Here is a 56679-nt window from a genome sequence, read left to right as displayed (position 1 = left end):
CGGGCCTGCCTTCCAGGGGGTCGGCGCGGTCTGGCGGCGCGGCGACGACGTCTTCGCGGAGGTCCGGCTGCCCCCGTCGCACGCCCCGGAAGCGGGCCGCTTCGGAGTCCATCCTGCGCTGTTCGACGCCGCGTCGCACGCGCCGCTGCTGGCCGCGTCCGCGGACACGCGCACGGTCCGGGTGCCGTTCGCGTGGAGCGGGGTGAGCCTGCACGCCTCGGGAGCGACGGAGTTGCGCGTCAAGGTGACGTCGACGAAGTCCGACACGGTTTCGCTGACCCTGGCCGACCCGTCCGGCCGACTCGTGGCACGCGTGGACTCGCTGGCGACCAGGGAACTCCCGGCCGAGCGGGCAGGCCGCGCCGGCCTGGCGGAGGACTTCGTACGAAGGGCTCTGCTGCGCCCTGAGTGGGCCGTCCTCGACCTCTTCCCCGGTGACGCTGATGAGCGGGCCTGGGCCGTGCGCGGGCCGGACGAGCTGAATCTCGCCGATTTCCTGCCCGGCGGCGTGCACCCCGGTGTCATCGCCGTCACAGCCATCGCCCCTGCGACAGGCTCGGATCCGGTCTCCGCCACGCACGAGCTGACGGGCCGAGTACTCAAGGTGCTCCAGGACTGGCAGGACGACCCGGGCACGGCGGGCTCACGGCTGGTCGTGGTCACGCGGGACGCCACCGGGCCGGTGCCGGACCTGGCGGGTGCGGCGGTCTGGGGCCTGGTGCGTACGGCGCAGTCGGAGCTGCCCGGACGTGTCGTCCTGGTGGATGTCGACGGGCAGCCCGAGTCACTGCGGATGCTGCCGTCGGCCGTCGCCACCGGTGAGCCGCAACTCCGGGTGCGGGACGGTCGGGTGACGGTTCCGCGGCTGGCCGCGGCCAGTGATGCAGCGGGCGCGGGTGCCGCCTTCGGCCCGGACGGTACGGTCCTGATCACCGGAGGCACCGGGGCGCTGGGCGCGGAGCTGGCGCGTCATCTGGTCGCCGGACACGGCGTACGGCATCTGCTGCTGACCGGACGCCGTGGACCGCAGGCGCCCGGGGCAGCCCAACTGCGCGATGCACTGGAAGCGTTGGGGGCTCGGGTCGCCGTCGTCGCCTGTGACACGGCCGACCGGGCCGCGCTGGCCGAGGTGGTCAAGCGCTGTGAGCCGCCGCTGACCGCTGTGGTGCACGCCGCCGGGGTTCTCGACGACGGCGTGCTGGACTCACTGACCCCCGAGAGGATGGCGGCCGTGCTGCGTCCGAAGGCCGACGCGGCCTGGCATCTGCACGAACTGACCCGGGACATGGGCCTCTCGGCGTTCGTCCTGTTCTCCTCCGTCTCCGGTCTGCTGGGCCGGGCGGGCCAGGGCAATTACGCGGCCGCGAACTCGTTCCTCGATGCCCTCGCCCACCGTCGCGCCGCCGAGGGACTGCCGGCGGTCTCGCTGGCGTGGGGCCCGTGGGAGCACACCGGCGGCATGGCGGCGGGGCAGCAGCCCCGACAGCGCCCACTGGCACGTGACGTGCTGATGCCGCTGTCCACAGAGCAGGGCATGACCCTGTTCGACGCCGCGCTGCGCTCGACGGGACCGGTCCTGGCTCCGATCCTGCTGGACCGGGCGGCGCTTCGGTCCGGTGCGGGGCACCTGCCACCGCCGTTGCGCGGATTCGTCCGGCAGAACCGGCCGCCCGCCGCGGCGACGGCCTCGGGCTCCCCCGGGTCTCCTGGACAGATGCTGGAGCCGGGAGCCTGGCGGAAGCGGCTGGCCCCGCTGCCCCCCGGCGAGCGGGAGCCGGCGCTCGTGGAGTTGCTGCGGGGCGACGTGGCCGCCGTGCTCGGCTACCCGGACGGCGACGCCCTCCCGGCCGGCAAGTCCCTCGCCGACCTGGGGTTCGACTCCCTCACCGCCGTGCAGATCCGCAACCGGCTGAGCATGGCGCTGAAGCTCCGGCTGTCGGCCGCGGTCGTGTTCGAACACCGCACGGCCGAGGAACTGGCCCGCCACCTGCTCGGCCTGCTGGGAGGCGAACCGGCCGCCGCAGCCGCCCCCGAGGCCACAGGAACCGCCGACGCGACAGCGGCCACGGGATCCGAACGGCCGGCGTACACCCTCTCCTCGCTGTTCCGGACGGTCAGTGCCGCCGGGCAACCGGTGGCGGCGATGCACCTGCTCGTCACCGCGTCCTGGGCGCTGCCCACCTTCACGGCCGCCCGGGGCCGCGAGCACGCGCTGCCCCCGATCCGCCGCTCCCCCGGCCGCTCCCGTCGCGGAAGGCCGATGGTCGTCTACGTCCCGGCCTACCATCCGTCGCTCGCGTCGGGCGGCGGGGACTTCCCCCGCTTCCACCGCGCTCTCCAGGGCGACCTGGAGGCCTCGGAGGTCCTGGAGTTCCCGCACCCCGGAATCGGCGCAGGTGCCGCCGTACCGCAGGACCGGGACGCCTTGGCGCGTACGCAGGCCGAGAGCGTGCTGCGGCACGTCGGGGACGGGCCCTTCGTGGTCGTAGGACGGTCGGCGGGCGGCAATGTGGCGCACCTGGTGGCCCACCAGTTGGAGAACACGGGCCGGGCACCGGCCGGCCTGGTGCTGCTGGACACCTACCACATCACGCCGGACAACAGCGGCAAGGACTGGCTGCTGTCCCTGGCCGCCCCACCGCCGCGGGACAGCTCACCGCAGGACACCGGACAGCCCCTCCTCACCGGGGACGACGACAGCACCTTGGCCGCGATCGGCGCCTACAACCGGATCTTCCTCGGCTGGGTCCCCGAACCGATCGCCACGCCCACGCTCCTCGTGCGCGCGCAGCGGCCCACGCCCGCCATGGCGGCCTCTGCCGACGCGGACGACTGGCGGACGTCCTGGCCTGCGGCGCACGACGTCGTGGACGTCCCGGGAGATCATCTGACGATGATGCGGGAACACGCGGAGACAACCGCGTCGGCGATCCGCGCCTGGATCGACACGCGAACGGCGAAGGGAGACCGGTGAGTTCGGCAAAGCCCCCGCAGGACTTCGACGTCATCGTGGTCGGCGGCGGCCCGGCCGGGGCCACCGTCTCGGCGGCCGTCGCCCTGCACGGCCACCGCGTCCTCCTCGTCGAGAAGGAGACCTTCCCCCGGTACCAGATCGGCGAGTCCCTGCTGCCCTCCACCGTGCACGGCGTGTGCCGGATCCTCGGCGTCGAGGACGAGATGGCGCGTGCGGGCTTCAAGCCGAAGCGCGGCGGCACGTTCCGCTGGGGCCGCAACCGGGATCCCTGGCAGTTCTCCTTCGCGCTGTCGCCCCGCCTGGCCGACCCGACCTCGTTCGCCTACCAGGTCGAGCGGTCGAGGTTCGACGCGATCCTCCTGGACAACGCCCGCCGCGTCGGCGTCGACGTACGGGAAGGCTGCCGTGTGACGGGCGTGCTCGCCGACGAGGAGCGGATCCGCGGGGTGCGCTGGTCCGGGCCCGACGGCGAGGTCCGCGAGGCCGGTGCCCGGTACGTCGTGGACGCCTCCGGCAACGGCAGCAGGATCCACCCGCATGTCGGCGGTAAGCGGATCTACTCCGACTTCTTCCGCAACATCGCGGTGTTCGGCTACTTCGCCGGCGGCGCGCGGCTCCCGGCACCGAACGACGGCAACATCTTCTGCGCCGCCTTCGACGAGGGCTGGCTCTGGTACATCCCGCTCCGGGACGACCTGACCAGCGTCGGAGCCGTGGTGGCCCGCGAGAACGCCGAGGCCGTCCAGCGCGACCCGGCCGCCGCCTGGCGCCGAATGATCGACGCCTGCCCCGAGGTACGCGGCTTCCTCGACGGCATCCCGCAGGCCAACGAGGCGCCCTACGACCAGGTCCGTGTCCGCAAGGACTGGTCGTACTGGAAGTCACAGCTGTGGCGGCCCGGCATGGCCCTGGTCGGGGACGCGGCCTGCTTCGTCGACCCGGTGCTCTCCAGCGGAGTCCACCTCGCGACCTACGGGGGGCTGCTCGCCGCCCGGTCCATCAACGGCTGCCTCGCCGGAAACGTGGACGAGGCCCGTCTGTTCGCCGAGTTCGAGGCCCGCTACCGGCACGAGTACGGCCTGTTCCACGAGTTCCTGGTCTCCTTCTACGACCTGCACCAGGACGAGCGGTCGTATTTCTGGAAGGCGCGCAAGGTCACCAACGTCGGCACGACGGAACTCGAGGCGTTCGTCGAGCTGGTGGGCGGCCTGGCGTCCGGCGACGCGTCGCTCACGGGGGCCGGGCCGGCGGGCGAACGGCTCACCGCCGCCGCCGACGACTTCGAGCGAGCCGTGCGCCGCCTCCCCGACGCCGACGACCTGCGCAATCCCCTCTACGAGTCCGAGACCTTCCGGCAGGTGTTCCAGGAGGGGGCCGCCCTCCAGGAACGCGGCCTGTTCGGCGGACCGTTGGAGACCGAGGCACCGCTGCGCCCCGGCGGCCTGGTGGCGTCGGAGGACGGGCTGACCTGGGTCGAACCCGAGGCGTAGGGACGCGTGTCCCGCCGGCGTGCCCAGAGGTCGGACCGGCCGTCGCGACGACTGGTCGCCCATCTCGCCGACACCGACCTGACCGACTCCGCCCCGCGCACCGCCGAGGGATTCCTCGCCGCGCTCGGGGAAACCGCCACGTCCGCAGCCGCCTCGACCGTCACGAACCGGTCGACGCCCCGCCGCCACGCCGGACCGCGGCCCACGGGTTGCGTCTGCACCCGTCGGCGGGGCCCGATGGATCGCCACCGGGACGCCGCCCTCGCCTTCGACCCGCTCTCGCTGGCCGGGGCACACGTTCGGGGCACACCGGCAACACGCACACTTGACCGGACTGAGCGGTGAACTCGTCACCCGCAACGAGGAGTTCGGCACCGCATGGCCGAGCACAACGTGCGCCTGCGCCACACCGGCCGCAAAGCCTTCCGCCACCCGGTCATCGGGGCTCGACAGCCGGGTCTGGCCCTGACCGCCTACTCCGCCGAGCCCCGTCACCCCGGCGCACGACGCGCTGCGCCTGCCGGCCGCGCGGGCGTCCACCGAGGACGCGTCCGCCGCTGCCGACCATGGCTGTACGGCGTTTCCGGCCGCGGGCTTTCGTTCACCGTGAAGTCCCGGCGGCGGCCGACCGGCGGACTCGGGGTGAGGTAGGTTTCCCGGCGTCGGACGGCAACGGAATCGTCGCGCGGGAGGCGCCCACACATGAGTACGCCGCCATGGCCCCCTGCAGCGGAGCGGACTGACGGATCGGCCGTCCGGATCGGCGCTCTCGTGCCGCTGACCCGGCCTGGCTGGGTCGAGGCGGGTCACCACCTGCTCGCTGGGCTCGAACTGGCCGTGGGCGATGTCAATGACGCGGGCGGGATCGCCGGAAGGCCTCTCGAACTGGTGGTCCGGGACACCGCGGCTGATCCGGACAGGGCCGCGGCGGCCGTGGAGGAGTTGGCCGGCCTGGGCGTGGCCGCGCTGGCCGGTGAGTATCACAGCGTCGTCGCTCGCGCCGCTGCCACCAGGGCCGACGCCCTCGGTCTGCCGTACCTCTGCTCGTCAGCGGTTCTCGACGCGCTCACCGAACAGCCGACGGAATGGGTCGCCCGCCTCTCCCCGCCACAGTCGCGCGGCTGGCGGATCTACGCGGACTTCCTCCTCGGCACTGGCCACAGCCGCATCGCCGTAGCAGCGCAGCCGAGTGTGTACTGGGCATCCGGAACGCGCATTCTGCGGGACCACCTCACTCCGCGCGGCGGCACCGTCATCGAACTGGACATGAGCGCGCTCACCCCCACGGCCGTCCGCGACGAACTCGTCGAGCATCGCGCGACAGCCCTCCTGCTCCTGGTAGGTCACCCTGAGCCGGCCGTGCCGCTCGTCAGGTCCGTCCGCCGCGACGAGCGCCTCGCCGAGGTGCTGATCGGTGCTCCGGCCGGACAGCCGGAGTTCGCGGAATGGACGACGTCGCTGGGCGACGACGGCGCCGCGATCCCGTTCCTGCGCTACCTGCCCGAGCGCCTCACCCCCCTCGGTACACGAGTCGGGACGACCCTGAGCGAACGGCTGGCCGAAGCGCCCTCCTTCGTGGCCTTCGAGGGCTACGACACGGTCACCGTCCTCGCCGAGGTGCTGCGTGCCCAGGGGACGGACCGGGCGCGCACGGCCGAATCCTGGCCCCGCGTCGATGTGCCGGGGACCCGCGGCCGGATCCGGTTCTCGCGCGTGCCCGGCATCAGCGTGTGGCAATGGGCCGTGCCGCCGGTCCAGGTCGTCGATCGAGACCCGGCGCATCCCGATCGCTTTCGGATCCTCCACACCGGCTGACGGGCCAGGACGCTGCCCCGCACGAAAAAAGCTCGTACCGGACCGTCGGCGGAAGGGAACCCGAGAACATGCAGCCCGCGCCCACCACGCTCAGCCTCTGGCGTCACCAGCTCGGGGAAGTACCCGAGTCGGTCTGGCGACGAACCGAGCTGGAGGTGCTGATTCTGGCGGACAACGGGCTCACGACTCTTCCCGCCGAGATCGGGCTACTGCGCCGGCTCACGACCTTGGACCTCGGCCACAACAAGCTCACGTCGCTTCCCGACGCTCTGGGCGACCTGACCGAACTCAGCGGCTGCCTCTATCTGCACGACAACAGCCTGTCCCAACTCCCGGACACGGTGGGGAACCTGTCGCGGCTGCGCTATCTCAATGTCGGGGAAAACCCTCTCACCGCCCTGCCCGAAACCATCGACCGGATGACGGATCTGATCGAACTACGCGCCCAGCACAGCCTGTTGACCACCCTGCCCGCGGGCATCGGCTCCCTCCGCAAGCTGCGCGAACTCTGGCTCCGCGGGAACAAGCTCACCAGCCTGCCGGCCTCGGTCACCGAACTGGACGGGCTACGACACCTGGACCTGCGGGAGAACGCGCTCGACGAGGTGCCGGAGCCCCTGATGCGCCTTCCCCGGCTTCGCCAGCTCGACCTGCGCAGCAACCACATCGTCGAACTGCCGGACTGGGTCGCACGGATGAGGGCGCTGGAGAAGCTGGATCTGCGCTGGAACCCCTGCACACCCTCCCCGCACCTGCTCACCGAGCTGGAACAGCGCGGCTGCGTGGTCCTGCTGTGAACTGCCGGGGCACGCCTCAGGCTTCGTCCGCCCTGGTCAGGGCATCGGTGATCACGCGGGTGGCGAAGTCGCGGCCGTCGGTGATCCGGTTGGTATGCTCCGCGAGCAGGAAGGCGGTGGGCGGGTCCGGCGAACGCCGATGACGGCCGCCGTGGTCAGGAGTCGCGTGGGGTCACCAGGCCGGATTCGTAGGCCAGCACCACGAGTTGGGCCCGGTCACGGGCGCGGAGCTTGGTCATGGCCCGGTTGATGTGGGTTTTCGCGGTGAGTGGGCTGATCACCAGACGGTCGGCGATCTCGTCATTGGACAGGCCCCGCGCGACCAGGACGACGGCCTCGCGTTCGCGGCCGGTCAGCTCCTCCAGCGCCGTGCCGGGGTGGGTGGGGAGCGGCTGGGTGACGTACCGGTTGATCAGCTTGCGGGTGATGGAGGGGGCGAGCAGGGCGTCGCCGCGCGCCGCGACGCGTACGGCGTGCAGGAAGTCCTCCGGCACGATGTCCTTGACCAGGAATCCGGCTGCGCCGGCGCGCAGCGCGTCCAACACGTACTCGTCGAGGCCGTAGTTGGTCAGGATGACGACGTGCACCCCGGCCAGGACCGGGTCCGCGGCGATGCGCCGGGTCGCCTCGATGCCGTCGACGACCGGCATCTGGATGTCGATGAGCGCGACGTCGGGCAGGTGCTCCCTGGCCAGTTCCAGGCCCTCGCCGCCGTCGGCGGCCTCCGCCACCACCTCGATGTCGTCCTCCAGGTCGAGGAGCGCGCGGAATCCGCTGCGGATGAGCGGCTGGTCGTCGACGAGCAGGACGCGGATCATGACACCCGGTCCAGGGGCAGTTCGGCCTGGACGGTGAAGCCGCCCTCGCCGCGCGGCTCCGCCCGCAACCGGCCGCCGAGGGCGGTGACGCGCTCGCGCATGCCCTGCAGCCCGACGCCGGGCGTCGGCGCGACGGCCGGTGTGGCCTTGCCGTCGTCGTCGATGCGGAGGGCGAGGGCGTCCGGGCGGCAGTCGATCCGGACCGAGGCCGTGCCGGCGTCCGCGTGCCGGGCGATGTTGGTCAGCGACTCCTGAACGATCCGGTAGACGGTCCGGCCCACCGCGGCCGGCACGTCATGGCGCTCTCCCTCGATCGTCAGCGTCGCCTTCAGACCGGTTCTGCCGGCTCGTTCCACCAGTTCGGGCACGTCGTCGAGTCCGCGCGGGGGCGCCGTGTCGTCGTCGCGCAGCGCCTCCAGCGTCACGCGCAGCTCCCGGGCCGCCTCACGGCCGGCCTCCTGGATCGCCAGCAGTGCCTCCGACACCTCCTCGCCTCGTCTGCGGGCCACGTGGACGGCCACGTCGGCCTGCACCTTGATGACCGAGATCTGATGGGTCAGCGAATCGTGCAGTTCCCTCGCGATGCGCAGCCGTTCCTCGTCGGCGCGGCGTCGGGCGGTCTCTTCCCGGGTGCGCTCGGCCTCGTCCGCCCGACGCTCGGCCTGCCGCAACGCCTCCCCGGCGGCCCCGGCCGCGATCAGCCAGGCGATTTCCAGGGCACCCCGGGCCTGCGCGAACGCCTCGCCCGTGTCGTGGAGGCCGGAGGCGAGCGCCGCGAACGGGAGGGCGGCCAGCACGGTCAGGCTCGCCGCGACGGCGGCGACCCGGTGTCCCGCGCGCACGGCGGCGTACACCGCGAACAGGTAGGCGACGGCGGGCACATCGAAGCCGGCCGCCTGATACGCGATCGCGCACAGCCCGGTGACCGCCAGGACGGCGACCGGGGCCCGGCGGCGCGCGGCCAGGGCCAGCCCGCCGGCCGTCAGCAGCGCGTACCCGAGCAAGTCCCGGTCCGTTGCGGAGGGTTGCCCGGACACTCCCGTGACCAGCAGCGTCCCCGCCACGCCCACGGCGATGCCCCAGTCTCCGACCAGGGTCCGGACGCGGGTCTCACCTGCATTCATGCGCGCACCCTAACCGGCCGGCGCCACGGGCGGGTCCGCCTCGTGGGCGAGTGGCCGGCTACCGCACATGCAGTATGCGCGTGCGTTCTGCGGCTTGCGCGGTAGCGCGCTGCGGCGTCGGCGGCAGGGCGAAGTGTCCGCGTCCGCCGGACGACCGGGGCTCGGCCCGGCGGACATGCTCGGGTGACATCCGGTCACGGGAAGAGAAGGAGCGTCTCGATGTCTGTTCGCCGCTTGTTCGCCGCCGCTGCGGTCGCGCTGCTCGGAGGTACCGGGCTCGCCGCGCCCGCGGCCGCCCACACGCCGGGCGGGTCGGTCGCCGCCGCTGCCCATGACGTCAGCCTCGGGCGACTCGGATCCGCCACGGGCGCGCTGCTGGGGCTGGCGGGCCTCGTCGTCGCCGGGCTGGCCCTGGCCCGCCCGGCCGGCCGTATCGGCTCCGTCGACCAGTCTCTCGTGGCCACGGCGGCCATGGTGGCGGGAGTGATCAGCATGGCCCTGGGCGGGCTGGTCGCGGCCACCGCCGACGGTGGTCTCGGCACCGGCAACGGGCTGGGCGGGGCCTATGTGGCGATGCTCGTGGGGCTGATCGCCACGGCCCTCGGCGGGCTGGTCCTGACCCGTTCGCGCCGCACCGGCTGACCGGAGCGGAAATACGAGCGCACGTCCGTGTTCGTGAGGAGCCAGGCCCCACGGCGCACCGCGCTTCAGGAGTGCAGCCCGGTCAGGGAGAGGAACTCGGCGCGTGAGCGGGCGTCGTGGCGGAGTGTGCCGAGGAGGGTGGAGGTGAGTGTGCTGGAGCCCGTGGCCTGGACGCCGCGCAGGGTCATGCAGCTGTGCTCGGCTTCGATCACGACACCGACGCCCTTGGGTTCGAGATGGGCCTGGAGCCAGTCGGCGACCTGCTTGGTCAGGCGTTCCTGGACCTGGGGCCGGCAGGCGAAGTGCTCGACCACGCGGGCCAGTTTGGACAGGCCGAGGATGCGGTGCCCGGGGAGGTAGCCGACGTGGGCGGTGCCGGTGAAGGGCAGCAGATGGTGCTCGCACACCGAGCGCACCGGGATGCTGCGGGCCAGCACGAGTTCGTCGTAGCCCTCGTCGTTGGGGAAGGTCGTCAGGTCGAAGGGGCGGGGGCTGAACAGTTCGGCGTAGGCACGGGCCATCCGGCCGGGGGTGCCGTGCAGGCTCTCTGAGCTGGTGTCGATGCCGAGCGCGGCGAGGAAATCCGCCGCGGCGCGTTCGGCTCCGGCCAGGTCTATGCCGTCGGTGTCGTGGACGACGCGCAGGGGGGCGGGAGAGGGGGCCGGCGCCTGCGGGCGGGGAATGCTCGCGGAGGGGGCGGGCAGGTCGGCGGTGCGCGATGCGTGGGCGTTGATCGATCCGGCGAGATCCATGACGTACCTCTCGTGTGACGGGGAAAAGGGGCTGGCGGGCGGCGCGTGGCGGGTCAGGGACTCGCGGTCGCGGGCGGGGCGGAAGCCGGCTCCAGACGGACGCAGCAGTGGCCGGGGCTGGGCGCCAGGCATGCCTGGAGATCGCTGTCCTCGAGCCCTTCGAGGACGCCCTGGAGCAGGTGGAGGTTCATGCCGCACACCGTCTGGGTGTGCTCGCGGGCGAGCGCGTGGAAGGGGCAGTTTCCCAGCACGATGGCGTCACCGTCGCGGCGGGGCTCGAACCCGTGCCGCTCCAGGAGGTCGAACACGCCCGGGCCGCCCTGCCCGGCGAGCCGGGCGCCGAGACGGTGGGCCTTTCGGTGCAGGACGGCGCGGACCGGTTCGCCGGTGGCCTCGGCTTCCTCCAGGGCCTGGGCGAGGAGCCGTCCGGCCAGCTCGTAGTTCCGCTCGGGCAGGCTGACGGTGACCTGCTTGGCGGAGCGCTTGTAGAGCTTGGCCGGCCGGCCGGCTCCCGGACCGGTGCGGCCGCTGCGCCGTTCGTAGACGACGTCGAGGAGTGCTTCGTCGGCCAGGCGGTCCAGGTGGAAGGCCGCGGTCTGGCGCGCCAGGCCGAGGGCGGCGGCGGCTTCGTCGCGACTGACCGGTCCCGGCTGGCGCACGACGTGGTCGTACAGCCGCCTGCGCGTCGGCTCGTCGAGGGCGGCGACGGCGGAGACGTCGGGGTGGGGTGCTTCTTTCGGGTGGTCCACGAACACCAGTGTAAAACCCACAGCCATTGACTAAAGAAGCCATACGCGCTTCTATCGTTAGTGAGAGTTGTCGATAGAAGGAACGGTGCGTCATGACGTCCACAACCCACCCCACCTCGTCCGTCGAGCCCCGGCGGGCAGCGCTCGGCGACCCCGGCTACCAGGCGTTCGTCATCCTGCGCGTCGGGTTCACCGTGGCGCCGATCCTGTTCGGGCTGGACAAGTTCGCCAACCTGCTCGTGGACTGGCCCACCTACCTCGCGCCGTGGATCAACGACATCGTGCCCGGCAGCGCCCAGGCAGCCATGTACGCCGTCGGTGTCGTCGAGATCGTCGCCGGGCTCGTCGTCGCTCTCGCCCCGCGCTTCGGGGGCTGGCTGGTGGCCGGATGGCTGGCCGGCATCATCGTCAACCTGCTGACCATCCCGGGGTACTACGACATCGCCCTGCGCGACTTCGGCCTCCTGCTCGGCGCGGTCGCCCTCGCCCGGCTCGCCCAGCGCTACCACGGCGAGCGGCAGCCGCACTGACACGGCGGCGCGGACGGACGGGGGAAGGCGGGTGAGCAGCAAATCGGCTCACCCGCCTCCCCCGCGTCCGGTCCCCCGGCCGGGTCAGGTGCGGCCGGACGGCTGCCGAGGCCGGGAGCGGTCGTGGAGCCGGATCGCGACGGGAGCGGCGGTGAGGACGGAGGAGTACGTACCGACCACGAGGCCGATGAGCAGGGCCAGGGCGAAGTCGGTGAGCGAGGACCCGCCGAGCACGGCGAGGGCGGTGAGGATGAACGCGGCGCCCATGCCCGTGTTCACGGTCCGGGGCAGGGTCTGCACGATGGCCCGGTCGGTGATGTCGGGCAGCGCGGTCCCGGGAGTCCTGCGGGCGAGTTCCCTGACGCGGTCGAAGAGCACGACCGAGTCGTTGACCGAGTACCCGATGACGGTGAGCAGGGCCGCCAGGAACACCCCGTCGACGGGCCTGCCGAGCCAGGCGAAGACGCCGACGAGGATCACCACGTCGTGGGCGAGCGCGACGACCGCCGCCGTGCCGAACACCCACCGGAAGCGTGCCGCGAGGTAGACGAACTGGGCGCCCAGAGCCACGGCGAGCGCGATCAGGGCACCCCGGCGCAGCTCCTCGCCCAGGCTGGGGCCGACCAGTTCGTCGCGGACCTTGTCCGCCCGGCCCGCGAGGTCGCGGACGGTACCGGTGACCTCGGTCTCCTCGGCGTTGGTCAGCGGATCGGTACGCACGGTCAGGCCCGTTCCTCCGGAGGACTGTACGACGGCCCGCGGGAATCCGGCGTCGGCGAGGGCGGTGCGTACCCGGTCGGGATCGACCGGACCGGTGGTGGCGTACTCGATCAGGCGGCCACCGGTGAACTCCACACCGAGGTCGATGCCGCGCACCGCGATGCCCGAACCGGCCAGGACCAGCGCGGCGGCCGACACGGCCAGCCAGCGGTGTGGCCGGCGCATCAACCGGGGGCTGCGGCGGGTGAGGTGGTCGCGGACCGCACCGGTGGTGGCGATGCCGGTGAGCCGGGGACGGCGGCGCACCCGGGGACGGCTCACGGCGACCTCGGCGAGCACGCGGGTGATCACCAGGGCGCTGAACATGGAGGCGAGCACACCGATGCCCAGCGTGACGCCGAAGCCCCGCACCGGCCCGGAGGCGAGGAAGAACAGCAGGGCGGCCGCGATGAGCGTGGTGATGTTGGAGTCGGCGATCGCGCTGAAGGCGTTGCGGAACCCGGCCGACAGTGCCGAACGCGTACTGGGCCGGCGGCGGGCCGCGTACTCCTCGCGGGCCCGTTCGAAGACCAGCACGTTGGCGTCCACGGCCATGCCGATCGCCAGGACGAAACCGGCGAGGCCCGGCAGGGTCAGGGTGGCTCCGAGCGCGGCGAGGGCGGCGTAGGAGACGAGGCCGTAGCAGAGCAGGCCGACAGCGGCCAGTACGCCCATCAGCCGGTAGACGCCGATGATGAACAGTGACGTCAGCGCGGTGCCGATGGCCGCCGCCCAGGCGCTCGCGGTGATGGCCTGCGCTCCGAGGGTCGGGCCGACGGTGCGCTGCTCGACGGTCTCGACGGGCACGGGCAGGGCCCCGCCGTTGACGAGCAGGGAGAGTTCGCGCGCCTCCTCGGGGCCGAAGGAGCCCGTGATCTGTGTGGCACCGTCGCGGATGCCGGTCCGGCAGCCGACGGACGGGTCGACCTGCGGCGAAGAGATGACCTTGTCGTCGAGGACGATGGCCACCCGCCGCGCCGGGTCGCCCGCCGGGTGACAGGCGGCCTCGCCGGTCAGCCGGGCCCAGCCGGCGCGGCCGTCACCCTCGAAGTCGACGGTGACGTGCCATCCCGCGCCGCCCTGCTGGTCGAACCGGGCGGCGGCCTCCTTGACGTCCGCGCCGGTCAGGGCCGCGGCCCCGAGGCGCAGCGGAGTGCCGGACTCGTCGGGCAGGACGTGTTCCCGGGGCCGCTTCGGCAGCGGCCGGGAGGCCTCCTCGGTGCTGTCGGCGGTGCCGAGCACCGGGTGGAAGGCGAGCTGCGCGGTACGCCCCAGCACGTCGGCCGCCCGCTTCGGGTCCTGCACACCGGGCAGTTCGACGATGATCCGGTTCTCGCCGGAGCGGACGAGGGTGGGTTCGGCGACGCCGAGCCCGTCGATACGTCCGCGCAGCACCTCCAGGGTGCGGTCGGTGGCCTCACGGCCGGTGTCGGTGGTGGGGGTGGAGCGGGTCTCCAGCACGAGCTGCGTGCCACCGCGCAGGTCGAGTCCGAGGCGGACCGGCACGGTGACGGCGATGTAGAGGGCGAGGGCGAGCACGGCGAGGGCGAGCAGCGCCCGCACGCGCAGGGAACGGTTCAACGAGGGCCTCCGGCAGGCGCACCACAGCCACGCGGGCGTGGCCGGGATGCTGTCGGGGAGAGGGAAAGGGGGTGTCAGATGCCGGAGGTCGCAGGGGGCGCTCGGCCCCGGTCACGGGGTGCGTGAGCATCCGAGGAGGGGACGTGCGCGGCCGGTGCCGGGCGCCGCGCGGCGCCGTCGGCCGGGGTGATGTCAGTGCCGCGGCCGCAGGTGGCGAGGTGTCCGCGCGGGGCGGGGTGCTCGCTGTGCGGCTCCTGGCGGGGTGCCGCCCGGACGGCGCAGGCGGTGTCGCTGTGGCATCCGTCGTCGGCGCGCGGCCCGGTGTCCCCGTGCCGGCCGACCGCTGCCACCGCGCCGGTCACGGGCTCGCCCGTCGTACCGGGCGGCGGACCGGCGATGCCGAGCGCGGCCGGCAGCACCAGCAGGACTGCCGCGAGGATCGCGAGGACCGCGACGCGGGGCCGGGCGCTGCTGGTACCGGGGGCGGTGCGCGCGGTGCGGTGCATGCACCGTCCCCCTTTCATCTCGTCGTCGTCCCGGCTCGTGGTGCGGCGTGCGGGCCGGCGGCTCAGGCTTCGATCAGGCCGGCGCGGATGGCGTACCGGGTCAGTTCCAGGCGGTCGCGCAGGCCGAGTTTCTGGAGCAGGTTGGCGCGGTGCCGCTGGACGGTCTTGATGCTGATGAACAGCAGGTCGGCGATCTCCTTGGACGAGTGCCCCTCGGCCACCAGCTTGAGGACCTCTTCCTCCCGGGGGGTGAGGATCTGGTCGGGCGTCTCCTCGCCGTGGCGGGCCCGGTCGAGGTAGTTGCGGATCAGGGCGGTGACCGCGCCGGGATAGAGGAAGGGCTCGTCCCGCATCGCTGCCCGGCAGGCGGCGACCAGGTCCCGGTCGGCGACGGACTTCAGTACGTATCCGTTGGCGCCGGCCTTCAGGGCCTGGAAGAAGTACTGCTCGTTGTCGTGCATCGTGAGCATCATGATCCGCAGGCCCGGCTTGAGGGCGGCCAGTTCGCGGGCGGCCTGGAGGCCGGTCAGACGCGGCATGGCGATGTCCAGCACGGCCAGGTCGACTTCGCGGGTGCGGGCCATCTCGATGGCCTCGGCGCCGTCACCGGCCTCCGCGACCACTTCGAGGTCTGGTTCCCGGTCGAGGATGAGCCGCACCCCGCGGCGCACCAGCGCATGGTCGTCGGCGAGCAGGATGCGGATCGTGCTCGTCCCCGTCGCGGCGGTCGTGATCGCTTCGTGCATGGTCAGGGCTGCTTCCTGGATACGGGCGCGGTGAGCTGGACCCGGGTGCCGGAGTCGGGTGCCGTGGTGATCTCGAGGCTGCCGCCGATGAGCAGGGCCCGCTCGCGCATGCCGCGGATGCCGGCGCCTTCTCTGGGGGCCTCGACGCCGCAGCCGTCGTCGGTGACGGCCAGCACCACGCGGTCGTCGGTGTGCCGCAGGGCGACGGTGACCTGTGTGGCGTCCGCGTGCCGGGCGACGTTGGTCATCGACTCCTGGGCGACGCGGTACAGGACCAGTTCCGTCTCCGGTTCCAGGACCGGCAGGTCGGCGTCGAGTCGGCGGGTGACCTGCAACCCCGTGTGGGTGGCGAAGTCCTCGGTGAGCGAGATCAGCGCGCTGACCAGCCCCAGGTCGTCCAGCACTCCGGGCCGGAGCCTGCGGGCCAGGCGGCGGACCTCGTCCAGGCTCTCCCGGGTGATCTCCTGCACCTCGTGCAACTGCTCGCGCAGCGGCGGCGGTGCCTCGTCCGAGGCGCGCTTGAGCTCCAGCAGGATCGCGGTCATGCTCTGGCCGACCTCGTCGTGGAGCTCCTGCGCGATGCGGCGCCGTTCGGCCTCCTGGGCCAGCAGGGCCCGGGCACTGCTGGTGGCCCTCTCGTGTTCCAGCCGCTCCAGCATGGCGTTGAACGTACGGATCACCTCGGTGATCTCGCCGCCGCCGGAAGCGGGCAGGCGCTGGCCGGGACGCAGCAGGTCCACGGTGGTCATCAGCTTCGTGAGCCGGCCCAGCGGGGCCAGGCCGAGCCGGAGCAGCGCGGCGTTGGCGACCAGCATGACGACCAAGCCCCCGACGAGGATGATCGCCTCGGTCAGCAGAACGGGCACGGAGACGGTCACCGGGGCCCACAGCAGCAGGGCCGTGGCCGCGCCCAGCACCACGGCGTTGAGGGCGAAGATCCGCCAGAACAACGACACCGGCCCTCCGCCTCTCTCCTGGAAAACCTCGGTTCACCTCCATCATCGGGCCGCAGGCGGCCCCACCGCGTTCACGATGCCGGGCTGCTCGAATGCGCCTCCGGCCAGCCTGCCCGGTCCCGAGTACCCCGTCGATGGGGCCCGGCCCCCATTTCCCCGGGCCCCCAGCACCCATGGCACGGCCGGATGGATCCCCTGCCCCGGCGTAAATGGGCCACGCGCCCGATAGGTATCCGCCACCGGCCCGGCCAGGGTGGGAAACACCCGAACCACCCAGGTATGGCGCCCACGCCGCCGAGAAGGGACCGACCATGTCGCTCGATGTCTCCCGGGCCGAGCCCCACCTTCACGACGCCCGTCAGCGCCTGGAGCACGCCCGCGCCTCACGGCTGGCGCAGTTGCAGGCCCTCGACGAGACCGTGCCCAGCACGGACGACGACCACCTGCTGGCCGTCCAGAAGACCGCGATGGAGCGGGTCCTCAAAGAGATCGAGGAAGCCTTCGCCCGCATCGAGGACGGCACCTACGGAACCTGCCTGGGCTGTGCCAAACCCGTCCCCGCGGAACGCCTGGAGATCCTCCCCTACACCCGCTACTGCGTCGCCTGCCAGCGCCGCGCCGCCTGACCGACGTCCGTTCCGACCTCCTACGCCCTGCCTCAAAAGGGGTGACGTGGTGACCCACCAGACCATCGGCGAGAGCACGACCCACCTGTCGGCCGAAGACCTCGCCGCGCTGCGCGAAAACCTGCACGAGCAGCGCTCGTTCCGCCAAGAGCAACTGCGTCAGCTCGCCGGACCCGCCACGTCCCGTGCCGAGGACCGGCTCCAGCGGCAGGCCGCCGCGCAGGTGGAGGTCCGCATCAAGCTCGCGGCGTCCGCCCGTATGGTCCTCGCCGACGTCGAGGCGGCCCTCACCCGCATGAACGAGGGCTCCTACGGCACCTGCCACCTGTGCCGGCGCCCGATCGACCGGCAGCGGCTGATGATCGTGCCGCAGGCCCGCTACTGCTCCCGCTGCCAGCAGGTCAAGGAGGCGATCCCATGACCGGCGCCCACCACCTGCCCGACGCTGCCCGGCACCGGCCCTGGCCGCTGTGCCGGCGCTGCTGCGGCATCGCCCTGGACATGGGCAGCGCCCGCACCCGGGCCTGGATCGACGGCAGAGGCGTGGTCGTCGACGTGCCCACCGTGACCTTCCCCGGTACCGGCGCGGTGTATCCCATCCAGCGCGGCGCCATCATCGACACCCCGGGATGCGCCCGGATGCTGCAACGCCTGCTCGGCCACCGCCTGCCCCGCCTGCCGCGCCCCATGGTCATCGTCACCGCTCCCGTCCTGGACGGCGTCTCGTACCGCAGCCGGGCGCGCGCAGCCGTCGACGTGCTGCGGCCGCGCAGCGTCCTGACCGTGCCCAGCGCCCGGGGTATCGCCCTGGCCGCCGGCGCGGACCTGTCCCGACCGCTGATGGTGGTGGACATCGGCGCCCACCTCACCGAGGTGGTGCTGCTGTGCGACGGTGCCGTCACCGACGCACGCCGCACCGCCCTGGGCACCAGCGACCTGGGCGAGTCGACCACGCCGGAGCAGATCTCCGAGGCGGTGGCGCGGATGCTGACCGCGATGCTCCGCCAGGACCACACGTCGCTGACCGTCGACGCCGTGCAGCGCGGCATCCTCCTGGCGGGCGGGGGTGCCCTGCGTCCGGAGATCACGCATCACCTCACCGGCCGGCTGCACGCGCCGCTGCGTGTGGTCCCGGCCCCGCACACCGCGGCCGTCCGCGGCGCGGCCAAGCTCCTGCGAGCCGCCCACTCCCACCCCTCCACCTCGGGCCCGCCCGCCGCGCAGTCCTACTAGACCGGGCCTCCGCTGCGCCGTCGCCGAGAGGAGGAGTCGTGCCCGGCCACATGCGCCCACCATCGCCGCAACCGTCGCCCCCACCATCGCCTCCGTCGGAACTGCCCCGGGTCATGTTCTGGCGGCTGCGGCGCAATCCCCTGCGCCGCGCCAGTGACCTGGTCCAGGCGTGGATCGGCCTCGGCCTGCTGCTGGCCGTGCTCGCAGCCACTCCCGCGGCCATGTTCCTGGCCGGTGACACCGCCCACCGCCACTACACCCGTACCGCCCAGTACCAGACCGCCACCCGCCACCACACCACGGCGATCCTCGTCGAGGACGCCCGGCGCCACCCCGAACCCGGCTCCGTCGAGGCGAGGAAGACCCGCTACCCGACGAAGGTCCGCTTCACCGACCCCGACGGGCGCACCCGCACGGCCAAGACCGATGTCGAGCCCGCACTGCCCAGGGGCAGCACGGTCCGCGTATGGGCCGACACCGACGGAAAGATCACCGATCCGCCCCTGAGCCCCGGCCAGATCCGCAGCCGCGCCATGGGCTGGGCCCTCATCACCGGCCTGGGCGTCCACGCCACCGCAGCCGCCGTCTACGGCGCAGCCGCCCACGTCATCCAGCGCCGCAACCTCGCCGCATGGGGCACGGCCTGGGCCGAAACATCGCCCCGCTGGACCACATCGCCGTGAGTCGGACTTCACGACTGCCCGCACCAGCTCGGCGAGGCGGTGCGGCCGCCCCCGGCAGCCGCCTGTCAACCAGCCGCCGTCAACGGTCCTCCCTTCAACCAGCCGCGTCGTCGGTGCGGAAGATCCGGTCCAGATGGTGCTCCAGGACTGCCGTGGCGGACTCCGGGCTGCGTTGGCCGACCAGGATGCCGGTGCCGAGTCCCGCGGACATGGCGAGCAGGCCGGCCGCCTCCAACCGCGCGTCCACACCGGGCTCGAGGAGAGCTTCCTCCTGGGCCTGCCGGAGGAGTTCGGTCAGGGCGTCTTCGGCGGCATCAGGGTTCCTGATGAAGGGCTGGGCCGCGAGCGCCGGGTCGTTCACGGACAGCACGGCGTACGACGTGTAGAGGTGGTGGAAGGTGCGGCTCTCGTCGTCCGTCGGCAGCGCGGCCATCAGCAGCGCCTCGACCATCGCGCGCGGACCAGGGCGTTCCCCGGCGGCCCGCACCCGGGCGGAGACCCGCTCCCCGAATCTCTCCGCCAGATGCTCGAGACCGAAGAGCAGCAGCTTCTCCTTGGTCTGGAAGTAGTACTGCACGAGCCGCAGCGATACGCCCGCCTCCGCCGCCACATCGCGCATCCCCACGGCATGCAGCCCGCGCCGTCCGGCGACCCGGACGAGCGCCTCGGCGATCTCGGTGCGCCGTTCTGCGTGGTCCACGCGCTTGGGCATCGGCCGGTTCTCCGCTCGTCGTTGGTGCAGTGGGCCCGCGGGCCTCCGTGGCTCCCTGGGACCTCTTGATGATACGACCGTACCAAGTTCATGGTACGGTCGTATCACAAAACCGAGACGCCGGAGGTGGCCATGCCCGAGACCGCTGCCCGCACCCAGGCCGATGTCGGCCGCTACGTCAGCGATGCCTGGCGCGAGCGCTACTTCGCGGCCTGCGATGCGGTCTACGCACTGGGAGCGGCCGCGCTCGCGGAAGAGGACGTGGAGACGTCCTTCGCCACGACCCACGTCTACCGCTACGGCCCCGCGAGCGAGGCGGCCCGGAACCGCACCCCGGTCGTCCTCGTACACGGTGCGGGCTCCTGCTCCGCCATGTGGTACCCGAACACCCCCGCCCTCAGCGCCGACCGCCCGGTCTACGCGATCGACACCCCGGGGGACCCCGGCCGCAGCGTGCAGCGCGAGCCGATCCACGACCCCGAGCACGCCGCACAGTGGCTGGACGAGACACTCGCCGGACTCGGCCTCGACCGCGTACACCTCGTCGGCACGTCCTACGGCGGGTGGCTCGCGCTGAACCAGGCGCATCGCAGGCCCGGCCGCCTCGCCTCGGTCACGCTGCTCGACCCCGGCGGTCTGGAGAAGGTGGGCCTGCGCTTCTTCGTCTGGATCTTCGCCGGTTTCTTCGCGACCTTCGCGCCCAAGGCGTTCCGCCCGCGGCTGGCGGCCTGGCTGGAACAGCCGGTCCTCGTCATGCCGGAGCTGCGCACGATGATCAGAACGGCCGTTCGCGCCTACCGCATACGCCGCCCGGCGCCCCTTCCCCTGTCCGAGGAGGAGCTGTCCACCATCCGGACCCCGCTCTATGTGGTGCTCGGCAAACGAAGCCTCCTCGTGCACCCGCAGCGGCAGGTGGAGCGCGTACCGCGCCTGATCCCCGGCGCGCGGGCCGAGATCATCTCCGACACGGGCCACGGGCCGCAGATCGACCACTCGGAGGAGATCAACCGCCGGATGCTGAACTTCATGGCCTCCGCCGACTGACCACGCCCTCCACGTCCTTGTCCGCAGCGTTGCGGTGAACCAGGGGTGTTCCTATCGCCAGGGATCGAGGGCGAGCTTGCCATGGGTCTGGCCCGCTTCGAGTTGCTGGAGCACTGCCGGCCCTTCGGCCAGGGGACGCACGTGCGGGACGCCGGGCGGGTACACGCCGTGGGCGATGAGTGCCTCGATCTCGACGAGCAGCGACCGGTAGAGGGACGGGGCCGCGTCCGCCAGCGCACCGATGTGCAGACCCTTGACCTGGACCTGATGGGTGAAGATCAGGTCGTGCGTGGTCAGAGTGGCGTCTCCGGAGGCGGCGCCGAACACGACGACACGTCCGGTGAAGGGTTTGGTGACCGACAGGCTGGCCTCGAACGTGGCCTGTCCCACCGATTCCAGGACCAGGTCGACCCCGCCGGTCAGGCGGGTGATCTCCGCCGCCAGATCGGGGTGCCGGCTGTCCAGGACCTCGTCGGCGCCGAGCGCTTTGACCGTGTCGTGCTTGGCCGGTGACGCCGTGGCGATCACGCGTGCACCGTAGTGGCGGGCGAGACGGACAGCGGCCTGCCCCACGCCCCCGGCCGCAGCGTGAATGAGCACCACCTCACCCGTCTTGATCTCGCCCAACGGCTTCAGTGCCGCCAAAGCGGTCGCCCAGTTCAGTACCAGGCCGAGCGCTTCGGCGTCGCTCCAGCCGGAAGGCACGGGAAGTACACCCGCGGCGGGCATCGTCATGTACTGCGCGAAGGCGCCGGGCCCGGCTCCGACGACGTGGGTGCCGAGCTGAAGCGGACTCTCGACGTCCGGGCCGACACCCACGATCTCGCCGGCGGCTTCGAAACCTGCCACGTAGGGCGCCTGCGGGCCTCCTCCGTAAGTTCCATGGGTCTGCATGACGTCGGCGAAGTTGACCCCGGCGGCGCCGACGCGGATCAGGTACTCGCCGGACCTCGGGACGGGGCGGCGATGTCCGGTCGTGAGGGTCAGATCCTTCGGTCCCAGGTGCGACTGCTGGACCAGTGCTCGTACCGTCTGCTCGGCGGTGTGCCGCTGCTCGTCGATCTCCATGCACCGAACCTAGGAACCTCACACTTGCGTCAAGGTCAAGCGGCGCTCACGGATCAGCGCGGCGGGCCTCCTGAAGGTATGCGTCGAGGGCCGCCTGCTGATCGCTGAGAACGGCGATGCGTGCCGCGAGTCGATCGCGATAGCCCTGCACCTCGTGTAAGAACTCCGCGCACACCACATCCGTACCGACGTCGGGTTCATCCGTGAGGCGGGGCAGAACTTCCCTGATCAACCGCACGGGCAGTCCGGATTCCAGCAGCGAGCGGATGACGAGCACCCGGTCGATCGTGGACTGGCAGTAGTCGCGGAACCCATTGCTAGATCGGCCAGGGACGATCAGGCCCTCATCCTCGTAGTGCCGCAACGACCGCGCACTCACGCCGCTGACTCTGGAAGCTTCACCGATCTTCATACTTGGAGGCAACGCCCGGGAGCACCGCGACCTTCCGGCGGTGTGCCGTGATGGTCACGTTGCCGCCGCCACCGCTCGTGCGGCCCTGTGCGGTGTGGCGCGTCTCGATACAGGTCGCCGGGTCGATACGCCACCTCGGTACAGGGACCCATGTCACCGGTCTTCAAGTACACGTCATCATCGGGTCGGTCTTGGTCCACCCAGAACCGCACCCACACGCCGTACACCGGATCCGCTGAGCGATTGGCCACTTCGATCCGGCGGTCATCGCACGGGGTGGCGCTCGGCTTGTCGGCCGGGGAGTCCTCCTCGTCCGATGGCACGCAGAAACTCCCATGCCACTGTCCCCATGACCAGATGCGTTCTGCCTGCTTACGACTCTCGTCCAGGGCTTCCTTGCGTGACTGGTCAAGCTGGTCACGGGCTGTCGCCGTGCCCCAGTAGGTGGCGATGCCGGTCAGGACGAGACCGCCCACAGCAGCCAGCGCGCCCAGAACGGCGCCGATGTGCACCCAGGGGATGCGGCGCCACCATCCGGGGTCCCTCTGCGGCCGAGCCGGCGTCTGGATCGGCGTGGAGCGTCGCCGCGCCGGTCGGACGCGCGTGCGCCGGCCTGGATCATCCTGCATGTGCCCTCCATCAAGCCGTTGGAGAACAGGACGCCTTCGCGGTTCCGCTGGATCCCGGCTCGGGTCCCTTTCCGATCCGCCGTCCATACGCCGAGGCCCCAGCGCTCGCCGGCCCACCGCGCCCGAACCAAACCTGCGGCGTCTTTACGCCATACCGCCGGCTCCGGGTTGTGGACCTGGTGCGCATTCCGCAACCCCGGCCCAATTGCCCAGGTCAGCAGCAGTGCCGATCATGCCCAAGCCGTCACCGGCACGAACGAACTGTCCTGGCGGAACAGGTCCGTGCCGTCCGGGCGTTCCACGCGGAGCTGGTAAGCGTAGTGGCGCAGGTAGTACCCGGGGTAGTTGTACGACTCGAAGCGGACGGAGCCGGATGCCGTGCCGGTCCGGAGGATGAACGTGGCGTCCTTGGCGAACGTGCTGGTGCCGTCGTTCGGGTCGAAGCGGGCGCGGAAGTCCCAGTGGCGCAGGTAGTTGCCGGCCGTGTCGCGGAAGGAGTAGCCGCTCGCGTCGGCCAGCCCGGCGACGACCGTGAAGGTGGCGGCCTGCTTCTCGGCGGTGGTGCTGGAGGCGCTGACCACGGGCAGGTTGAGGAGCGAGGACTGCTGCTGCCAGTAGCGGGTCGAGTAGTTGGCCGACCGGAAGGAGCGGGTGGTGTTCCGGGCGAGGCTCGGGCCGCCGGCGACCGTCTCCTTGACGACCGTGAAGTGCCGTGCCGTGCCGGAGATCCCGGGGAGCGCGGCCGGTGCGGACCAGGTGGCGAACGTGTCGTAGCTGTCGCTGTAGTAGTACGTGCCGTCGCCGTAGCCGTCGAAGAAGATGCGCCAGCCGCCGTTGTCGAGCCGCACCAGCGCCGGGCCCTCGCGGTAGCTGCCCCAGCCCGCCCAGTCGCCCGTCCTGCGGATCGTGTAAGGGCCGGTGAGGTTCGAGGCGGTGGCGTACTCGATGTACTTCGTCGTCTCGTTCTTCGGGAAGGCGTGGTACGTCGAGCCGATCTTCACGATGAACGTGTCGATGTGGTTGGCGCCGATGCCCGCGAGCGCCACGGGTGGACTCCACGCGGTCAGGGCGGAGTTGGTGGCCCGTAGCAGATACGGCGTGAAGATCCACTCGTCGTTCGTGGTGGAGCACGAGACGATGATGCTGACGCTGCCGTCGCTGTCGACGAACCACTCGGGCGCCCAGGCGCGGGAGAGGTTGGTGACGGGCACGGTGTAGTCGTACAGGAACGTCCAGTTGACGCGGTCGGAGCTGCGGGCGAAGCCGATGGTCCTGCTGGTGTCCTGCCAGGTGCGCGTGGTGTAGGTGACGTAGTAGTAGCCGTCGGTGTGTCTGATGACGCTCGCGTCGCGGATCCGGCCCGCCGGCGGCGTGTACGCGGAGGAGCGCAGCAGCCGGAAGTCGGTGGCGTCGTCCGACTGGTAGACGTTGACCGTGCCGTCGTTGCTGTTGAGGAACGGCACGATCGTGTACCGGGTGGCGGAACCGTTCGGCGGTGCGGCGGCCAGGGCGCTGCCGAGCAGTCCGGGCGCCTCGCCCAGCAGCACCGCTGAGGCGGGCAGGGCGGCCAGGGCGCGCAGCAGCGTACGGCGGGACGGGGCGACGGGGCGTGAGGTCACGGGCGGCTCTCCCTGAGACACAGGGATCGATATACCGAACAAGGTTCGGAAATTCGATCAGAAGTGGGGGCTCAGAAAGTAAGGGCGAGGCCGAGAGGCGTCAATGGTTTGAACATGAGCGAATGAGCCCAGTGAGGAAGATGTGGCCGATGGGTGAATTTCCACAACTGCCGTCGACGTTCCACCACCGGCCATCGGACGTTACCGTTCGGTAGAGAGGTTGCTTCCGGAGGTGTCCGTATGACGCTCGACCGTGCCGCAGGCCTGGTGGAGACCGCCCGTGCGCTGGCCGCCGGGGACGTGACGTCCCGGGCGCTTGTCGAGCGGACGCTGGCGCGGATCGAGGCGACGCAGGGCAGCATCAACGCCTTCCGGATCGTCCGGGCCGAGGCCGCGCTCGCCGAGGCCGAGGCCGCCGACCGGGAGCTCGCCGCGGGCGTGCGCAAGCCGCTGCTCGGGGTGCCCGTGGCGGTGAAGGACGACATGGACGTGGCCGGCGAGCCGACCGCCTTCGGCTGCTGCGGGGAGTTCCCGCCGGTCGCCGAGGACGGCGAGGCGGTACGGCGGCTGCGCGCGGCCGGGGCCGTGATCGTCGGCAAGACCAACACCTGTGAGTTCGGGCAGTGGCCCTTCACCGAGGGGCCGGCCTTCGGCGCGACCCGCAATCCGTGGAGCACGGCCCACACACCGGGTGGTTCCTCGGGCGGCTCGGCCGCCGCGGTCGCGGCCGGTCTGGTGCCCGCCGCGCTCGGCTCGGACGGCGCCGGTTCGGTGCGGATCCCGGCCGCGTGGACCCATCTGGTCGGCATCAAGCCGCAGCGCGGCCGAGTCTCCACCTGGCCGCGCGGCGAGTCCTTCCAGGGCATCACCGTCAACGGCACCCTCGCCCGCACGGTCGCCGACGCGGCCCTGCTGCTGGACGCGGCGAGCGGCAACCACGCGCAGGACCCGCACCGGCCCCCGGCCGTGGACGCGTCGGCGGCCGTCGGCCGCGACCCCGGGCGGCTGCGCATCGCGCTCGCCCTCAAGCCGCCGTTCACGGCCGTGCCCGCCCGGCTCCTGCCTCAGGTGCGGACCCGGGTCGTCGAACTCGCCGAGCGACTGGCGGCGTCGGGGCACACGGTCGAGGAGGCGGACCCGCCGTACGGGCAGATCGGGCTGACCTTCGTGCCGCGCGCGACGGCCGGGATCGCCGAGCGGGTGGCCGAGGCGCCCTTCCCGGCACTGCTGGACCGGCGCACCCTGGGAGCGGCCCGGCTCGGGCGGCTGCTCGGCGGGGCGCCGCTGCGGGCCGCCCGGCGGGCGGAGACCGCCCTGCACCGTCGTATCGGCGGATTCTTCACCTCGTACGACGTCGTCCTCGCGCCCACCACCGCCGCTCCCCCGCCCCGGATCGGCGCCCTGCTGGAACTCAGCGGTTTCGCCACCGACCGGGCGATGATCGCCGCCTGCCCGTACGCCTGGCCGTGGAACGTGCTGGGCTGGCCCGGCGTCAACGTGCCCGCCGGTTTCACGGCGGACGGTCTGCCCGTCGGGGCCCAGTTGCTCGGCCCGGCGAACAGCGAACCGCTCCTGGTGCAGGTGGCCGCGCAGTTGGAGGCGGAGCTGCGCTGGCACGAGAAGTGGCCGGCGCCGCCGGTCACGGAACGTTCCGCTGCCGCCTGAGCGACCGTACGCGGCTCCGCACGGCGGACCGGTCGGTGGCCGGGCTCATGGCAACACCCCCTAGGGTGCCCCCGTGACCGCGTTTACCGATGAGGACGTCCCGGGCCGCTCCGGCCCCTCCGCCACCACCCAGGCCGATCCGCGCGAGGTGGGCCGGGTGCGCACCGAGTACTCGCCCGCGCACGACGGCGACCCCGACCCCGGCGAGATCGTCTGGACGTGGGTTCCCTTCGAGGAGAACGACGGGCGCGGCAAGGACCGCCCGGTGCTCGTGGTCGCCCGCGAGCCGTCGGGGACGTTCCTCGCCGTGCAGTTGTCCAGCAAGCGGCATGACGGCGATCGGGAGTGGGTGCCGATCGGCAGCGGACCCTGGGACCGGTCGGGCCGCGAGTCGTGGGTGGACGTGGACCGGGTCCTGCGGCTGCACGAGGACGGCATGCGCCGGGAGGCCTGCGCCCTGGACCGTATGCGGTTCAACCTCGTCCGGCACCGGCTGCGGGAGCGCTACGGCTGGAGCTGAAGGCCTTCTCGAAGGCGCCCCGCACCGCTCCGTCCGGCGTCCGGTCCAGCACCCCGAACACCACGTGCTCGAAGGCCCCCGTGAAGCGCCCGCCGGGTGCCAGCAACGCCCGGAACGCCCCGGCGACCTGCGCCGGGTCGTTGCGGAAGACGCCGCATCCCCAGGCGCCCAGCACCAGGTGCCGGTAGCCGTGGGCGGCGGCCGTCTCCAGGACCCGTTCGGCGCGGACGGCGAGGGCCCGCGGCAGTTCCGGGGCTCGTTCGGGTGCCGTGCGGAGCACCACGCCCGCGTTGGGCGCCGCCGAGGTCAGGAAGCCCGCGGTGTACGGCTCGTCCAGCAGGCGGCCCCGGTCGTCCCGGAAGACGGGCACGGCGGGTGAGTGGATGACACGGTCCGTGTAGAACGGGTCGCGGTGGGCCCGGTGGTGGTCGTAGAACGGGCGGGCCCGGAGCAGACAGGTGTACAGCGCCGAGGCCCGGCACAGGGCCTCTTCCTGGGCCTGGGCGCCGTTCAGGTAGCCGCCGCCTGGGTTGCGGGCCGAGGCGAAGTTCAGTACGGCCACGTTCCCGCCGAGCCGGCGGGCCGCCTCCAGGCTGCTCTCGCCCGTGACCTCGACCCGTGTCCCGGTCACCCGAGTGGAGGGCACCGGCACCGGTTCCGGGCCGTACATGCGCGTGCCCTCGCGGGCGGCCCGGAGCTCGGCCGCGATGGACACCTCGCGCCCGTCCGGCGCCCGGTAGGCGCCGGCCGCCACGATCTGCTCGGTCTGCTGGGCGACACCGCGCAGGCGCGCGCTCACGGCGCCACCCCCGTGTGCGCCGTGACCGCGTGCCGCGCGGTCCGTCTTGTCGTGCTCACGCAGGCATGGTCGGTGATGCCGACCGTGCGGTGCAACGGAGTTTTCGCCACCGGAGAACACCGGGGAAAGCGCCGGGAAACGCCCGTCCGGTCCCGATGACCGCCCCGGAACGCCCCGGTACGCCCCCTTGTGCCGAGCGACACGAGGGACTTGGGTGGGACGAGTGATCCCGGCCCGGGCCGCCGAAGAGCCCGGACCGGTGGCATGGTGGAATCTCAGGAGGATCCCTACATGTCCGAATCGGTAGGTGGCTGTACCCGGCCACGCACCTCACTGTCCGAAGCCGAGGTCGAGGCGCTCGTCCGCGGCATCTGTTTCAAGACCGGCCCGCCGCGCCGCCTCGGCGTCGAGGTGGAATGGCTCGTCCACGAGCTGCGCGCACCGCAGCTCCCCGTCACACCCGAACGACTCGACGCGGCCTACGCCGCACTGCGGCCCCTGTCCCTGAGGTCGGCGCTCACCGTGGAGCCCGGCGGCCAGCTGGAGCTGAGCTCGCCCCCCGCCGCCTCGCTGACGGAAGTCATCGCCACCGTCTCCGCCGACCTCGACGCCGTCCGCGCGGTCCTGCGCGACAACGGCCTCACGCTGGTCGGCCTCGGCCACGACCCCTGGCACGAGCCCCGCCGGTTCCTGCGCGAACCGCGCTACGACGCCATGGAGACCTGCCTCGACCGCACCGGCCCCTCCGGCCGCGCCATGATGTGTGCCTCGGCCTCCGTGCAGGTGTGCGTGGACGCCGGCCACGAGGAGCCGGGGCCTCTCGGCCATGTGCGACGCTGGTGGCTGGCCCATCACCTCGGCGCGGTCCTGGTGGCCGCGTTCGCCAACTCCCCGCTCGCCGGTCACCGCCCGACCGGCTGGCTGTCCACCCGGCAGCTGATGTGGACCCGGATCGGCGCCGGCCGGGCGGGCGGACCGCCCCTGGACGCCGACCCGCGCGGCGCCTGGGCCCGGCACGTGCTGGACTCCCCCGTGATGTGCGTACGGCGCGACGCCGGGCCCTGGGACGTCCCGGAGGGGCTCACCTTCCGCGAGTGGATCCGCACCGGCGTCCCCCGGCCGCCGACGCGGGAGGACCTCGACTACCACGTCACGACGCTGTTCCCGCCGGTCAGGCCGCGCGGCCACCTCGAACTGCGCATGATCGACGCGCAGCCCGGTGACGACGGCTGGATCGTGCCGCTGGCCGTGACCGCGGCGCTGTTCGACGACCCGGAGGCCGCCGAGACCGCCTACCGGACCGTGAAGCCGCTGGCCGAGCGCACACTCGGGATGCCCGCGCCGCACAACCCGCTGTGGGTCGACGCGGCCCGCAGCGGTCTGGCCGACGCCGAACTGCGCGAGGTGGCCGTCACGTGCTTCACGGCCGCGCTGGACGCCCTGCCCCGGCTCGGCGCCGCGCCCGAGGTCATCGAGGCCGTCACGGCCTACCTGGACCGCCATGTCGTCCTGGGCCGCTGCCCCGCCGACGACCTGCTCGACCGACAGCGCGGCACGGACGGTCGCGCCCACGGGAAGGACCTGCGCCCATGACCGACACCAGCCCCGCTGTCGACACCGATACCACCGACCCCGAGATCCTGCGCGAGCGCGCGGTCGCCTCGCTGGTCGTCGCCCGCGACCGCACCACCCTGCTGACGAGCTGCGTCGAGGACCCCGACCTGACCGCACAGCACTCGCCGCTGATGTCGCCGCTCGTGTGGGACCTGGCGCACATCGGCAACCAGGAGGAGCAGTGGCTGCTGCGGGCCGTCGCCGGGCACGAGGCGATACGGCCCGAGATCGACGGCCTCTACGACGCGTTCGAGCATCCGCGGGCCGAGCGGCCGAAGCTGCCCCTGCTGTCGCCCGCCGAGGCCCGCACGTACGCGGCCGACGTGCGCGGCCGTGCCCTGGACGTGCTGGAGAAGGCCGCGTTCCACGGGACGCGGCTGACGGAGGCCGGGTTCGCCTTCGGGATGATCGCACAGCACGAACAGCAGCACGACGAGACCATGCTGATCACCCATCAGCTACGCAGGGGACCGCAGGCCCTGACGGCGCCCGACCCCGATCCGGTACCGCTGTTCACCGGTCCGTCCGAAGTCCTCGTCCCCGGCGGCCCGTTCACCATGGGCACCTCCGACGAGCCGTGGGCCCTGGACAACGAACGGCCCGCGCACCGGCGCGAGGTGGCGCCCTTCCGGATCGACACCACGCCGGTGACGAACGGCGCGTACCAGGCGTTCATCGAGGACGGCGGCTACGACGACCCGCGCTGGTGGACCGCGGACGGCTGGGCCCACATCCGCCGGAACTCCATCTCGGCCCCGCTGTTCTGGCGACGGGACGGCAGGCAGTGGCTGCGGCGGCGCTTCGGCGTCACCGAGGTCGTCCCGCCGGACGAGCCGGTGCTGCACGTGTGCTGGTACGAGGCCGACGCCTACGCCCGCTGGGCGGGACGCCGGCTGCCCACGGAGGCCGAGTGGGAGAAGGCGGCCCGGTACGACCCGGCCGGCGACCGCTCCATGCGCTACCCGTGGGGCGACGCCGACCCGGGCCCCGAGCACGCCAACCTCGGCCAGCGGCACCTGCGTCCGGCGCCCGCCGGGAGCTACCCGGCCGGCGAGTCATCGCTCGGGGTACGGCAGTTGATCGGCGACGTGTGGGAGTGGACGGCGAGCGACTTCCTGCCGTACCCGGGGTTCAGGGCGTTCCCGTACAAGGAGTACTCGGAGGTCTTCTTCGGGTCCGACCACAAGGTGCTGCGCGGCGGTTCGTTCGCCGTGGACGCGGTGGCCTGCCGGGGCACGTTCCGCAACTGGGACTACCCGATCCGGCGGCAGATCTTCTCCGGGTTCCGCACGGCCCGCTCGGAGGATGTCTGATGTGCCGTCATGTGGCGTACGTGGGACCGGCGGAGCCGCTCGGCCGGTTCCTCGTGGAACCCCCGCACGGACTGTACCGGCAGTCTTGGGCGCCCCGGCGACAGCGGTACGGCACGGTCAACGCCGACGGTTTCGGCGTGGGCTGGTACGCCGAGGGCGACCCGGTGCCGGCCCGCTACCGCCGAGCGGGGCCGATCTGGGCGGACCTGTCGTTCGCCGATCTCGCCCGAGTCGTACGGTCCACCGCACTGCTCGCCGCGGTGCGGGACGCGACGCTGTCGGGCGCGGACGCGGAGGCCGCGGCGGCGCCGTTCGCCGCGGGGACCTGGCTGTTCAGCCACAACGGGGCGGTCAAGGGCTGGCCCGGCTCGCTCGCGCCGGTGTCCCGCACCCTGCCCCCGGAGGACCTCCTGTCGCTGGAGGCCCGCAACGACTCGGCGCTCGTGTGGGCCCTGGTCCTGGCCCGGTTGCGGAGCGGCGACGAGCAGGGCCAGGCGCTGGCCGACACGGTCCTGGAGGTCGCCGCCGCCGCGCCCGGTTCCCGGCTCAACCTCCTGCTCACCGACGGCGACACCATCACGGCGACCGCCTGGGGCGACACCCTCTGGTATCTCACCCGGCCCGGCGGCGGCACCGCCGTGGCCTCCGAGCCCTACGACGACGATCCGCACTGGCAGGAGGTTCCCGACCGCACCCTGCTCGCGGCGAGCCGCACGGACGTGCTGCTCACACCGCTGAAGGAGCCGGCCGACGCCTTCGTGCCCGCATCTCCCGAGGAGCCCCGTACGTGAGCCCGTTCCACCTCACCCGCACCCTGCCCGAGGACGCCACGGACGCCGCGCTGCGCGCCGACGTCCACCGGGGTCTGACCGACCGTCCCAAGACGCTGCCGCCGAAGTGGTTCTACGACGCCCACGGCAGCGACCTGTTCGAGAAGATCACCGAACTGCCCGAGTACTACCCGACGCGCGCCGAACGGGAAATCCTCGTGGCGCGCTCCGGCGACATCGCCGCGGCGACCCATGCCCGCACGCTGGTCGAGCTGGGCTCCGGCTCGTCGGAGAAGACGCGGCATCTGCTCGACGCCCTGACGGACCTGCACACGTACGTCCCCGTCGACGTCAGCGGGAGCGCGCTCACCCAGGCCGGGCAGGCGCTCGCCGCCGAGCGGCCGGGTCTCGACGTGCACGCGCTGATCGCCGACTTCACCGCGGAGCTGACGCTGCCCGACACGCCGGGGCCGCGGCTGGTGGCGTTCCTCGGCGGCACGGTCGGCAACCTGCTGCCCGCCGAGCGCGCCGCGTTCCTGGCGAACGTGCGGGCCCTGCTCGCACCGGGCGACGCCCTGCTGCTGGGCACGGACCTGGTCAAGGACGAGGAGGTGCTGGTCCGGGCGTACGACGACGCGGCCGGGGTGACGGCCGCGTTCAACAAGAACGTGCTCACCGTGATCAACCGCGAGCTCGGCGCCGACTTCGAGCCCGCCGCGTTCGACCACGTGGCGCTGTGGGACGCCGAGCACGAGTGGATCGAGATGCGGCTGCGCTCCGCTACGGCGCAGACCGTGAAGGTGCCGGCGCTCGACCTCGCCGTCGACTTCGCGGCGGGCGAGGAGTTGCGCACCGAGGTGTCGGCGAAGTTCCGGCAGGAGGGTCTGCGGAGCGAACTGTTCGCCGCGGGGCTGGATCTGGCCCACTGGTGGACGGACGGCGCGGGCCGGTTCGCGCTGTCGCTGAGCGTGGTGCGCTGACGTCCCCGTGCCCCTGGACGGCGGCGGGGCGGGAGACGACGTCTCGCGCTTCGTCGCCGCTTGGGGCACGGTGGAGTGACGTGTGACACCCGTCACTGAAGAGGAGCAGCGGCATGTCGAACCACACCTACCGGGTCACGGAGATCGTCGGCACCTCCCCCGACGGCGTCGACCAGGCCATCCGCAACGGCATCGGCCGGGCCTCAGCGACCCTGCGCAACCTGGACTGGTTCGAGGTGACGGAGGTGCGCGGACGGCTCGAGGACGGGCAGATCGCGCACTGGCAGGTGGAGCTGAAGGTCGGCTTCCGGCTGGAGGACGCCGAGTAGTCCGCCGTCCTCCGAACGGCCTACTCAGTCCGGCAGCGGTGCCGAGGTGGAACGGCCCGGCTGCTTGCCCTCCGGCGGGTAGTCGCAGTCGATGCTGCTCACCTCCCGGTCGCCGTCCTCCGAGTCGACGATCGCCACGCCCGTGCAGGCCCGGCCGTGTTCGTCGGTCCACGTGACGATCTCGCTCCGGTCGGGCTTCGCGCAGCCGGTGAGCAGCACGGCGCCGACGAGCGCCGCTGCCGCGAGCGCGCCCCCACGACTTCCCTTCATGGCATCCCCCGTATGTCCGAGTGCGCTGTCCGGCACGGGCATACCCGGCGGAGGTGAACACTCCGCCAACGCGTGCTCTCAGGTGCGTCCTTCCCGCTCCTGCGCCGCCTTCAGCTCGGCGGACCGGGCAGCCCAGTCGGCCCGTACGACGGTGAAGCCCGCGCGCCGGGCGTCCTCGCAGACCAGTTCGTCGTCGTCCACGAGGACACGGACCTCGCGGGTGCGGGCGAGCCGCCGCAGGATCTCCAGCTTGGTGAACCGGGCGGGCCTGCGGTCGGCGTCGCGCCGCATGTACACCCGCCCCTCGGGCAGTTCCTGCGCGGCGAGCCAGTCGAGCGTGTCGCGCCGGCAGCGCTCGGGCCGCCCGGTGAGGTAGACGATCTCGCACTCCCGCGCGCTCTCCTCGACCAGGGCGATGCCCTCCGGGAGCGGCGGGTCCTCGGGCGCCGCCGCGAAGAAGCCGTCCCAGTCCCGCGGCCTGCGCTCCAGGAACCGCTGCCGGTGCGCGGTGTCGGCGAGGGTGTTGTCCAGGTCGAACACGGCCAGCGGAGCCTCACGGCGATCGTCACTCACGCCGCCCACCCTAGGCCGTCCGGCGGCCCCGGTCGCCCGCCCGGGGGCGGGCCGACCGCGTGTGGTGCGCGGCGACGGGGCCACCGCCCGGGTCGCGGGAGGCGGGACGCCCGGGCCGCGCCCGAAGCCGGCGCGTCGCCCGCCCCGTGCCGCCCCGGGCCGGCGGTAGCTGCAGTGCTCACCCACGCCCGGCCCGGGGACACGGGAACGGGGCCCCACCCGGAGCCCCCCCTCGCGCCCCACCCCGCGCCCAGTCCCCGGTCCGGGAGCCACCGCCTGGGGCGCGAGAGGCGGAACGCCGGCCCGGCGCCCGAAGCCGGCGCGTCGCCCGCCCCGTGCCGCCCCGGGCCGGCGGTAGCTGCAGTGCTCACCCACGCCCGGCCCGGGGACACGGGAACGGGGCCCCACCCGGAGCCCCCCCTCGCGCCCCACCCCGCGCCCAGTCCCCGGTCCGGGAGCCACCGCCTGGGGCGCGAGAGGCGGAACGCCGGCCCGGCGCCCGAAGCCGGCGCGTCGCCCGCCCCGTGCCGCCCCGGGCCGGCGGTAGCTGCAGTGCTCACCCACGCCCAGCCCCGGGACACGAGAACGGGGCCCCACCCGGAGCCCGTCTCTCGCCCCACCCCGCGCCCAGTCCCCGGCCCCCGGCCCCAGAGAACGGGCCCGTGCCCCAGGCCGGCTCGCCACCGGGCGGCGAGCCCGCTGCCCGGCTCCCCGTCCGCGAGGACACGGGGCCGCGCCCGGAGCCCGTCCGTCGCCCCGTCCCGCGCCCAGCCTCCAGTCCGTACCCCGCAGCCCCGCAGCCCGCAGTAACGGGGCCCTGCCCATGGCCGACCCGAACACCCGGGCGGCTGGCCGACTACCCGCCTCCCGGTCCACGGGAACCCGAGGCCCTGCATGGAGCCCGCCCCCGTGAAACGAGCACCTCCTCCGCCCGCGCCTCCCGACCCCGGCAACCTTCACCCCTCTGGCGGCCACTGCTCTGCGACACCCACGTAGGTACAGGCAGGAGGCCGTATGCGTAACGCAGCGATCTGGTCGATGGCGATGGCGGGGGCCGCGGTGGCCATGGCGCTGGGCGGGCCCGTGGAGCCGGCGGTTGCGGCGGGCGCGACCCTGGTCGTGGCGCCCACCGGGGACGACTCCGGCCCCGGCACGCTCGACCGGCCGCTGAGGACCATTCAGCGGGCGGTGGACCTGGCGAGGCCCGGTGACACCATCAGCGTGCGCGGCGGGACGTACGCCCTCACCGACAACATCACCATCGCCACCTCGGGTACCGCGTCCCAGCCCATCACCCTCTCGCCGTACCAGGGCGAGCGCGTGGTCGTCGACGGGGAGAAGCTGCCCGCCGGCCACACCCCGGTCGGCGGCAGCATCCCGCGTGCCGAGCGCGGGGCGGTCCACATGGAGGCGTCGCACTGGCGGATCTCGGGTCTGGAGATCGTCAACGGCCCGTACGGCGTGTACTGCGACGGCTGCAACAGCAACGTCTTCGCGCGCCTGAGCACGCACGACAACTACGAGTCCGGCTTCCAGCTCCAGGGCGCATCGAGCAACAACCAGATCCTGAACCTGGACAGCTACGGCAACCGCGACCCCCGCAAGAACGGCGAGAGCGCCGACGGCCTGGCCGTCAAGGAAGGCAGCGGTTCGGGCAACCTGGTGCGCGGCGCCCGGCTGTGGAACAACGTCGACGACGGCTTCGACGCCTGGAAGTTCGCCTCCCCGATCACGATCGAGAACACGGTGGCGTACGGCAACGGCTTCAACCGCTGGAACTTCCCCGACTTCGCGGGCGACGGGAACGGCTTCAAACTCGGCGGTGGCAGCCCGGCCCCGGCGGTGTCCCACACGGTCCGGGGCAGCGTCTCGTTCAAGAACGCCAAGCACGGCTTCACCGACAACGGCAACCCGGGCTCCCTCGCCCTGAGCCGCAACTCCACGTACGCCAACGCCGGTACGGGCTTCGACGCCGACGTCTCGGCCGGGACCGCCAGGCTCACCGGCAACCTCGCGATCGCGGACCAGCGCCCGGCGGCCGTCGGGTCCGGGACGGTCGCCGACGGCAACTCCTGGAACCTCGGCGGAACGTGGAACGCCGCCTCGGTCCTGAGCACCGACCCGGCCCCGCTCACCGGCCCCCGATCGGCGGACGGCTCGCTGCCGAAGGCTCCGGCGTTCCTCGTACCCCGGTCCGGCACCGCCGTCGGCGCCCGTTTCTGAACAGGTCGGCCGGAGAAAAGGTCCGTACTATTCACCGGGCCGACCTTTTCCGGCAGGCCGTCGCACTATCGCCAACCTTCAACTGTGGCGTGAACGAGCCATGCACAGCCGTCAATTGGTCCTCACAGTTGATGGCTCAAGCGTCGCACTGACATACTCCGCATTCAGCCTCGCCACCACCCGTGGCCGGGGCTGGTCGGGGATCCCCACACAGAACCCCGAGGCCGTCCGCGTGAATCCGAACAGCGAGTTTTTCGGTTTCACGAGACCCCCACAGAGCCCGCACCCCCACAGTGCGTCCGGCATCCCTCCACCCTGCTCGAAAGCCGGACGAGAACACTGACTCGAAGGGGTCGAGTGCGGGGCACGTAGCAGCGAAGAAGGTGCGCCTGTGCCCGAATTTCCACCGCGACGGGACGACACTCCCACATTCCCGCTTCCGCACATCGAACACACTCCGCCGTCTCGCATATCCGATCATCCCGAATTCCACTCTCTGCGTCGCGCGCAGCGCCGGTTCGGCATCCGGGCGACGATCTTGTCCGTCGGCGGATTCCTGCTGTATGTGCTGTTGTCGAGTTTTGTGCCCGCGGTGATGAACCAGCCGCTGTTCGGCCACCTCACGATCGGACTCACCCTCGGCCTCGGCCAGTTCGTCATCATGGGCGTGACCGCGTGGTGCTACGTCCGGCACATGCGCACCCGGGTCGATCCGCTCGCCCGCGGCCTGAGGTCCCGGCAGTACGAGAACGAGAACCGCCGCACCCGCTCGGCGGCGCCGCCCCAAGGGGCCGGGCAGCCCCTCCAGCACGGCACGAGGGGGTTCCGCACGTGGTGACGCTCGCCGCCATCGACGACAGCAGCCTCCAGCTCACGTTCGTACTGTTCCTGACCGTGGTCGTGATCACCCTGTTCACGGCACTGCTGACGGCGCCCCAGCGGGACGAGATCAGCGAGTTCTACCTCGGCAACCGCGCCATGTCGCCGTTGCGCAACGGCCTCGCCATGTGCGGCGACTACCTGTCCGCCGCCACCCTGCTGGGCAGCACCGGCCTGGTCGCCCTGACCGGGTACGACGGACTGATGTACCTCGGCGGCACCACCGTCGCCTGGATGATGGTGCTGCTGCTCATCGCCGAACCCCTGCACCGCACGGGCAAGTTCACCCTGGGCGACACGGTGGCGCTGCGCCTGCCCCGGCAGCAACGGCCGGTGCGGGTCGCGCTGGCCGTCTGCATCCTGGCCATCGCCACCCTCTACCTGGTGGCCCAACTCGTCGGCAGCGTGGCTCTGCTGACCCAGTTCACCGGCGTGCCGAGCGGCACCACCCGCACCCTGTGCGTGGTCGTGATCGGTGCCTTCGTGATCCTCTACGCCTCCCTCGGCGGCATGCCCGGGGCGACGGTCATCCAGATCATCAAGGCCGTGATGCTGATCGCGGGCGTGCTGTTCACCGCGGGCTGGGTGCTCTACCGCTTCGACTGGAACCCGAACGCCCTGCTCGAAAGGGCGGCCGACCGCAGCGGTACGGGCCTGGCCTTCCTCGAACCCGGGCTGCGTTACGGTGGCACGGTCAGCAACAAGCTGGACTTCCTCAGCCTCGAACTGGCCATCGTCCTCGGTCTCGCCGCCCTTCCGCACGTGCTGATGCGGCTGCTCGCCCCGCGCAGCAGCGGTGTCCTGCGCTCCTCCGTCCTGTGGGCCATCGGCCTGGTCGGCGCGGTCTGCTTCGGGGCCGGCATCCTCGGCCTCGGCGCCACCGCGCTCCTCGGCCGGGACGCCATCGAGAGCACGGACCGCACCGGCAACGCCTCCGTCCTGCTGCTCGCGCACGAGCTGGGCGGCAGTGTCCTGACCGCGCTGCTGACCTGCCTGGCGTATCTGACCCTGCTCGCCGTGGCGGTGGGCCTCACCCTGGCCGCGGCCTCGTCCCTCGCGCACGACCTGTACAGCGAGGTGATCCGCAAGGGCCGGGCGAGCCAGACGGAGGAGCTGACCGTCGCCCGGCTGTCCGGGGCGGTCATCGGCACCCTCGGCATCCTGCTCGCCCTCGTCGCCTGGGGGGCGAACACCGCGACGCTCGCGTTCCTCGCCTTCGCCATCGCGGCGTCCGCGATCCTGCCGACGATCGTCTACACCCTCTTCTGGCGGCGCTTCACGGCGAAGGGAGCGCTGCTCAGCCTCTACGGCGGTCTGCTCAGCTCCGTCCTGCTCGCCGTCTTCTCCCCCGTCGTCTCCTCCGCCCCGGCCTCGTTCTACCCCGAGGTCGACTTCGCCTGGTTCCCGCTCCAGAACCCCGGCATCGTCTCCATCCCGTTGGGCTTCCTGCTGGGCTGGCTCGGCACGGTGCTGGACAAGGGCCCGGCCGAGGAGAGCACCGCGCACGAGGAGTTCGAGGTGCGGATGCTCGTGGGCGCCGACGACTGACGCTTCGGACCGGGGCACCGGCCTCCGGGCACCGGCCACGGCCGCGCACCGGGGACGCGAATTGTTAATGGGATCCATTTTCATGTAGCGTCCTCGGTGCCTGCCCACCGAGGAGGAGTCCCATGGCTGTCCCGAAGCGGAAGATGTCCCGCAGCAACACCCGTCACCGCCGCGCCCAGTGGAAGGCCGCCACGCCGACACTGGTCCCGGTCACCGTCGACGGCGTCCGTCACCTCGTACCGCAGAACCTGGTCAAGGCCTACGAGCGCGGGCTGCTGCGCCCCGAGGGCTGACCCCGTGCCGTACGAACGACTGCCCGTCACGGTGCTCTCCGGATTCCTCGGGGCGGGCAAGACCACCCTGCTCAACCACGTCCTGGCCAACCGCGAGGGCCTGCGCGTCGCCGTCATCGTCAACGACATGAGCGAGGTCAACATCGACGCGGCCCTGGTGCGCGGCGGCGAGGCCGCCCTGTCGCGGACCGAGGAACGCCTGGTCGAGATGACCAACGGCTGCATCTGCTGCACGCTCCGCGACGACCTGCTGGACGAGGTGGACCGGCTGGCCCGCGAAGGCCGGTTCGACCATCTCCTCATCGAATCGTCCGGGATCTCCGAACCCATGCCCGTCGCGGCCACCTTCGCCTTCGCCCGCGACGACGGCGCCACCCTCGACGACGTGGCCCTGCTGGACACCATGGTCACGGTCGTCGACGCGGCCAACTTCCTAGCCGAGCTGGACAGCGGCGACGACCTCGCCGAGCGCGGTCTCGCCCCGTACGAGGACGACGAGCGCACGGTCAGCGACCTGCTCGTCGACCAGGTCGAGTTCGCCGACGTCCTGGTCCTCAACAAGCTCGACCTGGTCGACGAGGAGGCGGCGGCCCGGCTGCGGGCGGCCCTGACCCGGCTGAACCCGGTCGCCCGGCTGGTCCCGGCGACGCACGGCCGGGTGGACCTCCGCCAGGTGCTCGGCACCCGCCTGTTCGACCTGGAACGCGCCCAGCAGGCACCGGGATGGGTACGGGAACTCAACGGCGACCACGTCCCCGAGACCGAGGAGTACGGCATCTCCTCCACCGTCTTCCGCTCCGAACTCCCCTTCCACCCGGGCCGGTTGTGGACCCTCGTGACGGAGGGACTCGACGCGGGGACGTACGGGCGGATCCTGCGGTCGAAGGGGTTCTTCACCCTGGCGAGCCGCCCGCACGTCACCGGGCTGTGGTCGCAGGCCGGGTCCGTCGCCCGGTTCGAGCCGTCCGCCGCGCGTGACCACGAGGCGCCCCACGCACAGGAGCTGGTGTTCATCGGGACGCAGGTCGAGCATGACGCCCTGCACACCGCGCTGACCGGCTGCCTGATGCGGCCCGGCGAGAGCGTCCCGGCGGCCGACCCGTTCCCCGCCTGGGACACGGACGGCTTCACGGACACCTGCGAACACGAGCACGCCGCACAGCTCCCGGCCTCCCTCCACTGACCCCGGGCCGCGGCGCCCCCGGCCTGCCTATGCTGGTGAGAGGCGGTCACGCTCGGCAAGAGCGCGAAGGGAGCCGCACGTGACGGAGACCGCGCTGCGGCAGGCACGAGACGCCGTGGCCCGGGAGGCGTGGGCCGAGGCGTACCGCCTCCTGCGCGGCCTGGACGCCGGCCGTCTCGCCCCGGACGACTGTGCCGCGCTCGCCGATGCCGCCTGGTGGACCAGCCGGGTGGAGGAGTCGATCACCGCACGGATGCGGGCCTACTCCGGCTACACGGCACGGGGCGACGCCCGGCGGGCCGGATACTGCGCCTGGATGCTCTTCTACGAGCACCAGCTGGCCGGGCACACGGCCGTGGCCGCCGGCTGGCTGCGCCGGGCCCGCCGGCACCTCGGCGGCGAGCCGGAGTGCGCCGAGCAGTGCTACCTCGCCTGGATGGACGCGGAGGAGGCGCGGCAGCGCGGCGCGTTCGGCGAGGCGATGACCGCCGCCCGCCGGATGACGCACCTCGCCCGGCGCTGCGGCAGCCCGGACCTGACCGCCATGGGAGTGCAGGCGCAGGCCGGGGTCCTGGTGGCCGAGGGCCGGGTCGCCGAGGGGCTCGACCTCCTCGACGAGGCGATGTGCTCGGCCACGGCGGGCGAACTCAGCAGCTTCTTCACCGGGTGGGTCTACTGCCTGGGGCTCCAGCAGTGCATGGCCTGTGCCGACCTCGAACGCGCCGCCGAGTGGACCGACGCGGCCATGCGGTGGTGCGCGTCCATGCCGGCGGAGAACAACTACCGCGGGCTGTGCCGGGTGCACCGCGTGGAGGTACTGGAGCTGCGCGGCAACTGGCCGGAGGCGGTGGCCGAGGCCGTACGGACCTGCGAGGAGCTGCTGCCGTACGAGCGGCGGATCGCCGCGGAGGCCTTCTACGTGACCGGGGAGATCCAGCGGCACCGCGGTGAGCTCGCGGCTGCCGAGGAAGCGTACGCGCGGGCGCACGAACTCGGCCGCGATCCGCAGCCCGGCCTCGCCCTGCTGCGGCTGGTCCAGGGCAGGGCGCGGGCCGCGGCGTCGATGCTGCGTCCGGCCCTCGCCGGTCACGAGGGGGCCCCTTGGGCCGGCAGCCTCGGACGGTGCAGGCTGCTCGCGGCCCAGGTGGAGATCGCCCTCGCGCTCGGCCGGCTGGAGGAGGCCCGTACGGCGGCCGGGGACCTCGGTGCGCTTGCCCGGGAGTGGCAGCGGCGGTGCGGTTCGGCGACGACGCCGCTGCACGCCAGCGCCGCCGCGGCGGACGGCGCGGTGGCGCTCGCGGAGCGTGACCCGGACCGCGCGCTGCCCCTGCTGCGCCGCGCCCTTGCGCTCTGGCTCGGGCTCGACGTCCCTTACGAGGCGGCCCAGGTGCGGATGACCCTGGCCGCCGTGGACGGCGCATGCGGGGACGAGGAAGGGGCCCGGATGGAGTTGCGGGCCGCGCGGCAGACCTTCCAGCGGCTGGGTGCCGTACCGGACGCCCGCCGGGCCGCGGCCCTGCTGGCCAGCGCGCGCCGACGGGATGCGGGCGGGCTCACCGAGCGTGAGATCGAGGTGCTGCGGCTGGTCGCGGCGGGGCGGACGAACCGGGCCGTCGCCGCCGAACTGGTGATCAGCGAGCACACCGTCGCCCGGCACCTCAACAACATCTTCGCGAAGCTCGGCGTGTCCTCGCGGGCCGCGGCGACGGCGTACGCGTACCGGCACGGGCTGGCCGCCTGATGGGCTGTTCGGCCCATGCCGAGTCCCCGGAGATGGGCCGTTCCGGCGATGAACCGCCCCGGCCGCAGGCGTAGACAGGTGCTGTACCCGAAGCGGCGAACGGAAGGCGGGTGGCGGTCATGACCACCTCCACACCAGCCCTGGACGAGCGGCTGCTGGAGCGGCTGCGCGGCGCCCTGCGCGGTGACATCGTCCGGCCCGGCGAACCGGACTACGACGAGGCCCGCAGGGTCTACAACGCCCTGCACGACAAGCACCCGGCGATCGTCGTCAGGGCCGTCGACGCCGGTGACGTCATCGCCACGGTGGACTTCGCCCGCGACCAGGGGCTGCCGCTCGCGGTGCGCGGCGGCAGTCACAGCGTCCCCGGCTACGGCACCTGCGACGACGGTGTCGTCCTCGACCTGGGGCGGATGCGCGGCGTCCGCGTCGACCCCGGGGGGCGCACGGCCTGGGTCGGGGGCGGCGCCACCTGGGCGGACGTCGACCACGCCACGCATGCCTTCGGCCTGGCCACCACCGGCGGGATGGTCTCCACGACGGGAGTGGGCGGCCTGACGACGGGCGGCGGGATGGGCTACCTGGCCCGGCGCTGCGGTCTGGCCTGCGACAACCTGGTCGCGGTGGACCTGGTGACGGCCGACGGGTCCTTCCTGACCTGCACCGAGGAGCACGACGCCGACCTGCTGTGGGCGGTGCGCGGAGGCGGCGGGAACTTCGGCGTCGTCACCTCGTTCGCCTACCGTCTGCACCCGGTGGCGGACGTCCTCGGCGGGCCGACGTTCTACCCGCTCGACGGCGAGGTGATCCGCCGGTACCGCGAGCTCGTCGCCGAGGGCGACGAGCGGCTCGGCGCGGTGCTCGTCGTCGGGCTCGGACCGCCGGTGCCGTTCCTGCCCGAACACTGGCACGGTCGGCCCCTCTGCGGCGTGATCACCTGCTGGACCGGGCCGGAGGCCCAGGACGACGAGGTCCGCGCCCGTGTCGCCGGGCTGGGGCCGGTACTGGGCCGGCACGTGGCGCGCATGCCCTACCCGCTGATCAACACCCTGTTCGACGCCCTGGTGCCCCCGGGACTCTTCCACTACTGGAAGGGCGCCTTCCTCAAGGGCCTGCCGGACGGCGCCGTCGACGCGTTCGTCGAGCACGGCGCCACGACACCCTCCCTGCAGAGCGTGACGATCGGCTTCCCCCTCGACGGCGCCTGCCACCGGGTCGGGCCACAGGACACCGCCTTCTCCTATCGGGACGCCGACTTCTCGATCGCGCTCAGCGCGACCCTGACGACGCGTGAGGACTGCGAGGCGCAGAAGGGCTGGGTGCGCGCCTTCCACGGGGCGCTCGAACCGCACTCCCTGGAGGGCGCTTACGTCAACTTCCAGGACAGCGACGACGAGCACCGGGTGCCCGTCAACTACCGCGGGAACCACGCCCGACTGACGGAGCTGAAGCGGCGTCACGACCCGGGCAACCTGTTCCGCCTCAACCACAACATCGCTCCGTGAGGACGAGGTGTGCACGGGCCGGAGGAATCCTGTGGGCCCGCCGGTGTTGAACCCTGTATGAGCTCCGTGATCGCGACGACCAGGTTCTCCGTCCTCGACCGCTCCCGCACTCGCGAGGGGCACACGCATCCCGAGGCGCTGCGTGACACCGTGCGGCTGGCCGGGGAGCTGGAGGGGCTCGGGTACCACCGGCTGTGGGTCTCGGAGCATCACGGCGTACCCGGGGTCGCCGGTTCCGCGCCGACCGTGCTGGCGGCGGCCGTCGCCGCCGCGACACGGACGATCCGGGTCGGCACCGGCGGGGTGATGCTGCCCAACCACCGGCCGCTGGTCGTGGCCGAGCAGTTCGGGGTGCTGGAGTCGCTGTTCCCCGGGCGGATCGACATGGGGCTGGGACGGTCCGTCGGCTTCACGGACGGGGTGCGCAGGGCCCTGGGCCGTGACAAGGAGGACGCCGAGGACTTCGAGGCCCAGCTGCGGGAGCTGCTCGGCTGGTTCCGGGGCACCTCCCCGACCGGGGTGCACGCCCGCCCCGCCGAGGGGCTGGCCGTGCCGCCGTTCGTCCTGGCCATGGGCGAGGGGGCCGGCATCGCGGCCCGCCTCGGCCTGCCCATGGTGATCGGCGACCTCCGGAACCGGGACAGGATGCGGCGCGGCATCGACCACTACCGCGACGGTTTCCGCCCCTCGGCCTGGGCGAGCGAGCCCTACGTCGTCGTCTCGGGCACGATCGCCGTGGCCGCCACCCCCGAGGAGGCCCGGCGGCTGCTGATCCCGGAGGCCTGGTCCATGGCGTACTCCCGCACCCGCGGCACCTTCCCGCCCCTGCCGCCCGCGGAGAGCGTGGATGCGCTCACGATGACCGCCAAGGAGCGCGGCTTCTACGAGTCCGGCCTCACCGGCCACATCGCCGGCACCGAGGAGCAGGTCGCGCACGAGCTGGAGACGGTGCTGAAGGAGACGGGAGCGCAGGAGGTCCTCGTCACCACCAGCACGTACGACCGCGAGGCCCTGCTGGACTCCTACCGGCGGCTGGCCGCGATCGCCTCCGGTTAGAGTCGTTGCCCATGCACGACTGCCACGGCCCCCACGACCCGTACGTCCGTGTCCGCGGCGCCCGCGAGCACAACCTCAAGGGCGTCGACGTCGACATCCCCCGGGACGTGCTGGCCGTGTTCACCGGCGTGTCCGGCTCGGGCAAGTCGTCGCTGGCGTTCGGCACGATCTACGCGGAGGCGCAGCGACGCTACTTCGAGTCGGTCGCGCCGTACGCGCGCCGGCTGATCCACCAGGTGGGCGCGCCGAAGGTCGGGGAGATCACCGGTCTGCCGCCCGCCGTCTCGCTCCAGCAGCGCCGCGCGGCTCCGACCTCACGCTCCTCGGTCGGCACCGTCACCAACCTCTCGAACTCGCTGCGCATGCTCTTCTCCCGGGCCGGCACCTACCCGCCCGGCGCCGGGCGCCTCGACTCGGACGCCTTCTCGCCCAACACGGCGGCCGGCGCCTGCCCGGAGTGCCACGGGCTCGGCCGGGTGCACCGTACGAGCGAGGAGTTGCTGGTCCCCGACCCGTCGCTGTCGATCCGCGAGGGCGCGATCGCCGCGTGGCCGGGCGCCTGGCAGGGCAAGAACCTGCGGGACGTCCTCGACGCGCTCGGGTACGACGTGGACCGGCCGTGGCGGGAGCTGCCCGCCGGCGAGCGTGAGTGGATCCTGTTCACGGACGAGCAGCCGGTGGTCACCGTGCACCCGGTGCGGGACGCGGACCGGATCCAGCGCCCGTACCAGGGCACGTACATGAGCGCCCGGCGGTACGTGCTGAAGACCTTCTCGGACTCCAAGAGCCCGACCCTGCGGGCGAAGGCCGAGCGGTTCCTCACCAGCGCGCCCTGCCCGGCGTGCGGTGGCAGCCGGCTGCGGCCCGAGGCACTGGCGGTGACGTTCGGCGGCCGGACCATCGCCGAGCTGGCGGCGCTGCCGCTGGTGGAGCTGGCCGCCGCGCTCGACGCGACGTCACAGACCGCCCGGGTCCTCACCGACGACCTCACCTCGCGGGTCGCGCCGGTCGTCGAACTCGGTCTCGGCTACCTCAGCCTGGACCGGCCCACCCCCACCCTGTCCGCGGGCGAGCTGCAACGCCTGCGCCTCGCCACCCAGCTGCGCTCCGGCCTGTTCGGTGTCGTCTACGTCCTCGACGAGCCGTCGGCCGGGCTGCACCCGGCGGACACCGAGGCCCTGCTCGTCGTGCTGGAGCGGCTGAAGGCGGCCGGGAACTCGGTGTTCGTGGTGGAGCACCACCTCGATGTCGTACGCGGTGCCGACTGGCTGGTGGACGTGGGTCCGCACGCGGGCGAGCACGGCGGGCGCGTGCTGCACAGCGGCCCGGTCGCCGAGCTGGCGGCCGTCGAGGAGTCGGCGACGGCTCGCTACCTGTTCGACCGCTGCCCCGCCCCGGCGCGCGTGGTCCGCGAACCGAGCGGGTGGCTGAGGACCGGGCCGGTCACCCGGCACAACCTGCGCGATGTGTCCGCCGAGTTCCCGCTCGGCGCGTTCACCGCGGTCACCGGAGTGTCCGGCTCCGGCAAGTCCACGCTCATCGGCGAGATCACCGAGGAGACGGCCGGGGTGGGCCGGCTGGTCTCGGTCGACCAGAAGCCGATCGGACGCACCCCGCGCTCGAACCTCTCGACGTACACCGGCCTCTTCGACGTCGTGCGCAAGGTGTTCGCGGCTACCGACGGGGCGCTCGAGCGGGGCTTCGGCGTCGGCCGGTTCTCCTTCAACGTGGCGGGCGGGCGCTGCGAGACCTGCCAGGGCGAGGGGTTCGTCAGCGTGGAGCTGCTGTTCCTGCCGAGCACGTACGCGCCCTGCCCGGACTGCGGCGGGGCCCGGTACAACCCGGAGACGCTGGAGGTGACGTACCGGGGGCGGAACATCGCGCAGGTGCTGGATCTGACGGTGGAGAGCGCGGCCGAGTTCTTCTCCGACACCCCGCCCGTGGCCCGCAGCCTCGGCACCCTGCTCGACGTGGGACTGGGCTACCTCCGCCTCGGTCAGCCCGCGACCGAGTTGTCCGGCGGCGAGGCCCAGCGCATCAAACTGGCGAGCGAACTCCAGCGCGGCAGGCGCGGCCCCACGCTCTACCTCCTCGACGAGCCGACGACCGGCCTCCACCCGGCCGACGTTGACGTCCTGATGCGCCAGCTGCACGGCCTCGTCGACGCCGGGCACACCGTGATCGTCGTCGAGCACGACATGTCCGTCGTCGCGGGGTCGGACTGGGTCATCGATCTCGGCCCGGGCGGCGGCGACGCGGGCGGCCGGATCGTGGCGGCGGGGCCACCGGCGGACGTGGCGCGCTCGGCGGAGAGCCGAACGGCGCCGTATCTGGCGCGCACGCTGCCCGGGGGCCGGTGAGGCGCGTCCGGTGCGGGCAGGAACATCCTGCGTCGTACGTCGGCCGGTACTCGGGGCATGCGCACGGCGAGCCGCCGTCGCGGGGGCCGGCCGCGGCGAGCGGCTGCCGCTGATCGGCGATCCCGGTGGCCGCGGCCCGCCGGCCCCGCGCGGCGGCACCCGTTCAGCGACCGGGCCGCGCCTGCGGCCGCACGGCCCTGTCCCCGGCCCCGGGACGTGCCGCGCAGCCGGAGCCACCCTCACGGGCGGGACGGGCGCCACCGCACGGTCGGCGCAGGTCCTACGCCACGAGCACCGCGTGCGTCCACGACGGCGCCGTCGTCTCCGGTGGCTGGGCGGCGCCCGCCAGAGCACGGCGGTCGGGGCTGCTGCCCGGTGGGATGGGGGCGCGGACCTCGACCTCGGCGACCAGGCCGCGGGTCGTCGCGACCCGCCACAGGGAGGCGAGCAGGGTGTCGTCACCGACGAACGCGGCGGCGGTGGTGCCGGTTCCGCCGGTGAGCCGGTAGCCGATCCGGACCGGCTGGACCGGCACCCCGGCGTCCAGGGCGGCCTGGAAGACGGCCCGGCGGAAGGGGCCCTGGGCCCGGCCGCACCAGGTGCTGCCCTCGGGGAAGGCCGCGACGGCGGCGCCCTCGCGCAGGGCCCGGGCGATACGGGCGACGGTGTCCGGGAGGGCCCGCAGCCGGTCCCGGTCGATGAACAGGGTGCCGCCGCGGGCGGCGAGCGGCCCGGCGACGGGCCACCGCCGTACCTCGGTCTTGGCCAGCATCCGGGCGGGGCGTACGACGGCGAGCAGCGGGATGTCCAGCCAGGAGATGTGGTTGGCGACCAGCAGCAGTCCGCCGGTGGGGGCGGCGGCGCCGTTGACGCGGACCCGGACCCCCGCGGCCCGCACGATCCACCGGCACCACCGCCGGATCAGGGACGCCGGTATCCGAGCACCGAGCGGCGAGAGCGCGATCCCCGCGAGCAGGAGCAGCACGACCCCGGTGAGCCGCAGCACGGCACGCGGCACGGCCCGCGCCGGCACCACCGCCGGCGCCTCCACACAGGCCTGCGGCGTGCAGGGCGCGGTGGGCAGCCAGGCACTCATCAGGCGGGGACGAGGGACAGGAAGTGCCGCAGGTAGCGCGGGTTGACCCGGCTCATCGGCAGCAGCACGTACAGGTCGGCGACGCCGAAGTCCGGGTCGTGGGCCGGCTCGCCGCACACCCAGGCGCCGAGGCGCAGGTAGCCGCGCAGCAGGGCGGGCAGTTCGACGCGGGTGGCGGGTGCGGGACCCGGGACCCACGGCAGCAGCGGCTGGACGCGGTACTCCTGCGGCGACAGGTGCTTGGCGCTGACCCGGTCCCAGGTGGCGGCGGCGAGGGTGCCGCCGTCGGCGAGCGGGACGGAGCAGCAGCCGGCGAGCCACTCATGGCCCCGGTCGACCATGTAGCGGGCGATCCCGGCCCAGATGAGGCTGATGACCGCGCCGTCGCGGTGGTCGGGGTGCACGCAGGAGCGGCCGACCTCGACGAGCTCGGGCCGGATTCCGGCGAGGGAGCTCAGGTCGAACTCGCTCTCGGAGTACAGCCGCCCGGCGACCGCCGCGCGCTCGGGCGGCAGCAGCCGGTAGGTGCCGACGACCTGGCCGGTCGTCTCCTCGCGGACGAGCAGGTGGTCGCAGTACGCGTCGAACGGGTCGACGTCCAGCCCCGGTTGCGAGCCGGCCAGCAGGGCGCCCAGCTCCCCGGCGAAGACGTCGTGCCGCAGCCGCTGCGCGGCACGCACGTCCTCCTCGTTCCGGGCGAGGGCGACGGTGTAGCGGGTGGGGGCCGTGGGCTGCGCGGGGCGGTCGACGGTCAGTACGCCGGTCATGGCTCTCTCCTGGTCACGGGCCGGGGGCGGCGAGCGGTGCCGCCGCCACTGTTGTGCCCATGCCGCCTGACCTTCGCGTGACCAGTGCCAGGAGCGCGGATGCCGGGATGTTGAATGCCAGGAGCGCGGAAAGGCGAGACGGGGCCGGTGAGCACCAACCGGCCCCGCCCGTCCGCACCACACGGCGAACGCTTCTACCTGCCCGGACCTACCGCTTGCTCACCTTCCGCGTGGCCCGCAGCCACTCCTTGTTCATGCCGGTGATGGACATGAGCGGAATGCCCTTGGGGCACGCCGTGGCGCACTCTCCCGTGAGGGTGCACCCGCCGAAGCCCTCCTCGTCCATCTGCGCCACCATGTCCAGCACCCGCGTCTCGCGCTCGGGCGCCCCTTGCGGCAGCACGTTCAGATGGTTGATCTTGGCGGACGTGAACAGCATCGCGGCGCCGTTCGGGCACGCGGCGACACACGCACCGCAGCCGATGCACTCGGCGTGTTCGAAGGCGAAGTCGGCGTCCGGCTTCGGCACCGGTGTGGCATGTGCTTCGGGAGCCGCACCCGTCGGCGCGGTGATGTACCCGCCGGCCTGGATGATCCGGTCGAAGGCCGAACGGTCGACGACCAGATCCTTGATCACCGGGAACGCGGACGCCCGCCACGGCTCGATGTCGATCGTGTCGCCGTCCTTGAACGACCTCATGTGCAGCTGGCACGTGGTCGTCCGCTCGGGCCCGTGCGCATCGCCGTTGATGACGAGCGAGCACGCACCGCAGATGCCCTCGCGGCAGTCGTGGTCGAAGGCGACCGGCTCCTCGCCCTTGAGGATGAGCTCCTCGTTGAGGGTGTCGAGCATCTCCAGGAAGGACATGTCGGAGGAGATCCCGTCCACCTCGTACGTGGACATGGCGCCTTCGGCGTCGGCGTTCTTCTGCCGCCAGACGCGCAGGGTGAGCTTCATGCGTAGCTCCGCTGGGTGGGGTGGACGTACTCGAAGACCAGGTCTTCCTTGTGCAGGGTCGGAGCCTCGCCGGTGCCGTTGAACTCCCAGGCGGCCGCGTACGCGAACTCGTCGTCCTTCCGGGCGGCCTCGCCGTCGGGTGTCTGGGACTCCTCGCGGAAGTGGCCGCCGCAGGACTCGCTGCGGTGCAGCGCGTCGAGACACATCAGCTCGGCCAGTTCCAGGTAGTCGACGATGCGGTTGGCCTTCTCCAGCGACTGGTTGAACTCCTCGCCGGTGCCGGGGACCTTGATGCGCCGCCAGAACTCCTCACGGATCTGCGGGATGCGCTCCAGCGCCTTGCGCAGTCCCGAGTCGGTGCGGGCCATGCCGCAGAACTCCCACATGAGTTCGCCGACCTCGCGGTGGAAGGAGTCGGGTGTGCGGTCGCCGTCGACGGACAGCAGCAGGTTGAGCCGGTCCTCGGTCTCGGCCAGCACCTCCTGGACGACCGGATGGCCGGTGTCGACCTGGTCCGTGTGCGGGTTGCGGGCGAGGTAGTCGTTGATGGTCGCCGGGAGCACGAAGTAGCCGTCGGCCAGTCCCTGCATCAGCGCGGAGGCGCCGAGCCGGTTGGCCCCGTGGTCGGAGAAGTTGGCCTCGCCGATCGCGAACAGGCCGGGGACGGTGGTCTGGAGGTCGTAGTCGACCCACAGGCCGCCCATCGTGTAGTGCACGGCGGGGTAGATCCGCATGGGCACCTGGTACGGATCCTCGTCGGTGATCCGCTGGTACATGTCGAAGAGGTTGCCGTACTTGGCCTCGACGGCCCCCCGGCCCATGCGCTTGATGGCGTCGGCGAAGTCGAGGTAGACGCCCTGGCCGCCGGGGCCGACGCCCCTGCCCTCGTCGCAGACGTTCTTCGCGGCGCGGGAGGCGATGTCACGGGGCACCAGGTTGCCGAAGGACGGGTAGATGCGCTCCAGGTAGTAGTCGCGCTCGTCCTCGGGGATCTCGTTCGGCGGGCGGTCGTCGCCCCTGGCCTTCGGCACCCAGATGCGGCCGTCGTTGCGCAGCGACTCGCTCATCAGCGTCAGCTTGGACTGGTGGTCGCCGGTGCGCGGGATGCAGGTGGGGTGGATCTGGGTGAAGCAGGGGTTGGCGAACCAGGCGCCGCGCCGGTGCGCCCGCCAGATCGCGGTCGCGTTGGAGTTCATGGCGTTCGTCGACAGGTAGAAGACGTTGCCGTAGCCGCCGCTCGCCAGTACCACCGCGTCCGCGAAGTACGTGTCGATCTTGCCGGTGACGAGGTCCCGGGCGACGATCCCGCGCGCCCGCCCGCCGACGACGATCAGGTCGAGCATCTCCGTACGCGGGTGCATCTCGATGTTCCCCGCGGCGATCTGCCGGCTGAGGGCCTGGTAGGCGCCGAGCAGCAGCTGCTGTCCCGTCTGGCCACGGGCGTAGAAGGTCCGCGACACCTGGACGCCGCCGAAGGAACGGGTGTCGAGCAGGCCGCCGTACTCGCGGGCGAACGGCACGCCCTGCGCCACGCACTGGTCGATGATCTCGACGGAGATCTGCGCGAGGCGGTGGACGTTGGACTCGCGGGCCCGGAAGTCGCCGCCCTTGACGGTGTCGTAGAACAGCCGGTGGATGGAGTCGCCGTCGTTGCGGTAGTTCTTCGCGGCGTTGATGCCGCCCTGCGCGGCGATGGAGTGGGCGCGGCGCGGGGAGTCCTGGTAGCAGAACTGGACGACGTGGTAGCCCTGTTCGGCGAGGGTGGCCCCGGCGGAGCCGCCGGCGAGGCCGGTGCCCACGACGATGACGGTGTGCTTGCGCCGGTTGGCGGGGTTGACCAGCTTGGCCTCGAAGCGGCGCTTGTCCCAGCGCTCGTGGACGGGGCCCTTCGGGGCCTTGGTGTCGACGACCGGTTCGCCGGTCGCGTAGTCGGTGTAGGTCATGTCAGCTCACCACTCCGGTCATGACGCCCACGGGTACGGCGATGAAACCGGCCGTGAGCAGCAGCGCGAGGACGTCGGCGACGGTCTTCAGGGCACGGTCGCGGGTGCGGCTGCCGGCGCCGAGGGTCTGGGCGGCGCTCCAGAAGCCGTGCCGGACGTGCAGGCCGAGCGCGAGCATCGCGACGATGTAGATGACGTTGCCGTACCAGGTGGAGAAGGTGTCCACGACGTTCTGGTACGGGTGGCCGGGCCGGAAGCCGGGGTGCACGGTGCCGGTCGTGAGGTCCAGGATGTGCCAGACGATGAACAGCCCGAGGATGATCCCGCCCCACCGCATGGTCCGCGTCGCGTAGCTCGCGCGCGGCCTCTTGTGCACGTACTTGCCGGGCCGTGCCCTGATGTCGCGGCGGCTGAGCTGGTACGCGGAGACGGCGTGGGCGACGACGGCGGCCACCAGCACGATCCGGACCAGCCACAGCGTCCACTCGTAGTGCATGAACGGCTCGCCGACGGTGCGCAGCCAGTGGGCGTAGTGGTCGAACTCGCCGGCCCCGAAGAAGATCTTCAGGTTCCCGATCATGTGGACGACCAGGTACAGCAGCATGATCAGCCCGCTGACCGCCATCACGGTCTTCTTGCCGAGGGTGGAGTCCCACACGGTGCGTGCCATGGACGGCCGTCGGTCCGTCCGCGTTGCCAGAGCCATGTCACAGCACGCTACGGACACGGAGCCGATCGGTCCAAGACATGGTGCGGCTTGATTCCATAGGCCGGGGCTATCGTACGAGTATGCAGTTCCACCAGCTCCAGTACTTCGTGGCCGTCGCCGAGACCCGGCACTTCACCCGGGCCGCGGATCTGGTCCATGTCGCGCAGCCGTCACTGTCGCAGCAGATCAAGGCGCTGGAGCGGGAGCTGGGCGCGGACCTGTTCCTGCGGGCGCGGGGCAACATCACGCTCACGGACGCCGGCGAGGCCCTCCTGCCCCTGGCCCGGCGCATCCTGGCCGACGCGGACACGGCCCGGCACGAGGTGCTGGAGCTGGTGCAGCTGCGGCGGGGACGGGTGCGGCTCGGTGCCACGCCCAGCCTGTGCACGGGCCTGCTGCCGGACGTGCTGCGCGCCTTCCACGACCGCTACCCGGGCATCCGGCTGCTGATCGAGGAGGGCGGTTCGCACGACCTGGTGCGGGAGCTGGCACGCGGCGCGCTGGACCTCGCCCTGGTGGTGCTGCCCCTGCCGACGCCGTCCCCGGCGCTGACGACGGTGGAGCTGCTGCGCGAGGACCTGGTCGTGGTCTCCTCACCGGACGCGCCGAGACCCGGCCGGGGCCGGCGCACCGTACGCATCGCCGACCTGGAGGGCGAGCGCCTGGTGATGTTCCGGCACGGCTACGACCTGCGCGAACTGACCGTGGCCGCGTGCCGCGCGGAGGGGTTCGAGCCGGACTTCGCGGTGGAGGGCGGGGAGATGGACGCGGTGCTGGGGTTCGTGCGGGCGGGGCTGGGGGTGGCCGTCGTGCCGCGCATGGTGGCGGCGAGATCGGGCCGCGGCCTGCGCGTCACGCCGCTGGCCCGGCCCGGTCTGCACCGCACGATCGCCCTGGCCCACCGCAGCGACGTGGCGCCGCCCCGGGCGGCCAGGGAACTCCAGCGCATGCTGCTGGAACGGTGAGCGGCGGCCGGTGCCCGGGGGCGTTCCCCTCGGCGGGTCAGCCCAGGCTGGCGTTCTGTTCGTCGGAGGTGGTCCGGTCGGCGGAGCTGGTCCGGTCGGCGTCCCGGCCGGGGCCGGCGGACTCTTCGTCGGCGGTCTCTTCGTCGGCGGGCGCGGCGTTCCGGCGGGACAGCAGGGAGACGGCCAGGGCGAGCAACCCGCCGATGGCCGCCTGGACGGCGCAGTAGATCCAGAAGCGGCTGTCGCCGTCGGGCGAGTCCGTGGCCCGCTGGTAGAACCAGCCGCCGGCCCACGCGCTCGCGAACGCACCGATGCCGGTGGCCAGGCGCTGGTTGCCGAAGACCACTCCCGGGCTGTCGGGCGAGTAACGCAGCGCCTCCAGCTCGCTCTTGAGGAAGAGCACCACCTCCCCCAGGCTGATCAGCACGACGCCGACGACGACGGCGAGGAGTCCGGCCCACCCGATCAGCAGCAGGCCGCAGGCGAAGAGCGCGAAGGACAGGGCCGTGGCGAGGGGAAAGCCGAGTCCGTTGATGCGTTTCGCCAGCACGGGCTGGAGCGCGACCACGAGCAGCCCGTTGATCAGCAGCAGGACGCTGAAGACGGTGGACGAGTAGTGCGCCACCACGTACAGGCTCAGGTAGTTCTGGAAGAACATGTACGCGTAGAAGCCGAGGGCCGCGGTGATGACCGGCGGGATGAGCAACAACCGCACCGCGCCGCCGCGTTCTTTTCGCGGCTCGGGCCGCCGGATCTCGGCGTCCGGGGGCAGCGCCTTGACGTGCAGCAGCGTGACGGCGGCGAAGATGCCCGAGGCCACCGCGAACACCGCCATCGGCGCGCGCATGATGAAGAGGCCGGAGATGAGCGGGCCGAGCGCCATCCCGCTGTTGAGCGCCGCGTTGTTGAGGGACAGGAAGAGGGGCCGGCGGTCCGCGTCGCAGTCCCGGACCACGTAGGCCTTGTTGGCCGGGAGGTACAGCGCCACGCCGACCGCCGACAGCAGCAGCGCCGGGATCGACAGGGCGGGGGCCCTGATGGACACCACGAACAGCGCGAAGCTGATCGTGCGGATCACCAGGGCCACCACCATGGTGCGCCGGAGCCCGAACCTGTCGGCGACGTACCCGCCGACCACGCCACCGGACATCTGCACGAACGACGCCACGGCGATGACGAGGCCGACGACCTCCAGGTCCATCTTCATCCGGTCGTGCAGGAAGAAGGACATGAACGGCATGACCATGAAACCGGCCAGCGGGATCAGGAACGAGGCCGCCAGGAGGAGCCTGAAGGTCGGCGACAGCTCGTTCATGCGCCTCAGGCGTCCGAGTGCTGCGTTCAGCATGCGTTGCTCCAGCGAGGGATCGTGCGAGGTGGTGCGAGGCCGGGGCCGGCCCCGCCGCCGAAGCCGGTCTGTCAGGATGGCACGACGGTCGACAGGGCGGCGCGCAGGGCCAGTTCGGCATCCCGCAGGGCCCGGCTCGGCGCTCCGGGCGACGGCACGTAGTGGTTGTAGTAGCTCGACCCCTCCGTGTGCGGCCCCAACAGGAAGATCCGCTCCTGCACGGCGCCCGCGGCGTCCACGGCCCGGCCTTCCCGGGTCACGTCCAGACCGGTCGTGCTCGCGCTGCGGTGCCGCAGGGTGCGCAGCCGGCCCGCCTTGGCCAGTCCGCCGAGCAGTGAACCCTCGGCCTCGTCCGCCGCCGGTTCCTGCACATGGGCCAGGACGACCCGGTCCGCCTCCAGCCGGTGGGCCGCGGCCAGAGTCGTGGACTCCAGCGTCCACACGGCGCCGTCCGTGGAGCGGCGCAGCAGGCTGTGCGCGCCGGGTGCGGGACGTACGACACCCGCCTCGATCAGCGCCAGCAGCTCGGCCGAGCGGTCCAGTTGGGGGCCGATGACCGTGCGGTTGACCAGGGAGACGAAGTCCGAGAAGAAGTCGCCCATCGACTCGTCGTCGAGGCCCGGCGGATCCACCACGGCGCGCAGGACGTCCCGGTGGTCCCGCAGGACCTCCAGCGCCTCCTTGACGGGGCTGACGCCCAGGCCCGCCCGCGCCTCGGCGAGGTCGTCGGCGACCCTGGCGACGAACCAGTCGGTGTAGTCCTGGTACGTCTCCCAGGAGGACGGCCCGGCGGCAACGGAGAGCAGACCGCTCACCGGTGACGGCCCGAAACGTTCGCGTGCCCGCGCGAGCAGCGGCTCGGCACCCTGGGTCCGCACCAGGTCCGCGAACTCCCGCCGGGCCGCGTCCGCGTCACCGGTGTGCCGGGCGAGGCAGGCCCGGTAGTAGGTGAGGTCGATCTCCGCCTCGACCAGCGGCACGATGTCCTCGGCGAAGTTCAGCCGCCCGCCCGGTCTACCCTCGCGCAGTTCCCGGACGCGCGTGGGCGTCAGGACGAGCGGCTCGCACTTGATCCGCCCGGGGTTGAGGACGGGCCGGCTGCGATAGGGCAGGCCGTTGCGGGAGGCCAGGACGATCCGCGGTTCCCGGCCGCTGGGCAGGTACCGTGTCTCGCCGTTCTCGCCGGTCACATGCCGCCCCCCGCGCCCGAGGGTGAGGCTCGCGATCACGTCCATGGCGGTCAGGCCCATGCCGAGCACCACGACGCGTTCCCCGGGGCGCACCGCCTCGACCGCGTCGGGCAGCGGGTAGGGGCACGTGATGGTCGCCGGGTCGGTCTCCTGACGCTGCGGCTGGTGCAGGGTGTGGTGCCCGACCGTGAGGAACGCCGCGTCCACGACGACGGAGGTCCCGTCGTCCAGAAGCACCTGCTCACGGTCGCCCAGCTGCACCAGGCCGGTGGCCGACGCCTGGTGCCGTACGACGCGGAGCCGTTCGGGAGCGGCGCCGACGATCCGTTCGGCGGCCCAGGCCAGATAGTCGCTCAGCAGCCTGCGCGGCAGGAAGTCGTTGGGCCGGACGGCACGGCCCACGCCGGGGCGGACGGTGTAGCCGTCGTCCTGGACGCGCAGGTCGCGTTCGAGGCACCAGTCGTACAGGCTGGGCCCCGGGATGCCTGCCGGGCCCGTCACCATGGCGGCGTCGGCGAACGCCGTCAGCTGCGAGCAGACGGTGTTCAGCAGCAGGTAGTCCGGCTGGTCGGCCCGGTGGAAGCCGGGGCCCGGTGGCCGCGGGTCCACCAGGTGCACGGTGAGGTCGAAGGGCTCCGCCAGGCACATGCTGACGAGCCGTTCCAGGACGCCCAGCCCGCGCGATCCCATGCCGACGACAGCGATGCTCGGGCCGGGGCGGCGGCTCTCTGTGGAGGCGGACATCTGGTTCACCACCGGCTGGTCTCGCCGAAGAAACCGGGGATTGCCGTGGTCTGCCCCGCTGCCCGCGCCTTGTCGAGCGCATAGGCCCCGACGGCGAGGTCGAGCACGCCGAGCCCGAAGGGTGAGAAGATCACCGGCTTGCTCCCGTCCACGGTGACGTCGCCGTTCAGGACGTCGGCCAGGGTGCCGTCGACGAAGTCCCGGTTGCCCACGAGCTGTTCCGCCAGGTGCGGCGAGGTGTTGGCCTTCAGGCAGTGGTCCACGTCGTCGAGGATGTTGTGCGCGCCCAGGACCACCTCGGGGGCCAGATCGCGCAGCGAGACGTTCAGCACCAGTTGGCCCGGGCGGAAGGACCGGGTGACGTACGGTTCCAGGGCCGTGGTCGCGAACACCACGACGTCCGCGTCCAGGGCCTCGTCCAGGTCCGGTGTGAACCGGGCGGTCCGGCCCCGCTCGTTCAGGTGCTCGGCCAGCAACTTGCCCGAGGGCTCGTGGATGTCGTGCACCAGGTAGGTGTCCGGCCGGCAGCCGACGACGTGGAGGTACTCGCAGATGTTGCGGGCGATGACCCCACCGCCCACGACCGCGACCCGGCCGCCGGCGAGCCCCTCGGGGCGCAGGGCCCGGGCCGCCACGGCGGCGGATGCGGCGGTGCGCGCGGAGCTGATGTTGGCGGCTTCCAGACAGGCGATGGGATAGCCGGTCTCGTAGTCGTTGAGGATCAGGACGGCGGAGGCCCTGGGCCGGCCGGCGGCCACGTTCTTGGGGAAGCTGGCTATCCACTTGATGCCGGCGAGCTGCACATCGGCCCGCAGCAGCGCGGGGAGCGCGATGATGCGCGAGTCCGGCTTCTCGGGGAAGCGCAGGAAGTAGCTGTCCGGGTTGATGGTCTCGCCGGCCTGGTGGTCCCGGTAAGTGCGCTCGACGATGTCCACGACCTCGTCGCGGTGCTGGTCCAACTGCTGTCGCACTGCCTCACCGGCGACGACTTCGAATGTGAACACGGTTCTCCTTAAGGGACGTTCGGGGTTCTGTCGCTGCGGCTTCTCATCTCCGCACCAGCAGGCCGCGGC

The 56679-nt window shown here is 72.4% G+C and carries 52 protein-coding genes and 1 pseudogene (1 of these 53 only partly in view); 29 read left to right on the top strand and 24 right to left on the bottom strand.

Features of this window, described 5'->3' with window-relative positions; translation table 11 throughout:
* From GTY47_RS28805 to GTY47_RS28790, 5 genes and pseudogenes are all read left to right on the top strand, one after another.
* Positions 1-2974 carry the end of a type I polyketide synthase gene (locus tag GTY47_RS28805; protein ID WP_010043659.1) on the top strand. The gene continues 5138 nt to the left of window position 1, outside the view, so only the last 2974 of its 8112 coding nucleotides appear in the window; its start codon lies beyond the left edge, outside the window; its stop codon occupies positions 2972-2974.
* A complete protein-coding gene (locus tag GTY47_RS28800; protein WP_010043657.1) occupies positions 2971-4464 on the top strand; it encodes a tryptophan 7-halogenase in 1494 nt (497 codons plus the stop codon). The genes GTY47_RS28805 and GTY47_RS28800 overlap by 4 nt, the downstream gene beginning before the upstream one ends.
* A 325-nt stretch (positions 4465-4789) precedes the next feature.
* Positions 4790-5074: pseudogene (locus GTY47_RS41285) on the top strand (transcriptional regulator); the annotation flags it as partial.
* A gap of 92 nt (positions 5075-5166) precedes the next feature.
* On the top strand, positions 5167-6279 hold the full coding sequence (locus GTY47_RS28795) for an ABC transporter substrate-binding protein (protein WP_010043654.1): 1113 nt from the start codon (positions 5167-5169) through the stop codon (positions 6277-6279).
* 68 nt (positions 6280-6347) lie between these two features.
* A complete protein-coding gene (locus GTY47_RS28790; protein ID WP_010043652.1) occupies positions 6348-7076 on the top strand; it encodes a leucine-rich repeat domain-containing protein in 729 nt (242 codons plus the stop codon).
* A gap of 155 nt (positions 7077-7231) precedes the next feature.
* On the opposite strand, the gene GTY47_RS28785 is transcribed toward GTY47_RS28790, so the two are convergent.
* On the bottom strand, positions 7232-7894 hold the full coding sequence (locus GTY47_RS28785; RefSeq protein ID WP_010043648.1) for a response regulator transcription factor: 663 nt from the start codon (positions 7892-7894) through the stop codon (positions 7232-7234).
* Positions 7891-9018: a sensor histidine kinase gene (locus GTY47_RS28780; RefSeq protein WP_010043646.1), complete on the bottom strand. Its 1128-nt coding sequence runs from the start codon at positions 9016-9018 to the stop codon at positions 7891-7893. Before GTY47_RS28780 ends, GTY47_RS28785 begins: the two co-directional genes overlap by 4 nt.
* Positions 9019-9237: 219 nt before the next feature.
* Here GTY47_RS28780 and GTY47_RS28775 point away from each other — a divergent pair, with 219 nt between their 5' ends.
* Positions 9238-9660 (top strand): DUF6223 family protein, encoded by a 423-nt coding sequence (locus GTY47_RS28775; RefSeq protein WP_010043644.1) that lies wholly within the window; start codon positions 9238-9240, stop codon positions 9658-9660.
* Between the two features lie 65 nt (positions 9661-9725).
* Here GTY47_RS28775 and folE read toward each other — a convergent pair whose 3' ends face one another.
* Both folE and GTY47_RS28765 read right to left on the bottom strand, forming a co-directional pair.
* A complete protein-coding gene (folE, locus tag GTY47_RS28770) occupies positions 9726-10412 on the bottom strand; it encodes a GTP cyclohydrolase I FolE (protein ID WP_010043641.1) in 687 nt (228 codons plus the stop codon).
* A gap of 53 nt (positions 10413-10465) precedes the next feature.
* Positions 10466-11188, bottom strand: coding sequence for a helix-turn-helix domain-containing protein (locus GTY47_RS28765; protein WP_050810283.1), 723 nt, complete (start codon positions 11186-11188; stop codon positions 10466-10468).
* A gap of 65 nt (positions 11189-11253) precedes the next feature.
* Between GTY47_RS28765 and GTY47_RS28760 the strand changes: the two genes are divergently transcribed.
* The gene (locus GTY47_RS28760) at positions 11254-11691 is read left to right on the top strand and encodes a hypothetical protein (protein ID WP_010043638.1); all 438 of its coding nucleotides are present in this window, start codon (positions 11254-11256) and stop codon (positions 11689-11691) included.
* An 84-nt stretch (positions 11692-11775) separates the two neighbouring features.
* On the opposite strand, the gene secD is transcribed toward GTY47_RS28760, so the two are convergent.
* From secD to GTY47_RS28740, 4 genes are all read right to left on the bottom strand, one after another.
* Positions 11776-14031 (bottom strand): protein translocase subunit SecD, encoded by a 2256-nt coding sequence (gene secD, locus GTY47_RS28755; protein WP_010043635.1) that lies wholly within the window; start codon positions 14029-14031, stop codon positions 11776-11778.
* Between the two features lie 74 nt (positions 14032-14105).
* Positions 14106-14537, bottom strand: a complete 432-nt coding sequence (locus GTY47_RS28750; protein WP_010043631.1) for a hypothetical protein — start codon at positions 14535-14537, stop codon at positions 14106-14108.
* 62 nt (positions 14538-14599) lie between these two features.
* On the bottom strand, positions 14600-15283 hold the full coding sequence (locus GTY47_RS28745; RefSeq protein WP_010043629.1) for a response regulator transcription factor: 684 nt from the start codon (positions 15281-15283) through the stop codon (positions 14600-14602).
* Positions 15284-15285: 2 nt separating this feature from the next.
* Positions 15286-16239: a sensor histidine kinase gene (locus tag GTY47_RS28740; RefSeq protein WP_010043628.1), complete on the bottom strand. Its 954-nt coding sequence runs from the start codon at positions 16237-16239 to the stop codon at positions 15286-15288.
* Between the two features lie 311 nt (positions 16240-16550).
* Here GTY47_RS28740 and GTY47_RS28735 point away from each other — a divergent pair, with 311 nt between their 5' ends.
* The 4 genes from GTY47_RS28735 (at position 16551) to GTY47_RS28720 (ending at position 18781) form a co-directional block, all read left to right on the top strand.
* Positions 16551-16865 carry a TraR/DksA C4-type zinc finger protein gene (locus tag GTY47_RS28735; protein WP_010043627.1) on the top strand — a complete coding sequence of 105 codons (315 nt, stop codon included), beginning with the start codon at positions 16551-16553 and terminating at the stop codon, positions 16863-16865.
* Positions 16866-16911: 46 nt separating this feature from the next.
* Complete coding sequence (locus GTY47_RS28730; protein ID WP_010043626.1) at positions 16912-17286, top strand: TraR/DksA C4-type zinc finger protein; 375 nt, start codon at positions 16912-16914, stop codon at positions 17284-17286.
* Positions 17283-18098 (top strand): rod shape-determining protein, encoded by an 816-nt coding sequence (locus GTY47_RS28725; protein WP_010043625.1) that lies wholly within the window; start codon positions 17283-17285, stop codon positions 18096-18098. Before GTY47_RS28730 ends, GTY47_RS28725 begins: the two co-directional genes overlap by 4 nt.
* 113 nt (positions 18099-18211) lie before the next feature.
* Entirely contained in the window at positions 18212-18781 is a 570-nt protein-coding gene (locus GTY47_RS28720) for a hypothetical protein (protein ID WP_010043624.1), read from the top strand.
* 94 nt (positions 18782-18875) lie between these two features.
* Here the strand turns inward: GTY47_RS28720 and GTY47_RS28715 are convergent, their stop codons facing one another.
* A complete protein-coding gene (locus tag GTY47_RS28715) occupies positions 18876-19493 on the bottom strand; it encodes a TetR/AcrR family transcriptional regulator (RefSeq protein ID WP_010043622.1) in 618 nt (205 codons plus the stop codon).
* A 132-nt stretch (positions 19494-19625) separates the two neighbouring features.
* On the opposite strand from GTY47_RS28715, the gene GTY47_RS28710 reads away from it, so the two are divergent.
* Positions 19626-20537, top strand: coding sequence for an alpha/beta fold hydrolase (locus GTY47_RS28710; RefSeq protein WP_010043621.1), 912 nt, complete (start codon positions 19626-19628; stop codon positions 20535-20537).
* 51 nt (positions 20538-20588) lie between these two features.
* Here the strand turns inward: GTY47_RS28710 and GTY47_RS28705 are convergent, their stop codons facing one another.
* The 4 genes from GTY47_RS28705 to GTY47_RS28690 all read right to left on the bottom strand — a co-directional run bounded on the left by GTY47_RS28705 (position 20589) and on the right by GTY47_RS28690 (position 24265).
* A complete protein-coding gene (locus GTY47_RS28705) occupies positions 20589-21605 on the bottom strand; it encodes an NADPH:quinone oxidoreductase family protein (protein ID WP_010043619.1) in 1017 nt (338 codons plus the stop codon).
* Positions 21606-21651: 46 nt separating this feature from the next.
* The gene (locus GTY47_RS28700) at positions 21652-22017 is read right to left on the bottom strand and encodes a MerR family transcriptional regulator (protein WP_029181430.1); all 366 of its coding nucleotides are present in this window, start codon (positions 22015-22017) and stop codon (positions 21652-21654) included.
* Positions 22014-22529: a hypothetical protein gene (locus GTY47_RS28695; protein ID WP_158688439.1), complete on the bottom strand. Its 516-nt coding sequence runs from the start codon at positions 22527-22529 to the stop codon at positions 22014-22016. The genes GTY47_RS28700 and GTY47_RS28695 overlap by 4 nt, the downstream gene beginning before the upstream one ends.
* A gap of 347 nt (positions 22530-22876) precedes the next feature.
* Positions 22877-24265, bottom strand: coding sequence for a glycoside hydrolase family 43 protein (locus GTY47_RS28690; RefSeq protein ID WP_010043613.1), 1389 nt, complete (start codon positions 24263-24265; stop codon positions 22877-22879).
* A 240-nt stretch (positions 24266-24505) separates the two neighbouring features.
* On the opposite strand from GTY47_RS28690, the gene GTY47_RS28685 reads away from it, so the two are divergent.
* A complete protein-coding gene (locus GTY47_RS28685; RefSeq protein ID WP_010043612.1) occupies positions 24506-25930 on the top strand; it encodes an amidase in 1425 nt (474 codons plus the stop codon).
* 73 nt (positions 25931-26003) lie between these two features.
* Complete coding sequence (locus tag GTY47_RS28680) at positions 26004-26450, top strand: type II toxin-antitoxin system PemK/MazF family toxin (protein ID WP_010043609.1); 447 nt, start codon at positions 26004-26006, stop codon at positions 26448-26450.
* Here GTY47_RS28680 and GTY47_RS28675 read toward each other — a convergent pair.
* On the bottom strand, positions 26404-27249 hold the full coding sequence (locus GTY47_RS28675; RefSeq protein ID WP_010043606.1) for a TIGR02452 family protein: 846 nt from the start codon (positions 27247-27249) through the stop codon (positions 26404-26406). The genes GTY47_RS28680 and GTY47_RS28675 overlap by 47 nt on opposite strands.
* A 291-nt stretch (positions 27250-27540) precedes the next feature.
* Here GTY47_RS28675 and egtA point away from each other — a divergent pair, with 291 nt between their 5' ends.
* The 5 genes from egtA to GTY47_RS28650 all read left to right on the top strand — a co-directional run bounded on the left by egtA (position 27541) and on the right by GTY47_RS28650 (position 32255).
* Entirely contained in the window at positions 27541-28842 is a 1302-nt protein-coding gene (gene egtA / locus GTY47_RS28670) for an ergothioneine biosynthesis glutamate--cysteine ligase EgtA (RefSeq protein WP_010043599.1), read from the top strand.
* Positions 28839-30176, top strand: coding sequence for an ergothioneine biosynthesis protein EgtB (gene egtB / locus GTY47_RS28665; protein ID WP_010043597.1), 1338 nt, complete (start codon positions 28839-28841; stop codon positions 30174-30176). Before egtA ends, egtB begins: the two co-directional genes overlap by 4 nt.
* Positions 30176-30967: an ergothioneine biosynthesis protein EgtC gene (gene egtC, locus GTY47_RS28660; protein WP_010043595.1), complete on the top strand. Its 792-nt coding sequence runs from the start codon at positions 30176-30178 to the stop codon at positions 30965-30967. Before egtB ends, egtC begins: the two co-directional genes overlap by 1 nt.
* The gene (gene egtD, locus GTY47_RS28655; protein ID WP_010043592.1) at positions 30964-31926 is read left to right on the top strand and encodes an L-histidine N(alpha)-methyltransferase; all 963 of its coding nucleotides are present in this window, start codon (positions 30964-30966) and stop codon (positions 31924-31926) included. The genes egtC and egtD overlap by 4 nt, the downstream gene beginning before the upstream one ends.
* Positions 31927-32039: 113 nt before the next feature.
* Positions 32040-32255, top strand: coding sequence for a dodecin (locus GTY47_RS28650; RefSeq protein ID WP_010043589.1), 216 nt, complete (start codon positions 32040-32042; stop codon positions 32253-32255).
* A 24-nt stretch (positions 32256-32279) separates the two neighbouring features.
* Here GTY47_RS28650 and GTY47_RS28645 read toward each other — a convergent pair whose 3' ends face one another.
* Together GTY47_RS28645 and GTY47_RS28640 are read right to left on the bottom strand one after the other, a co-directional pair.
* Positions 32280-32525, bottom strand: coding sequence for a hypothetical protein (locus tag GTY47_RS28645; protein WP_010043586.1), 246 nt, complete (start codon positions 32523-32525; stop codon positions 32280-32282).
* Between the two features lie 78 nt (positions 32526-32603).
* The gene (locus GTY47_RS28640; protein ID WP_029181429.1) at positions 32604-33098 is read right to left on the bottom strand and encodes a nucleotidase; all 495 of its coding nucleotides are present in this window, start codon (positions 33096-33098) and stop codon (positions 32604-32606) included.
* A gap of 1014 nt (positions 33099-34112) precedes the next feature.
* On the opposite strand from GTY47_RS28640, the gene GTY47_RS28635 reads away from it, so the two are divergent.
* From GTY47_RS28635 to GTY47_RS28595, 9 genes are all read left to right on the top strand, one after another.
* A complete protein-coding gene (locus GTY47_RS28635) occupies positions 34113-35321 on the top strand; it encodes a right-handed parallel beta-helix repeat-containing protein (protein WP_010043584.1) in 1209 nt (402 codons plus the stop codon).
* A 391-nt stretch (positions 35322-35712) separates the two neighbouring features.
* Complete coding sequence (locus GTY47_RS28630) at positions 35713-36159, top strand: DUF485 domain-containing protein (protein ID WP_010043583.1); 447 nt, start codon at positions 35713-35715, stop codon at positions 36157-36159.
* Positions 36153-37748: a cation acetate symporter gene (locus tag GTY47_RS28625; protein ID WP_010043582.1), complete on the top strand. Its 1596-nt coding sequence runs from the start codon at positions 36153-36155 to the stop codon at positions 37746-37748. Before GTY47_RS28630 ends, GTY47_RS28625 begins: the two co-directional genes overlap by 7 nt.
* 122 nt (positions 37749-37870) lie before the next feature.
* Positions 37871-38041, top strand: a complete 171-nt coding sequence (rpmF, locus tag GTY47_RS28620; RefSeq protein ID WP_010043581.1) for a 50S ribosomal protein L32 — start codon at positions 37871-37873, stop codon at positions 38039-38041.
* A gap of 4 nt (positions 38042-38045) precedes the next feature.
* Complete coding sequence (locus GTY47_RS28615) at positions 38046-39224, top strand: GTP-binding protein (protein WP_010043580.1); 1179 nt, start codon at positions 38046-38048, stop codon at positions 39222-39224.
* Positions 39225-39303: 79 nt separating this feature from the next.
* Positions 39304-40965 (top strand): helix-turn-helix transcriptional regulator, encoded by a 1662-nt coding sequence (locus GTY47_RS28610; RefSeq protein WP_010043579.1) that lies wholly within the window; start codon positions 39304-39306, stop codon positions 40963-40965.
* 119 nt (positions 40966-41084) lie between these two features.
* The gene (locus GTY47_RS28605) at positions 41085-42470 is read left to right on the top strand and encodes an FAD-binding oxidoreductase (protein ID WP_010043578.1); all 1386 of its coding nucleotides are present in this window, start codon (positions 41085-41087) and stop codon (positions 42468-42470) included.
* Between the two features lie 57 nt (positions 42471-42527).
* The gene (locus tag GTY47_RS28600; protein WP_010043575.1) at positions 42528-43526 is read left to right on the top strand and encodes an LLM class flavin-dependent oxidoreductase; all 999 of its coding nucleotides are present in this window, start codon (positions 42528-42530) and stop codon (positions 43524-43526) included.
* An 11-nt stretch (positions 43527-43537) separates the two neighbouring features.
* Positions 43538-45886: an excinuclease ABC subunit UvrA gene (locus GTY47_RS28595; protein WP_010043573.1), complete on the top strand. Its 2349-nt coding sequence runs from the start codon at positions 43538-43540 to the stop codon at positions 45884-45886.
* A 280-nt stretch (positions 45887-46166) separates the two neighbouring features.
* Here GTY47_RS28595 and GTY47_RS28590 read toward each other — a convergent pair whose 3' ends face one another.
* The 5 genes from GTY47_RS28590 to GTY47_RS28570 all read right to left on the bottom strand — a co-directional run bounded on the left by GTY47_RS28590 (position 46167) and on the right by GTY47_RS28570 (position 51320).
* Positions 46167-46982, bottom strand: coding sequence for a lysophospholipid acyltransferase family protein (locus tag GTY47_RS28590; RefSeq protein WP_029181428.1), 816 nt, complete (start codon positions 46980-46982; stop codon positions 46167-46169).
* Complete coding sequence (locus GTY47_RS28585) at positions 46982-47749, bottom strand: GNAT family N-acyltransferase (protein ID WP_010043569.1); 768 nt, start codon at positions 47747-47749, stop codon at positions 46982-46984. Before GTY47_RS28585 ends, GTY47_RS28590 begins: the two co-directional genes overlap by 1 nt.
* Positions 47750-47957: 208 nt before the next feature.
* Positions 47958-48707 carry a succinate dehydrogenase/fumarate reductase iron-sulfur subunit gene (locus GTY47_RS28580; protein ID WP_010043567.1) on the bottom strand — a complete coding sequence of 250 codons (750 nt, stop codon included), beginning with the start codon at positions 48705-48707 and terminating at the stop codon, positions 47958-47960.
* Positions 48704-50650 carry a fumarate reductase/succinate dehydrogenase flavoprotein subunit gene (locus tag GTY47_RS28575; RefSeq protein ID WP_010043564.1) on the bottom strand — a complete coding sequence of 649 codons (1947 nt, stop codon included), beginning with the start codon at positions 50648-50650 and terminating at the stop codon, positions 48704-48706. The genes GTY47_RS28580 and GTY47_RS28575 overlap by 4 nt, the downstream gene beginning before the upstream one ends.
* 1 nt (position 50651) lies before the next feature.
* Positions 50652-51320, bottom strand: a complete 669-nt coding sequence (locus GTY47_RS28570) for a succinate dehydrogenase (protein WP_010043563.1) — start codon at positions 51318-51320, stop codon at positions 50652-50654.
* 119 nt (positions 51321-51439) lie between these two features.
* Between GTY47_RS28570 and GTY47_RS28565 the strand changes: the two genes are divergently transcribed.
* Entirely contained in the window at positions 51440-52324 is an 885-nt protein-coding gene (locus GTY47_RS28565) for a LysR substrate-binding domain-containing protein (protein WP_010043560.1), read from the top strand.
* Positions 52325-52361: 37 nt separating this feature from the next.
* Here the strand turns inward: GTY47_RS28565 and GTY47_RS28560 are convergent, their stop codons facing one another.
* The 3 genes from GTY47_RS28560 to sbnB all read right to left on the bottom strand — a co-directional run bounded on the left by GTY47_RS28560 (position 52362) and on the right by sbnB (position 56610).
* Positions 52362-53672, bottom strand: a complete 1311-nt coding sequence (locus GTY47_RS28560; RefSeq protein ID WP_010043557.1) for an MFS transporter — start codon at positions 53670-53672, stop codon at positions 52362-52364.
* Positions 53673-53743: 71 nt separating this feature from the next.
* On the bottom strand, positions 53744-55606 hold the full coding sequence (locus GTY47_RS28555) for an FAD/NAD(P)-binding protein (RefSeq protein WP_010043555.1): 1863 nt from the start codon (positions 55604-55606) through the stop codon (positions 53744-53746).
* A gap of 5 nt (positions 55607-55611) precedes the next feature.
* Positions 55612-56610 (bottom strand): 2,3-diaminopropionate biosynthesis protein SbnB, encoded by a 999-nt coding sequence (gene sbnB / locus GTY47_RS28550; RefSeq protein ID WP_010043553.1) that lies wholly within the window; start codon positions 56608-56610, stop codon positions 55612-55614.
* Positions 56611-56679 lie beyond the last annotated feature (69 nt).

The sequence above is a fragment of the Streptomyces sp. SID5464 genome (genome assembly GCF_009862985.1).
In the GTDB taxonomy this organism is placed as follows: domain Bacteria; phylum Actinomycetota; class Actinomycetes; order Streptomycetales; family Streptomycetaceae; genus Streptomyces; species Streptomyces chartreusis_D.
Note: the sequence above shows the minus strand (reverse complement) of the source record. Positions and strands in the feature narration are given on the sequence as shown.

Coding starts and splice junctions, on each gene's coding strand:
- GTY47_RS28600 (WP_010043575.1), top strand. CDS start 42,528: ATGAGCTCCGTGATCGCGACGACCAGGTTCTCCGTCCTCGACCGCTCC.
- GTY47_RS28765 (WP_050810283.1), bottom strand. CDS start 11,188: ATGGCTGTGGGTTTTACACTGGTGTTCGTGGACCACCCGAAAGAAGCA.
- GTY47_RS28790 (WP_010043652.1), top strand. CDS start 6,348: ATGCAGCCCGCGCCCACCACGCTCAGCCTCTGGCGTCACCAGCTCGGG.
- GTY47_RS28785 (WP_010043648.1), bottom strand. CDS start 7,894: ATGATCCGCGTCCTGCTCGTCGACGACCAGCCGCTCATCCGCAGCGGA.
- GTY47_RS28775 (WP_010043644.1), top strand. CDS start 9,238: ATGTCTGTTCGCCGCTTGTTCGCCGCCGCTGCGGTCGCGCTGCTCGGA.
- egtB (WP_010043597.1), top strand. CDS start 28,839: ATGACCGACACCAGCCCCGCTGTCGACACCGATACCACCGACCCCGAG.
- GTY47_RS28710 (WP_010043621.1), top strand. CDS start 19,626: ATGCCCGAGACCGCTGCCCGCACCCAGGCCGATGTCGGCCGCTACGTC.
- rpmF (WP_010043581.1), top strand. CDS start 37,871: ATGGCTGTCCCGAAGCGGAAGATGTCCCGCAGCAACACCCGTCACCGC.
- GTY47_RS28560 (WP_010043557.1), bottom strand. CDS start 53,672: ATGCTGAACGCAGCACTCGGACGCCTGAGGCGCATGAACGAGCTGTCG.
- GTY47_RS28590 (WP_029181428.1), bottom strand. CDS start 46,982: ATGAGTGCCTGGCTGCCCACCGCGCCCTGCACGCCGCAGGCCTGTGTG.
- GTY47_RS28585 (WP_010043569.1), bottom strand. CDS start 47,749: ATGACCGGCGTACTGACCGTCGACCGCCCCGCGCAGCCCACGGCCCCC.
- GTY47_RS28700 (WP_029181430.1), bottom strand. CDS start 22,017: ATGAAGATCGGTGAAGCTTCCAGAGTCAGCGGCGTGAGTGCGCGGTCG.
- GTY47_RS28795 (WP_010043654.1), top strand. CDS start 5,167: ATGAGTACGCCGCCATGGCCCCCTGCAGCGGAGCGGACTGACGGATCG.
- GTY47_RS28580 (WP_010043567.1), bottom strand. CDS start 48,707: ATGAAGCTCACCCTGCGCGTCTGGCGGCAGAAGAACGCCGACGCCGAA.
- GTY47_RS28570 (WP_010043563.1), bottom strand. CDS start 51,320: ATGGCACGCACCGTGTGGGACTCCACCCTCGGCAAGAAGACCGTGATG.
- GTY47_RS28645 (WP_010043586.1), bottom strand. CDS start 32,525: ATGAAGGGAAGTCGTGGGGGCGCGCTCGCGGCAGCGGCGCTCGTCGGC.
- egtA (WP_010043599.1), top strand. CDS start 27,541: ATGTCCGAATCGGTAGGTGGCTGTACCCGGCCACGCACCTCACTGTCC.
- egtC (WP_010043595.1), top strand. CDS start 30,176: ATGTGCCGTCATGTGGCGTACGTGGGACCGGCGGAGCCGCTCGGCCGG.
- GTY47_RS28705 (WP_010043619.1), bottom strand. CDS start 21,605: ATGGAGATCGACGAGCAGCGGCACACCGCCGAGCAGACGGTACGAGCA.
- GTY47_RS28595 (WP_010043573.1), top strand. CDS start 43,538: ATGCACGACTGCCACGGCCCCCACGACCCGTACGTCCGTGTCCGCGGC.
- GTY47_RS28575 (WP_010043564.1), bottom strand. CDS start 50,650: ATGACCTACACCGACTACGCGACCGGCGAACCGGTCGTCGACACCAAG.
- GTY47_RS28605 (WP_010043578.1), top strand. CDS start 41,085: ATGACCACCTCCACACCAGCCCTGGACGAGCGGCTGCTGGAGCGGCTG.
- GTY47_RS28780 (WP_010043646.1), bottom strand. CDS start 9,018: ATGAATGCAGGTGAGACCCGCGTCCGGACCCTGGTCGGAGACTGGGGC.
- GTY47_RS28565 (WP_010043560.1), top strand. CDS start 51,440: ATGCAGTTCCACCAGCTCCAGTACTTCGTGGCCGTCGCCGAGACCCGG.
- GTY47_RS28760 (WP_010043638.1), top strand. CDS start 11,254: ATGACGTCCACAACCCACCCCACCTCGTCCGTCGAGCCCCGGCGGGCA.
- GTY47_RS28715 (WP_010043622.1), bottom strand. CDS start 19,493: ATGCCCAAGCGCGTGGACCACGCAGAACGGCGCACCGAGATCGCCGAG.
- GTY47_RS28720 (WP_010043624.1), top strand. CDS start 18,212: ATGTTCTGGCGGCTGCGGCGCAATCCCCTGCGCCGCGCCAGTGACCTG.
- GTY47_RS28725 (WP_010043625.1), top strand. CDS start 17,283: ATGACCGGCGCCCACCACCTGCCCGACGCTGCCCGGCACCGGCCCTGG.
- folE (WP_010043641.1), bottom strand. CDS start 10,412: ATGGATCTCGCCGGATCGATCAACGCCCACGCATCGCGCACCGCCGAC.
- GTY47_RS28735 (WP_010043627.1), top strand. CDS start 16,551: ATGTCGCTCGATGTCTCCCGGGCCGAGCCCCACCTTCACGACGCCCGT.
- GTY47_RS28745 (WP_010043629.1), bottom strand. CDS start 15,283: ATGCACGAAGCGATCACGACCGCCGCGACGGGGACGAGCACGATCCGC.
- GTY47_RS28750 (WP_010043631.1), bottom strand. CDS start 14,537: ATGCACCGCACCGCGCGCACCGCCCCCGGTACCAGCAGCGCCCGGCCC.
- GTY47_RS28685 (WP_010043612.1), top strand. CDS start 24,506: ATGACGCTCGACCGTGCCGCAGGCCTGGTGGAGACCGCCCGTGCGCTG.
- GTY47_RS28650 (WP_010043589.1), top strand. CDS start 32,040: ATGTCGAACCACACCTACCGGGTCACGGAGATCGTCGGCACCTCCCCC.
- GTY47_RS28555 (WP_010043555.1), bottom strand. CDS start 55,606: ATGTCCGCCTCCACAGAGAGCCGCCGCCCCGGCCCGAGCATCGCTGTC.
- GTY47_RS28635 (WP_010043584.1), top strand. CDS start 34,113: ATGCGTAACGCAGCGATCTGGTCGATGGCGATGGCGGGGGCCGCGGTG.